Origin of the sequence: Ornithinimicrobium sp. (genome assembly GCF_035267225.1) — a bacterium.
In the GTDB taxonomy this organism is placed as follows: Bacteria; Actinomycetota; Actinomycetes; order Actinomycetales; family Dermatophilaceae; genus Ornithinicoccus.
Window position 1 is genome coordinate 1 of the sequence record NZ_DATFMA010000086.1, and the last position, 52,520, is coordinate 52,520.

Here is a 52,520-nt window from a genome sequence, read left to right on the forward strand (position 1 = left end):
TCGTCGGAGTGGCGATGCGCTCGACCACAGTGGCCATCAGGTCGGGAGTGTGCTCCTGCACCCAGGGCAGCGGGCTGTAGGCACCCATCCCGCCGGTGTTGGGACCGGTGCCGCCGTCCCCGACGCGCTTGTAGTCCTGCACCGGAACCAAAGGCCGCACCTCGGTGCCGTCGGTCACGCAGAACAGCGACACCTCCGGGCCGTCGAGGTAGTCCTCGACGACCACGCGTCCACCTCCCGGCTTGTCCAGACAGGCGAGCCCGTGCGCCAGTGCCTCCTCGGCGTCGTCGGTGACGACGACTCCCTTGCCGCCGGCCAAGCCGTCGTCCTTCACCACGAAAGGCGCGACCGTGAAGTCGAGCGCGTCCTGCACTTGCGCCGCGTCGGTACACACCTGTGCGCGGGCTGTGGGGACGTCGGCGGCTGCCATCACCTCCTTGGCGAAGGACTTGCTGCCTTCCAGGGCGGCAGCGGCGGCGCTCGGCCCGAAGCAGTCGAAGCCCGCTTCCCGGACCGCGTCGGCGACGCCGGCCACCAAAGGGGCCTCCGGGCCGATGACGACGAGGTCGACCTCACGGTCGCGGCAGGCGGCGACGATCGCCCCCGCGTCCAGCACGTCCTGGATCCCGGGCAGCACGTCCACCATGTCGCCGACGGAAGCGATCCCCGGGCTGCCCGGCGCGGCGACGATGGCGCTGACGTCGGGATCGTGGGACAGGGCGCGCACCAGCGCATGCTCGCGGGCGCCGCTTCCGACAACGAGAACCTTCACCTGGCCAACCCTAGCCACTGGACGAGGCGCGGACGCGCCGCGAAGACTGTGTTGGATGGCAGGTCGTCCGGGCCAGAGGCTGGTGGCAGCTACAGGTGTGACCCTCCTCGGAGGCAGGGGGGGCATTCTCCGAGGAGGGCCACACATGAGGCAGGGTCTATCCGATGCCGTGGGGGGACGGCACCAGCGACTCGCACAATCCCCATACCGGTGCGAACACCAGCAGGAAAGATGGTGCCATGCCGAAGCGCAAAACACCAAGTCCGCAGCGCACAGCCGTGTCTGTGGGCCGTCCGGGGTCGGCCGGAGCGCCTCGCAGGGTGGGCGCCGCCGCTCGCGGAGGACCTGAGAATCTCGCGGTGGCAGCACCGGCCCGACGCATCGGTAGCATGAGCGCTTTGACATCGCCCGGTCGGCTCCCCAGGAGCGCGCGGGTGGGCAGTGTGAACGGGCCAGGAAAGGGGTGAGCCAGGAGTGAGCGCGGAGGTGCAGGACCTCGTCGGCTCGGAGATCGCCCTCGAACAGCAGTACGTGGACATGGTGTACCGCGAGCTGGCCAAGGCCGGCGTACGGGTCGAGCTGGTGCATGCCGAGGGGCTGGCCCGGGGGCGGACCGAGCGGGCCGGCACTGGGGAGCCACGCGAGGAGGAGCTGACCGGACTCTTCGAACGTGATGCGCTGGTCTTCGCCGCTACCAAGCGGCGGACCACCTTGGAGCAGCAGCACGAAGGACTGGTCTTCGGTCGCCTCGACCTCGACGCAGCGACCGACGACGGGCCGAGCCGGGAGGCGGAGGGGGACGTCGCGCTGCGGGTGCGCTATATCGGACGTCTGGGCGTGCGTGATGACGAGTACGAGCCCCTGGTCATCGACTGGCGCGCCCCCGCCGCGGCGCCCTTCTACCGGGCCACCCCGGTGCAACGGCACGGCGTGGTGCGCCGGCGCGTGCTGCGCTGCCGCGGCGTCACCGTGGTCGGCGTCGAAGACGACCTGATGGTGGCCCAGGCGCCCGAGGGCATGGTGGTCGTCGGTGACGGGGCCCTCATCGCCGCTCTGACCCAGAGCCGCGGCAGCACCATGCGCGACATCGTCGCCACGATCCAGCAGCACCAGGACGAGGCCATCCGCGCGCCCGCCCGCGGCGTGACCGAGATCACCGGGGGGCCCGGCACCGGCAAGACAGTCGTGGCTCTGCACCGGGCGGCCTACCTGCTCTACGCCGACCGTCGGCGGTTCGAGGCCGGCGGAGTTCTGGTCGTGGGCCCGTCCGCGGCGTACACGGCCTACATCGAACGGGTCCTGCCTTCCCTCGGGGAGGACAGCGTGACGCTGCGGTCACTGGGCGACGTCGTCGGTGGGGTCACTGCCACGCGTCTGGACCCGCCGGCGACCGCCGCGGTGAAAGGCTCGCTGCGGATGCGGGAGGTGTTACGGGCCGCGGCCCGGCTGCCGGTGCCCGGGGCTCCGAGTGAGCTGCGGTGCTTCGTCGCCGGGCACGCGATCCGGCTGGACCAGCGTGTGCTCAACCGAGCCCGGTCGACCGTGCTCCGTCGCCATCACCGCAACGGGGCCGCGCAGGTGGTGACGGGTGTACTGGCCGACCTGGCTTGGGCGGAGGTCAGCGCACCCAGTGAGGAGCGGGCGGAGTTCATCGAGGCGTTCTCGGACTCCAGAGACGTCGAAGCCTTCCTCCAGCAGTGGTGGCGACCGGTCGACCCCCGCGAGGTGCTCCGGTGGCTCGCCGATGAGGAGGTGGCGAGCCGGGTCGCGGGCTCGTCGCTGGACCGGGGGGAGGTCTCCGCCCTCGCGGGCTCGCTGCGTACGGCCGAGGATCGTGGCTCATGGAGCGTGGCCGACGTCGCTCTGCTGGACGACTTGGCCGAGCGGCTGGGACCGCTGCCCGAGGGTCCCAAGCAGGAGCGAGAGTTCTACGAGGTCGAGGAGCTCGACGACGTGGCCCAGCACGGTGTCGCGGCTCTGCGCCCGGAGCGTTCGTCGGCCTCCTCCTCCGGCGAGCAGGCATGGTCGTCCCCCTTGCCGCAAGACCCGGTCGCCCGGCTGATGTCGGGCAGCATCACGCCGCCCGACGCCTTCGCGCACGTCCTCCTCGACGAGGCACAGGACGTGTCGCCGATGCAGTGGCGCATGCTGGCGCGTCGAGGGCGCTCGGCCTCGTGGACCGTTGTCGGTGATGCGGCGCAAGCGTCCTGGGGCCAGCCCGCCGAGGCGGCCGCAGCTCGCGAACAGGCCTTCGGCTCCGCCCCTCGGCGCAGCTTCCACATGGATACCAACTACCGCAACGCCAAGGAGGTCTTCGATCTCGCGGCGCGCGTGATCCGCCGCTCGGTGCCCGATGCCGACATCCCGCGGGCGGTACGCGAGACCGGTCATCACCCGGTCGAACGTGACGTGCGGGCGCGCGAGCTCACGGAGGCCGTAGCCGGGTCCCTGTACGAGCTGCTGTCGCAGGTGGACGGCATCGTGGCGGTGATCACCGGCCCACGCTGGTCACCGGTCGCGCACGAGGCGGTCGACAGTCTCGAGGACTCCCGGGCGCACCAGCGTGTCGTGGTGCTCGACCCGGTCGCGTCCAAGGGTCTGGAGTACGACGCGACGCTCGTCGTGGACCCCGACGGCATCGTCGAGACCGCCGCCGGGGGCGTCCGCGCCCTCTACGTGGCGCTGACCCGCGCCGCGCACCGGATGACGGTTCTGCGGCCGGTGTAGGAGTCGGTGTCGCCCGTTAGGGTCGGATGGTGAGCACAGCCCTGTACCGCCGGTACCGTCCGGAGACCTTCGCGGACGTGATCGGGCAGGAGCACGTCACGCAGCCCCTGCGTCAAGCGCTGCTCAACGCAAGGGTGCATCACGCCTACCTCTTCAGCGGCCCGCGGGGCTGTGGCAAGACGACCAGCGCGCGGATCCTGGCCCGCTGTCTCAACTGTGCCCAGGGCCCGACCCCCGACCCGTGCGGCAACTGCGACTCGTGCGTCGCGCTGGCCCGCGGCGGTGCCGGCACCGTGGACGTGATCGAGATCGACGCCGCTAGCCACGGCGGGGTCGACGACGCGCGAGACCTGCGCGAGCGGGCGGCCTTCGGCCCAGCCCAGTCGCGGTACAAGGTGTACATCATCGACGAGGCTCACATGGTGACCGCTCACGGGTTCAACGCCCTGCTCAAGGTCGTCGAGGAGCCGCCTGAGCACGTGAAGTTCATCTTCGCCACCACCGAGCCGGAGAAGGTGCTGTCGACAATCCGCTCGCGCACCCACCACTACCCCTTCCACCTGGTCCCCCCGCAGCGACTGACGGGATACCTGGAACAGATGTGCGCAGTGGAGGGCATCGACGCCGAGCCGGGAGTGCTGTCCTTCGTGACGCGGGCGGGGGCGGGCTCGGTGCGCGACTCGCTGTCCGTGCTGGACCAGCTGATCTCCGGCGCCGGGGACCAGGGCCTGACCTACGAGCGCACCGCCTCCCTGCTCGGGTTCACCGACACCGAGCTGCTGGACGCGGTGGTGACGGCCGTGGCCGCCGGGGACGCCGCCAGCGTGTTCACGCAGGTCGACAAGGTGGTCGAGTCGGGGCACGACCCGCGGCGCTTCGCGGAGGACCTGCTCGAACGCTACCGCGACCTGATCGTGCTGTTGGCCGTGGGGGAGCGCGCCGCCAGCCTGTTACCCGGTGCCTCCGCGGACCAGGTGGAGCGCATGGCGATGCAGGCGAGGTCCTACGGCGCCGGCGCGCTGAGCCGCTGCGCGGACGTCGTCAGCCAGGCGTTGGCGGAGATGACCGGAGCGGTGTCCCACCGCTTGCAGCTGGAGCTCGTCTGCGCCCGGCTTCTTCTTCCCGGTGCCGCGGGCGAGGGCGGCTACGCGGCCCGGCTGGACCGCATGGAACGGCGGCTGGCCGCCGCCGACCACGCGCCGGGGCAACGCGGCGACCCCCAGCCCGCTGGCCAGGCGTCGTCTTCCGCCCACGCGCCTGCTGCCCCCGCCGCGCGAGCCGACCAGCCTCGGTCTCCGGTGGAGCCCGAGCGGACCCGCGAGCACGAGCCGCCGGTCCAGGAGGAGCCCCCGGTCGAGCCAGAGCCCGGACCGGAGCCGCCGGCCCAGGCGGAGCCCGCCGTCGAGCCCGGGCCCGCCCCGGCGTCCGCCGCTCCGGACCCTCCCGGGCCGGTCGCTCAGGATGACGCTGGGCGGGTCTCCGCGTCCCACGCCCGGGGCACGGGAGTCCTCGACACCGACGCGATCCGGCGATCCTGGCCCGAGGTGCTCGACCGCATCAAGGCCATACGACGGGTGACCTGGACGTTGGTCTCGGTGAACACGACCGTGGTCGACTTCGACGGTCGCCGGCTCCTGCTGGAGGTGGACACCGCAGGTCAGACGGAGTCGTTCCGTCGGGGCAACCACGCCGAGGTCGTGCGACAGGCCCTCATCGAGGCCATCGGCCTCGACACCACGGTGGAAGGAGTGGCCGCCGGCGGCGGTCATGGCGAGCGAGAGCCACGCCAACCCCGCACCCGGCGCGAGGACCCCTCACCGGAGCGGCCCCGCCAGCCCCGTCGCCGCCGGAGCGATGCCGCCCCGGGCCCCGCGACCGACGAACCGGGCGCTGTGGCGCCCGCCCGAGCGGCGGACGTACCGTCCGCTGACGACGACGACCTCGACGGGGCCACTACGGTAGGACAGCCCGTCATCGAGTCCGTACTCGGCGGCCGGGTCATCGCGATCGACGACGGCTCCCAACGCTGAGGGTGATAGGACATTCTTTACCAAGCCCTGCACCTGACCGTCCGTCCTGCCGCCTTGGCGCTGTGGCGTCCGGAGATCATCGGCGCCGACAACGTGCCCGAGCAGGGTCCGGTCATCCTGGCGAGCAACCACCTGTCGTTCATCGACAGCGTGGCCATCCCGTTGGTCTCCCCCCGTCAGGTGTCCTTCCTGGCCAAGGAGGAGTACTTCACCGGCACCGGGGTCCGAGGCTGGGTCAGCCGCACCTGGTTCACCTCCATCGGTTCTATCCCGGTCGACCGTGACCACGCTCGTGCGGCACAGGAGTCTTTGGACAAGGCTCTGGCGCATCTGCGCAGCGGTGGGGTCTTCGGCATCTATCCGGAAGGCACCCGGTCGCGCGACGGTCGCCTCTACCGCTTCCGAGCCGGCGCGGCCTGGTTGGCCCTCGAGGCGCAGTGCCCCGTGGTTCCCGTTGCCCTTTCGGGCACCGCGGCGCTCATGCCCGTCGGCGCGCGCGCCCCGCGGATCAAGAAGTTCACCGTGCGGTTCGGCACCCCGATCGACGTGACCCGAGGGTATGGGGGCCTGCCGGCGGGTCTGGCCCGCCGACGGGTGAGCGACGCGATCTACGAGTCCGTCCTGGCCATGAGCGGCCAGGAGCCCGCCGGGGCCTACAACGAGCGGCAAGCCGACGCGTGAGGTCGTGCCGCGGGGTGGCGGGCACGGATGGTGGCCGCGCGACATAGGGTCGTGGGTGTGTACGAAGGCGTGGTCCAAGACCTCATCGACGAGCTCGGCCGACTCCCCGGCATCGGGCCCAAGAGCGCACAGCGCATCGCGTTCCACCTCTTGACGGCCGACCCGCAGGAGGTCTCCGCCTTGGCGACCGCTCTGGCGCAGATCAAGGACCGGGTGCGTTTCTGCCAGGTCTGCGGGAACGTCGCCGAGGACGAGCAGTGCCGCATCTGCCAGGACCCACGCCGGGACTCCGGCGTCATCTGCGTGGTCGAGCAGTCCCAGGACGTGGCAGCGATCGAGCGGACGCGCGAGTTCCGCGGCCGTTACCACGTGCTCGGCGGCGCCATCAACCCGATCGGCGGCGTGGGGCCGGAGGACCTGAGCATCCGTGAGCTCCTGGCTCGGCTGGCCGACGGCTCGGTCACCGAGGTGATCATTGCGACAGATCCCAACCTCGAGGGAGAGGCGACCGCCACCTACCTGGCTCGCATGCTGAAGGACATGGACGTCCGGATCAGCAGACTCGCATCGGGACTGCCGGTCGGAGGGGACCTGGAGTACGCCGACGAGGTCACGTTGGGGCGTGCCTTCGAAGGGCGCCGCCGCATCCAAGCCTGAGGTCGGCGCCCGGAAGCGATCCGGCGGGGCTGTTCACCGTGGCCCCCGTGCAGCAGACTGGGCGCACGATGGACACCACCGAGGCGACGTCACCGGGACCGCATCCGCCGCCGCTCGACGCGGAGCTGTGGTCGCTCGCGCACGAGACCGCGACCGAGGCGCGCACCTACCTGGAGACGCTTCAAGGGGTAGCGCGTGGAGGGGCTACCGACTCGGTCCTGCCCGTGCTGCTCCTGGCGCTGTCCCAGGTTCAGGTAGCGGGAGCCCGGCTCGGTGCCATGGTCGACGTGGTCCCCGTCGAGCGGTACGAGCCGGATTCGGGCCCCGACCTCGACCTCGACGGCATCCGTGAGGACCTGGTGCGGCTTCTGGCCGGAGTCGACGACTACGCCGAGGTCACCGACCCGGTCGCGCTGCCGCGGGTCGGGCGGTCCGACATCTCCGGGGATCTGGTGGCCGTCGCGGCGGACCTGAGCCACGGGCTGCGTCACTACGCCGACGGAGCGGTGACCGAGGCGCTCTGGTGGTGGCAGTTCAGCTACCTGTCCTCATGGGGCGATCGCAGCGCGTCGTCGCTACGCGCGGTGCTGGCCCTGCTGGCCCACGTGCGCCTGGATGCCGACGAGGAAACGGTGATGGAGGCGGAGATGGCGGCACTGCACGCCGAGTAGCCGGCGCTCGGTCAGTCGCGCCGATGGTCGGGGTGAGCCTGCGCGAGCTCGTTCGGAGAGGTCTTGGGGTCGATGGGTGCCCCCGACCGGTAGGTGGCGCGGCCGAGGGTGTTGCTGGCCACCGAGGACAGGATGACGAAGCCGGCGATGGCCACCAGCACCTTGATCAGGTCGATCCAGTCGTGGCCCACCTCGGTGAGGTGGTTGAGATAGGCGGCGAGCAAGATCGCCGGCAGCCCGAGACCCGTCGCCGGGCTGAGGACGTTGATCCGGCTCAAGGCGTCCTCGACCCGCAGCATCGCCATCGCACTGACCAGGACGCACAGGGCGCCACCGATGGCCAGGATCCCGATCACCACGGTCAGCACAATGTCCATCAGCGTCGCCCTCTCGTGAGAATGCGCGCCAGCGCGACGGTGGCCAGGATGCCGAAGAGCGCCGAGACCGAGGCGACGTCGAACAGCACCGCCGTCGGGCGCAACATCGCGGTGGTGATGAAGATGCCCACGGCGCAGAAGTAGATCAGGTCGCTGACCGCGGCCGAGGTGGCCTCGTCCTGGGCGGCGATCAGGCGAACCAGGGCCACCACCACGGAGAGGGTGAGGATGACGACGGTGACCACCACGATGCCGGTCATGAGGCATCCTTCGCGGCGCCGCCACGCGAGGCACGCAACAGCTTGGACTCCATGGTGTGCAGGTCCTCCAGCAGCTCCTCGCGGCTCGAGCAGTACATCGAGTGCACGAAGAGAGTAGCGGGCGCGTTCTCCAGCGCCGGCGCGATGCCGAGGGTGATGGTGCCGGGCGTGATGGTGATGGAGGAGGCCATGATGGCGATCTCCGCGTCGGTGTCGCACCGCAGGGGGTACTCCACGATCATGGGGGTCGCGCCCCGGCCGGGACTGAACGCATCCGCGGCCACATCCAGGGTGCCGCTGACGACCTCCCAGAAGATGAACCCGGCGTAGCGGACGATCGACACAGGACTCAGTCTCATCCCAGCACCGCCTCGACGTAGGGCTGGAGCGTCATCAGGTCATCCGCGGCCCGAAGGGCGATCGGGATGAGGGCCCCGGCGAGCACGAAGAACACGAGCTGGAGGCCGACGAGGAAGGCCGCCGGCGAGGCCAGCTGCCAGGTGACCCGGAGGTCACGCGGGAGGGGAACCCGACGATCGCGGCCGCCGTGCGATGCCTCGGGGCGGTAGTTCTCCATAGCCGGCCCCCAGAAGACGCCCGACCACAGTCGCTGCATGGCGAGCAGGGTGGCCACGGCCGCGATGAGGACGGTGGCGATGAACACCCACTGCTTCCAGCCGCCGGCGTCGGCCGAAGCCTGCAGCAACCCGATCTTGGCGAAGAAGCCCGTCGAGGGTGGCAGCCCCACCAGTGACAGCAGCGCGAAGGCGTAGATCACAGCCACCCATTTGTCGCGCCGGGCCAGGCCTGCCAGACGCTCGTAGCGTCCGCTGCCGTAGGTCTGCTCGATCGCCCCCGACGCGAGCAGCAGGGCGCCCATGGTCACGATGTGGTGGATCATGTAGAAGATGCCGGCGGCGAGCGCGAACTCGCTGAACAGCGCCAGCCCCAGCAGGATGTGTCCGACGCCGGCCACCATCTGCCAGGCCAGCGCGCGACGCATGATGTGCTCGCCGAAGGTGCTGTACGAGCCGATGAGGATCGTCGCCACCACCGCGATGGCCAGGATCGGAGCCCACGGCGCCTGCCCGTCGTAGGTGCTGGAGTAGATCCGGTAGATCCCGTAGAGGGCCACCTTGGTATGGACGGCGGAGAACAGCGCCATGATCCCGGCCGAGGTGGCGGGGTAGGCCCGGGGCAGCCAGCCGTGGGTGGGAGCGACCGCGGCCTTGATGGCCAAGGCCAACAGCACCACCGAGATGGCCAGCCCGACTCGCGGGTCCTCCGCGGCCCGTCCCACGAGCTCGGCCAGGTTGACCGTGCCGGCCGTGGCATAGACCAGTCCCACACCGATCAGCAGGATGGTGCTCGTCAGGAGGTTGACCACCACGAACAGGCGCCCGATGCCCAGTCGCCGCCAGGTGCCGGTGACGGCGATGAGAGCGTAGGAGGGCAGCAGCATGACCTCGACGAAGACGAAGAGGTTGAACAGGTCGCCGGTCAGGAAGGCCCCGTTCACCCCGGCGGTCAGCATCAGCGCCAGCGACGGGACGAAGCGGTACCGGTCCTCCCCGGTGCGCGTGAGGAAGGCCATGGTGACCGTCGTGGTCAGCGAGGTGACCGCGATCATCAGGGCGCTGAACGTGTCCGAGACCAGCGGAATCGACACCCCGCCCGGGAACCCCCCGATGTTGTGGGCCAGGACCGGCGTCTCGCGGTGCTCGAAGAGCAGGTAGATGGCGGCCGCGGTGACGAGGGCGGGAATGCCCACCATCAGCCCCCGGTCGAGGGCGGGTCGGCGCACCACCACCAGAAGCGCCGCCGCGGTCAGCGGCAGCACGACGAAAAGGGAGAGCAGCGCCGGGTTCATCGGTCGTGGAACTCTCCGGTGTGGGGCATGTGCTTGGTGTCGTCGTTGTGCCCGATGACCGCAAGCGTGAGCATGAAGATGGTGACGGCCAGAGCGATGACGATGGCTGTCAGGACGAAGGCCTGGGGAAGCGGGTCAGCCGCGGCCTCGACCGCGGTCACGTTCGCCAGCGGCTCACCCCGAAAGGCGCTCACACCGGTGGCCAACAGCAGCAGGTTCGCGGCGTGAGAGAGCAGGGCCAGGCCGAAGATGATGCGGACCATGCCACGCTGCACGATCAAGAACACCCCGCCGGCGACGAGCACCCCGATGGTGATGGGCAAGATCATGACTGTGACCCCTTTCCGGACTTTCTCGAGGTGCGCCGTCGCTCGCGTGGGGGCACCGTGCCCGAGGCCAGGAAGGTGGTCTTGCGGCTCGGAATAGGGGGCATGTCCTCTTGCCCGGGGTGCTCACCGCGCACGGTCTCCATCGGTCCTTCGATCTCGCCCTCCACGGCCTGGTCGGCCCGCTCGCGCGTGCCCTCGCGGGTGCCTTCGGCGGCTCCGAGGAGGTTGAAGGCGACCATGACCAACCCCAACACGGCGGCGTACACACCGAGGTCGAAGACGATCGCCGAGGTGAGCTTCTGGCCCAGGAACTTGCCGTGCAGCGGCTCGAGGAACGACCCCTTGGCCAGCAGACCCCACACGCCGGTGCCGATGGCCACCAGGACCCCACCGGCGATCAGGGCCGCCGGAACACGAGGCGGTCCGACCGGCTGGTCGCGCGAGGAAGACAGGTAGAGCAGCGCCACGATGGCCGAGCCGACGAGGGCGGCGATGAAGCCGCCGCCGGGAGCGTTGTGCCCCCGCCAGAAGAGAATCACCGAGATGGCCGCGAGCAGCGGGATGGTCAGCCGCAGCAACAGCTGGAGCGGGATGGCGTTGCCCCAAGCCTCGACCATCGCCGTGCGTGCCGTGGTTCCCTCCGCACGCAAGGCCAGATCCGGCGGGGGGACGTAGGTGCGGTCCTCACTGGGCTGCGGGTCCAGGTACCGGTCGCGGACCGTGGACAGCAGGGCGACCAACGCCACGCCGGCCATCCCCAGGACGGTCAGCTCGCCGAGGGTGTCCAGTGCCCGGAACTCGACCAGGATGGTGTTGACGATGTTGTCCCCGCCGCTCTCGACCGGGGCTTCGACGAGGTAGTACTCGGTCACGGGGGCCCGCTCGCGCCGTCCGGTCAGTGCCCAGACCGCCAGCCCGGCCCCGATGCCGGTGAGGATGGCCAGCGCCGCCGCCGCACCGTTGCCGAACCGCGGGCCACCGCCGAAGCGCAACGGGAGCTTCTGCAGCACCAGCATGATCATCAGCACGGTGAGCGCCTCGACCAGCAGCTGGGTCAGACCGACGTCGGGAGCGCCGAGAGCGAAGATCTGCACGGTCACAGCGATACCGACCGCGGACAGGCTCACGGTCGCGGCCAGACGCGAGTCGGACACGGCCGCGCCGATGACCCCGCCGATCACGACGACGAGGACCACGGCGTCGATCGGCTCGGTCAGACCTGGGTGCTGAGGGGCGAACCCTGCCGTCTGCCATACCGTCACCGTGCCGCCGATCAGCACGAGGGTCAGTACGGTGAGCTGGGCCGCGACGTGGCGGGTGGGGTTGTTGGCGGCCACGGTCAGCGCGAGCTTGGTGCCGAAGACACGCACGCCCTTGACGCTCTTGCCGATGACGGCGGGCCCGTCGAGGGTGAAGCTGTCGTGTTCCATCCAGGGACGCAGCCGTCGGCGGTTGGCGATGATGACGATCCCCGCCAGGATGACCAGGGCCGAGAGCAGCAGCTCGAGGTTGAAGCCGTGCCAGAGGGCCAGGTGTACCTTGTGCTCGACCTCCCCGGCGGGCAGCTGGGCCTCGACCGAGCGCTGGACCGGGGTGTCCAGCACCCCGACGACGAGGGCCAGCGGAAGACCCACGAAGATCGGCAGGGCCGCGGGAATCAGCAGCAGGGGCTCACCCTCGTGCGCAACGATGTCGGTGCGGGTGCCGTCAACGAAGCCGCCGAAGACGATCTTGGCGCAGTAGGCGAAGGTCAGCACGGCTCCGCCGACCGCACCGGCCAGCGCCAGCCAGCCGACGAACTCCCCGCCGGGGGCCTCCTGCATCGCGACGAAGATCTCTTCCTTGGACACGAAGCCGAGCATGGGCGGGATGCCGGCCATGGACGCACAGCCGAGGACTACCGCGCCGAAGGACCAGGGCATGGTCTTGTACAGCTGCGGCAGGCGGCGCATGTCGCGGGTATGGGTGGAGTGGTCGATGACCCCGACCATCATGAACAACCCGGACTTGAACAGGGCGTGGGCGATGACGTGCAGCGTGGCCGCAGCCAGGGCCTCCTCGGTGCCGATGCCGATGGTGGCCACGATCAGACCGAGCTGGCTCACGGTGGAGTAGGCCATGAGCTTCTTCAGGTCGGTCTTCTGCGCGGCGAACCAGGCGGCCATGGCACCGGTGAACAGACCCGTGAAGATCAGGCTGTAGTTCCACACCGGGGTGGCGTGGAACGCGGGGCTGAACCGCATCAGCAGGAAGATGCCGGCCTTGACGACCGCCGCCGCGTGCAGGTAGGCGCTGACCGGCGTGGCCGCGGCCATGGCGTCGGGAAGCCAGGGGTGGAACGGGAACTGGGCCGACTTCGTGAAGGCGGCCAGGAGCACCAGGATCGCCATCGCCGTGGTGAACCCGGCGTCCTCGGTCCACACCGGGTCCGCCAGGGCCTCGGTCACCGAGGTCGTGCCGGTCTTGGCGACGATCGAGACCACCGCAGCCAGGAGGAAGAGCCCCCCGAGGAAGGTGATCAGCAAGGTCCGCAACGAGGCGAGCTCACCGCCGTACCCCGAACGGGCGATCAGCAGGAACGAGGCCAGGGAGGTCAGCTCCCAGCAGACGAAGAGCAGCACCATGTCGTCGGCGAGCACCAGGCCGACCATCGACAAGGTGAAGGCGCACATGGTCAGGTAGAAGCTGAGGTTGCGGCCCGGGTCGAGGTAGCGCGCCGAGTACACGAAGACCACGGCGCCGATGAGCAGGGCGATGAAGGTGAACACGACCCCCACGCCGTCCGCCTGGAGCGCGAAGTTCACGTCGAGCGCGGAGACCCACGCCACCGAGTAGGTGTACTCCTCCCCGCGCATCACGGCCGCCGCCGCCGGGAAGAAAGCGGCATTGGCCAGCAGGTACATCCCGGCGAGCGGATAGCCGGCGTCGCGGCCGAAGTAGCGGCAGCACACGGGAGCCAGGGCCACTGTGACGACGAGCAGGACCATCGTGAGCAGGAGACTCATCGCAGAAACAGCCTCACCCGGAGGTAGGCCACCGCGGGCCGACGCTGCAACGGGCTTGGCATGCGCGGGAGTCTAGCAACGTCGATGCCGCGGCGCGCTAGGTCGCTTCCGACGCTGCTGAGCACCCTGCGACTGCGGGAGTAGCGTGCTCGACATGCTCGACTTCCTGGATCTTGCCGACCTGTCGCTGTGGGACCTGCTGGCCGTGACGCCGAAGGTCGCTCTGGCCGTCGTGGTGTCGACCGTCGCGATGTACCTCGCCATGGTGTTGTTGGTGCGGCTGGTGGGGCCCCGCCTGCTCGCGGGGATGTCGGGCTTCGATCTGGCAGCCCTGATCGCCTTCGGCGCCATCATCGGGCGGACAGCGCTGGGGTTGCTGCCCACCCTGGGATCGGGGCTGATCGCGTTGGCCACGCTGGTGGTGCTGCAGTCTGCGTTGGGCCTGGTCAGGGGTAACCGGCTCGGGTTCGCCGTGGTCGACCACCATCCCGTGCTGCTGATGGCGGGCGAGCGGCTGCTCCCGGACAACATGGCGCGCGCCCACGTCATGCCCACCGAGGTGCAGTCGCGGCTGCGCATGGCCGGGGTCCGGAACGCGGAGGAGGTCGCGGCGGTCATCCTGGAGACCAACGGCTCGGTCAGCGTCCTGAAGCGAGGTGAGCTGCTCGAGCCCCAGCTGCTCAGCGGAGTCGTCGGCGCCTCCGAGGTACCGGCAGAGCTCATGGCCGAGCCCAGCTGACCGACGGGTGACGCAGGAAACGAGCGGTGCCTGCGGTGGTGAAGGGTCGGGGTGACAGGATTTGAACCTGCGACCTCGTCGTCCCGAACGACGCGCGCTACCAAACTGCGCCACACCCCGTGGCCGGCACGTCGGACTACCGGGTGCCACAGCGTCGGTCACGATATCCCACGGCCGACCGGCGGGCCGAATCGCGGCGAGCGCATCGCATCGGCCCCGCCGCCGACCAGGTCCGGCCCCCGGGGGGAGTCAGGCGGCCGTCAGGGTGAGCAGCGTGGCTTCGGGTCGGCAGGCCAGACGGAACGGCGCGTAGGGAGAGGCTCCCAGGCCCGCCGAGACATGAAGATAGGCCGCGTCGCTCGGCGTACCGCCGGGGTGCGGACCCGCGGCGCCCGGCCACCACCGGGACAGGCCCTTGGCCCGGTCCGTGTCCAGATCGCAGTTGGTCACCAGGGCGCCGTAGAAGGGAACACAGACCTGGCCGCCGTGAGTGTGTCCCGCGACGAGCAGCCGAGCCCCGTCCGCGGCCATCGGGTCAAGCACCCGCGAGTAGGGAGCGTGCGTCACCCCGATCGTGAGGTCCGCGCTGGCGGAGGCGGGCTGCGAGACGCTGTCGTAGTCGTCGTAGTCCACATGCGGGTCGTTCACGCCCACGATCTCGAGGTCCACCCCGGCCACCGAGATCCGGGTACGCCGGTGCATCAGGTTGTGCCACCCGGCGGTCTCGAAGCCGTCCACGAGGTCGTGGGTCGGAAGGCGTCCCCGGGTGAGGTCCTCCCCGCGCCGATGGCTGTCGGTGAAGTAGCCGAAGGGGTTCTTCGGCACCGGGGGGAAGTAGTCGTTCGAACCGAGGACGAACCCGCCCGGGCGCTGCAGTAAGGGGCCGTAGGCGGACAGCGCCGCCGGCACGGCGTCCTGGTGGGCGAGGTTGTCCCCGGTGCTGAGCACGAGGTCCGGTTCCAGCCGATCCAGCCTGCTCAGCCATTCGGCCCGGTAGCGCTGCCCTGGAGCCAAGTGCAGGTCGGTGACCTGCAGCACCCGGACGTCGGGCGCGCCCGCGGGCAGCACGGGAACCGTCACCCGGCGCAGCACGAAGGCGCGTGGCTCGACCAGGGTGCTCCAGCCCAGCACCGCCAGGCCCGCTCCGGCGGTGGCGGCCAGCGCACCGCGCAGCGGACTCGACGGGGCCATGGCCCCGATCATGTCAAGACTCCCCGCGCCGACGGTGAGGCGGGGTTGGGTGTCATCGTTCGGCCATGGACCCCTCGCCCGTGCCGACGGCAGCCCGGGTGGGCGCAGCCGTCCGCCGCGCCTTGGGTGGCTAACCGCTGGAGATGTAGACAGTGACCGTGCCACCCGGTTCTACCGGCTCGCCAGCACCCGGGTAGGTGTAGGCGACGGTGCCTTCCGGTGCGGACGAGGAGGTGTACCGACTGGTGGGGTTCAGCCCCGCCTGGCTCAGGCGCTGGATCGCCTCACGTTCGCTCAGACCCTGCACGCCGGGGACGGTCCCGCCTTCGTCCTTCGGTTGACTTCCCGTGATGTCTTGCGAGGGGTCTTTGAAGTCCTCGACCTTCGTCCCCTCCAGCGCGGTCGACATCATGTCCTTCCACATCGGGGCGCCGAGCTTGGAGCCGTAGAGCTGGCCCTCGATGAACCGCCCACCCAGGGAGATGTCGGCCAGTCGCCCGTCGTAGCGCTTGCTTCCCGTCGGGTCTCCGATCCAGACGGCGGTGGAGAGCTGGGGGGTGTAGCCGGCGAACCAGGTGTGCACCGAGCCGTCTGCGGTGCCGGTCTTGCCTCCGGCCGGTTGCCCGCTGTCGAGCACCGCGCGGAAGCCGGACCCCTGCAGGTCGACCACCCCCTGCATCAGCTCGGCCACCCCTGCAGCGACGTCGGGGTCGACGACCTCCTCGCACTCGCCCACCTTGAGCGGAATCTCCTCACCGTTGCCGTCGACGATCCGCTCGATCGGTACCGGCGGGCAGTAGGTGCCGCCGGAGGCGATCGTGGCGTAGGCACTGGCCACGGTCAGCGGGCTGGCGTCGTCCGAGCCCAGCACATAGGTCGGCGGGTTGTTCTTGTCTCCGGCGCCGTACTCGTCACCGTCGCCGCTGTTGAGCCCCATCCGTGCCATCGTCTTCTTGATCTTGCAGGTCCCGACCTCCGAAGCCAGCGTCGCGAAGGCAGTGTTCACCGACGACGCGGTGGCCTTGCGCAGAGTGATGGTACGGCTGAAGTTCTCGTCCTCGGCGTTGCGGACTCCCCAGTAGGGCTCGCCGAGCGTGCAGTCGGAGTCGAAGTCGCTGCGGAAGAAGATCCCCGCCGGGTGGGTGTTACCGACAGGAGTCCGCGCGTTGCCGGGCTGGTTGACCCACGTGCCTTTGGAGTCCACCCGGCCCGGCGCGCGCACCGACAGGGTCTCGTTCACGGTGACGTCGTTGTCCAGTGCCGTGACGAGGGAGAAGGCCTTCGCGATCGAGCCGATCTGGAACCCGGTCCCGCCCCCGAAACGCCGGTCCACGCTCCAGTTGAGCGATGTCTCGCTGATCTGGTCGTTCGACTCCTCCAGGTTGTAGTCGGAGGACTGGCCGATCGCCAGCACCTTCCCGGTGCCCGGCTCGACCATCGCTGCCGCAGAGCCCAGACCGTACTGGTTGCCGGGGGGCACCGACTTGGCGGCGACCCTGGAGATCTCCTTGGCCAGGTCGGGCCGAAGGGTGGTCTCGACCGTCAGACCGCCGGTGTACAGCTTCTGCTCGCGCTCCTCGCGGGTCGCCCCCAGGGTGTCGCTCTGCAGCAGCCAGGCCTGCACGTAGTCGCAGAAGTACGGCTGCTTGGAGTTCAGGCAGGACTGTTGACTGTCGGTGAGGTCCAGCGCGATCTCGGAGGCCTTCGCCTCCTCCCACTCCTCCTCGGAGATCATGTCCTGGGCGTACATCTTGTCCAGCACCACGTTGCGACGGGCCTTCGAGGCTTCGGGCGAGTTCACCGGGTCGGTCACCGAGGGGGCGCGCACCACCCCGGCCAACGTGGCCGCCTGTGCCAGGTTCAGGTTCTTGGCCTTGACGCCGAAATAGTGCCGTGCAGCGGCCTCGATCCCGTAGGCCCGGTCCCCGAAGTAGGCCAGGTTGAGGTAGCCCTCCAGGATCTCGTCCTTGGTGAGCCGCTCCTCGAGCGTGACGGCGTACTTCAGCTCGCGCAGCTTGCGGACGTATCCCTCGGTGCCGCTGCGGGCCAGCAGCGCCCGCTGGGCCTCGACGTCGCCTTGGCGCTCGGCCTGTTCCTTCAACGTGAGCTTCACGTACTGCTGGGTCAGGGTGGAGCCGCCCTGGGTGTCTTCCGTGGTCGCATTGGTCACGACGGCCCGGCCCAGGGCCTTGGGGTCCACGCCCCCGTGCTCGAAGTAGCGCTCGTCCTCGATCGCCACCTGTGCGTCCTGCATGACGGGAGCGATCTGCTCCAACGGGACGATGATGCGGTTCTGCAGCGCGGGGGTGGAGATGAGCGAGCCGTCGGCCGCCTCGATGCGCGACTGCTGCGCCAGGGGGTTGGAGTCGAGGTCCCCCGGCAGCTCCTCGAAGAGCCCCACCCCTTCGCGGGCGGCGGTGCCCGCGGTGCCGACCACCGGCAGCAACAGTCCCGCCCCGAGCAGTCCCATCAGCACCGCGATAGCCAGGAACGCCCCCAACAAGGAGGTGACCTTGGCCATAGTGGTGGCAACACGCATGGACAACAGATTACGCCGCGAACCTTGAGGTCCGGTGTACGTGAGCCGCCCGGTCGCGGCTGGTGATCGCCACCGGCGGGGCGTCGCGGTCCAGGGGCATGTCCACGGCGACCTCATGGCCTCGGGCGCACACGGCTAGGCTCGCGACATGACCACTTGGGAGTACGCCACGGTGCCGTTGATCGTCCACGCGACCAAGCAGATCCTGGACCAGTGGGGCGCGGACGGGTGGGAGCTCGTCCAGGTCGTCCCCGGCCCGGACGGCGGGTCCAGCCTGGTCGCCTACCTGAAGCGGCCGACGTGAGCACCGGCTCACCGGTGCCGGCCGAGCCTTCTGCGGTCGAGCAGCGCCTGCACGCGCTCGGGTACGCCGTGCCGAGCGTGGCCCCTCCCGTCGCGTCGTACGTTCCTGCGCTCGTGCATGGCCACCTGACCTACACCTCGGGCCAGCTGCCGTTCGTCGACGGGCAGCTGCCGGCCGTCGGCAAGGTCGGGTCCGACGGCGGGGTGAGCCCGGAAGAGGCCCATGACTGCGCCCGGTTGTGTGCGCTGAACGCCATCGCCGCCGTGAAGTCGGTGCTGGGGGACCTGGACCGGGTCACCCAGGTCGTCAAGGTCGTCGGCTTCGTGGCCAGCGACCCGGACTTCACCGGCCAGCCCGCGGTGGTCAACGGAGCCAGCGAGCTGCTCGGTCACGCCTTCGGTTCCGCAGGCGTGCATGCTCGGTCCGCCGTCGGCGTGGCCGTGCTGCCGATGAACAGCCCCGTCGAGGTGGAGATCGTCGTGTCGACGGCTCCGAGCGGCGAGGCGGGTGACACCGCCCCGGCGTGAGCCCGGAACATCGCGACCTCGCTCTGCCCGCCACGATGCGCGCGCAGTTCGACCAGCAGGCTCGGGTCTGGCTGGAGGACCGGCACGAGCGCCGCGCGGTCGCGCCGAGGGCGGCAGCCAGCGTGCTGTTGCTGCGTGAGGCCCGCCGGGCCGACGCGACCGGGGTGGAGGTCTTCACCCAGCACCGGGTCGCGGGGATGGCGTTCGCCGCCTCGATGTACGTCTATCCCGGCGGCGGCGTGGACGAGCGAGACGGGCAGGGTGAGCTGGAGTGGGCCGGCCCGGGTCGACGCCCGGAGCAGTGGGTGCAGGCGCTGGGCGTCGAGGAGCCTCTGGCGAGGCTGGTGGTACTCGCCGCGGTGCGAGAGCTCTTCGAGGAGTCGGGTGTCCTGCTCGCTGGAACCGGGGCCGACTCGCTCGCCCCCGCTCGAGGACCACGGTGGCGGGACTATCGCGCGGGCCTGGTCTCGCGTCGTCTGAGGGTGGCCGAAGTCATGCGCGCCGAGTCGCTGGTGCCGCGCAGCGACCTGTTGCACCCCGTGGCCCGGTGGGTGACCCCGGAGTGTGAGCCGCGGCGTTACGACACGTTCTTCTTCGCCGCCGCGCTCCCGCCGGGACAGGATGCCGACGGGGAGACCAGCGAGGCCTGTGCCGCCGGCTGGGTCGACCCCGCCTGGCTCGTCCGGGATGCCTGCCATGCACTCATGGCCCCCACGCAGATCCTGGCCGAAGAGCTGGCCGAAGCGGGCGGGCTGAGGGAGTTCCTGCACCGGGGGAGGTCGATGTCTGCGGTGCGGCCCTACCCCGTGGACACCGCCGACGGCATCCAGTTGCGGGTGCCGGGGGCAGACTGAGGGCGTGATGCGCTCCGGAGGCCAGCAGGCGGCGCCCGAGGACGCGCCGTGGGCGGGTGGGCGCTTCACCGAGCGCGCCTGGTGCCAGCTCTGCCCCAACCCCTCGCCGATGACGCTCGAGGGCACGAACACGTGGATCCTCGCCGAGCCCGGCTCCACCGAGGCGGTGGTGGTGGACCCGGGCCCGCTGCACGCCCCTCACGCCGCCGCCGTGCTGGCCCACGTGCAACAGACCGGGCGGCGGGTCGGTCTCATCCTGCTCACCCACCATCACGACGACCACGCCGAGTCGGCTGGGCGCTTCTCGGACGCCACCGGAGCGCCGGTGCGCGCCCTCGGGCGCGGTCATGACGACCTGGCCGACGGTGACCGCCTCCGGGTGGGCGGGCTCGAGCTCTCGGTCGTCACCACGCCCGGGCACACCGCGGACTCGGTCAGCTTCCTGCTGCCCGCCGAGCAGGTGCTCCTGACCGGGGACACCGTCCTGGGGCGGGGCACCACCGTGGTGGCCCACCCCGACGGAGAGCTGGAGGCATACCTGCAGTCCTTGCGACGCCTGGAGGACCTGACCCGAAGTGGGCGCGTGAGCGCACTGGCCCCCGGGCACGGCCCGGTGCTGCCCGACGCCGCGGCCACCGTGCGGTCCTACCTGAGCCACCGCAAGGAGCGCCTGGAGCAGGTCCGAGCGGCGCTAGGCCGACTCGGTGAGCCACCGGTGGCCGATGCCGACCTGGCCGGGCGTGTGGTGCAGGACGTGTATGCCGAGGTCCCTCGGCAGGTGTGGCCCGCGGCGCGCCGCAGTGTGCTGGCGCAGCTCGCCTATCTGCGGGAGCAGTGACTCAGCGGGCGCGCCGCACCAGCCGCCCGGTGTCGAGCAACGTCACCGACTTGGCTCCCAGCACCAGCCATCCGCGGGCCGCGAAGTCCGCCAACGCCTTGTTGACGGTCTCTCGGGAAGCGCCGACCAGCTGGGCGAGCTCCTCCTGGGTGAGGTCGTGGGTCACCCGCACGCCGCTCTTGTACGGCTGACCGAAGCGCGCCGACAGGTCGAGCAGAGCCTTGGCCACGCGACCGGGCACATCGGTGAAGACCAGGTCGGACAGTCCCTCGTTGGTACGCCGTAACCGCCGGGCCAACCCGGCCAGCATCTGCATCGCGACCTCGGGATGGCGGGAGATGAAGGTGCGCAGGTCCTCGTTGTGCAAGGCGATGAGGATGGTGTCGTTCACCGTCGTGGCGCTGGTCAGCCGCGGGCCAGGGTCGAACAGGCTGAGCTCGCCGAACATCTCTCCCGGTCCCAGCACCGACAGCAGGCTCTCCCGGCCGTCGGGGCTGCGCCGTCCGAGCTTCACCTTGCCGTGGGTGATGACGTACAGGGAGTCGCCGGGGTCGCCCTCGTGGAAGATCTCCTTGCCCTTGGCGAACTCCTGGGTGGACATCGACAGGACCAGCTGCTCGGCCGTCTCGCTGTCCAGAGCGGCGAACAGCGGTGCTTGCATCACGACGCCCGTGTCCACCTTGCTCATCTTGCCACCTTCGGACGGCGGAGGGCAGGGCCTTCCGGCCTGCGCCGTAGGCTGCCCGCGTGAACACACCGCTGAGGACGCAGGGCGAGAGCGACCTGGCGCGCACCCGGCGGGCGCGCAAGATGTACCGCCTGCTGGCCGAGCGCTATCCCGATGCGCAGTGCGAGCTCGACTTCCGAAGTCCGTTCGAGCTGCTCGTGGCCACGGTGCTGTCGGCGCAGACCACGGACGTGCGGGTGAACTCGGTGACCCCTCGGCTCTTCGAGCGCTATCCCGACCCGGGCACCATGGCCGGTGCCGATCGTGAGTCGCTGGAGTCGATCCTGCGTCCGACCGGGTTCTTCCGGGCGAAGGCTCAGGCCGTGCAGAGGCTCTCCGCCGACCTGGTCGAGCGCTTCGGGGGCGTGGTGCCCGGCACGCTGGCGGAGCTGACGACCCTGCCGGGGGTGGGCCGCAAGACCGCGAACGTGGTGCTCGGAAACGCGTTCGGCGTGCCCGGGCTGACCGTGGACACGCACTTCGGCCGGCTGGTACGCCGCTTCGGGTGGACCCAGGAGAGCGACCCCGTCAAGGTCGAGCGAGCGGTCGGACACATCATCCCGCGGCGGGAGTGGACCCAGCTCTCGCACGTCCTGATCTTCCATGGTCGCCGTACCTGTCACGCGCGCAAGCCCGCCTGCGGAGCCTGTCCGGTGCAGCGGTACTGCCCGTCGAGCGGGGTGGGGGAGAGCGATCCGGTCCGCGCCGCGGCGCTGGTCAAGGAGCCGCCCGCCGACCAGGCGGGGTCGTCACGGTGAGCGAGGCCCAGCCCCCGGTACCGGCATGGATGAGGCGCCTGTCGGCCGCTGCCGACACCTTGCCGGCTCCCTGGGCGGGCAGCTTCGTCCCGCCGGAGGGCGGCGGTGCCCGGCAGTCCGCGGTGCTGATGCTGTTCGCTCCGGGGCCGAGGGGCACCGAGGTGGTGCTCACGCTGCGAGCGGCGACCCTACGGTCCCACGCCGGCCAGGTGGCCTTCCCCGGCGGCGGCCACGAGGACGGTGATCCCAGTGCTGCGGCCACTGCGCTGCGCGAGGCCTGGGAGGAGATCGGGCTGCGTGCCGGTGAGGTGGAGGTGCTGGCCGAGCTCCCGCCCCTGCACATCCCGGTCAGCGGCTACGACGTGACCCCGGTGCTGGCGTGGTGGCACACGCCCGGCCGCATCTGGGCGCGCCAGCAGGCCGAGGTGGAACGGGTCCTGACCGTGCCCGTCGAGGAGCTGCTGGACCCGTCGACCCGCTTTCGCGTGCGGCATCCGAGCGGCTTCACCGGCCCGGGGTTCTCCGCAGGCACGCTCACGGTATGGGGGTTCACCGCCGGCCTGCTGGACCGCACGTTCGAGGTGGCCGGGTTGACTCAGCCTTGGGACCGCTCGGTGGTGCGGGAGGTGTCCTAGGGGTCAGGACTGCTTGACCGCAGCCACCGTCGCCTGCGCGTTGTCGATGGTCTTCTGCGGCTTGCCCTTGACCCGGCTGACCTGTCCCTTGCCCATCAGGCCCAGGATCGCGGCGATGACGAACAGCACGCCCGAGACGATGAGCAGACCGGCCCAGACCGGCAGCCAGATGGCGATCACCCACGCCAGCCCCAGCAGCAACAACCCGAACCCGTAGGCGCCGAAGACCGCGGCCCCGGCGAACATTCCCGCGCCCTTGCCGGCGTGGGTGACGTCGTGCTTGATCTCGACCTTGGCGAGCTCGACCTCACTGCGGAAGATCGACGACACGTCGGCGGACAGGTCCGCCACGAGCTGGCCGACGGAGCGCTCGTCGTTCGTGTGGGGCTGCTCGGAAGTAGACATGGCGAAACTGTATCCCCTCGTGGATGGGCCCGCAGGCCTGGCGGGCCGCGATGCGCGGGCGTGCTCGTGCCCGTGGTGCACCGGTGACCGCGGGTCTCCCCTGCGGTCACCGGCCCCCGATGTCACCACATGTTGGTGCCCACCCGGCACCCCCTGTTAGTGCCGGGTGGGCACCTGTCGACTCCCTGGTCCCGTGACAGCCAGGGGCACCTGCGTTCACGCGGTGCCGCGTCGATGCATCCATGATGCCTGGTCGCTTCTTGTCGGGGAGCCAGAAATCAGTCAAGGTTTGGCAAAATCTTGTTCAGTTCGAGCCCATACCGTGCTTGATCTTGTCCATGACCGTGGAGTCGGCGAGTGTGGTGACGTCTCCTACCTCGCGATCTTCGGCGACATCGCGCAGAAGACGGCGCATGATCTTGCCCGACCGAGTCTTGGGCAGCTCCGAGACGATCATGATCTGACGGGGCCGTGCGATCGCCCCGATCTCGTCCGCCACGTGCTGGCGCAGCTCCTGGATGGTCTTGGCGTGGTCGTCTTCGTCTGTGTCGCCGGCCGCCTCGGAGCGCATGATCACGAAGGCGCAGACCGCCTGGCCGGTCATCTCGTCGGTAGCCCCGACGACGGCAGCCTCCGCCACGCTCGGGTGGGAGACGAGCGCGGACTCGATCTCGGTGGTCGAGAGCCGGTGACCGCTGACGTTCATCACGTCGTCCACCCGGCCCAACACCCAGATATTGCCGTCGTCGTCCTTCTTCGCCCCGTCGCCGGCGAAGTAGGTGTCTTCGAAGCGCGACCAGTAGGTGTCGACATACCGTTCTCGGTCGCCCCAGATGCCGCGCAGCATCGAGGGCCACGGTTCCTTGACCACCAGATATCCGCCCGAGCCGTCCGGAACCGACTCGCCGGACTCGTCGACGACATCGACGCTGACCCCGGGAATGGCGACCTGCGCGGCACCGGGCCGGGTGGCGGTCACGCCGGGCAGGGGGCTGATCATGATCGCCCCGGTCTCGGTCTGCCACCAGGTGTCCACGATCGGGCAGCGCTCGCCACCGATGACTCGGCGGTACCACATCCACGCCTCGGGGTTGATGGGCTCGCCCACCGAGCCCAGCAGGCGCAGGGAGGAGAGGTCGAACTCACCCGGGATGCTCTCGCCCCACTTCATGCATGCGCGGATGGCCGTGGGCGCCGTGTAGAAGACGGTGACCTTCTTGTCCTGCACGATCTCCCACCACCGGCCCTGATGCGGGGTGTCCGGCGTGCCTTCGTACATCACCTGCGTGGCGCCCAAGGCCATGGGGCCGTAGACGATGTAGGAGTGGCCGGTCACCCAGCCGACGTCGGCGGTGCACCAGTAGACGTCCTTCTCGGGGTGGATGTCGTGTACGTACTTGGTGGTGAACGCGGCCTGCGTGAGGTAGCCGCCGGTGGTGTGGAAGATCCCCTTGGGCTTGCCGGTCGTCCCCGAGGTGTACAGGATGAACAGGGGCTGTTCGGAGTCGAACGCCTCCGCCTCGTGGTGGGGGGAGGCGGCTTGTAGGACCTCATGCCACCAGTGGTCGCGCTCGTCGTGCCAGTCGACGTCCTCCTCGGTCCGCTGCACGACCAGCACGGTCGTGACCGTGCTGTCTCCCTCGCCGCCATCGATGGCGTCGTCCACCACCTTCTTCAGGTTCGACGCCTTGCCCTTGCGGTAGCCACCGTCGGCCGTGATCACGACCGTGGCCTGCGCGTCGGCGATGCGGGTGCGCAGCGCCGAGGCCGAGAAACCCCCGAAGACCACGGAGTGGGCGGCACCGATCCGGGCGCAGGCGAGCATCGCCACCGCGGCTTCCGGCACCATCGGCAGGTAGATCGCGACCCGGTCTCCCGTGCTCACCCCGGCGTCCAGCAACGCGTTCGCAGCCCGCTGCACCTGCTCGTGCAGATCGGCGTAGGTGATGTCGAGCGTGTCGCCCCCCTCACCGACGAAGTGCAGCGCCACCCGGTCGCCGTGTCCCGCATCGACGTGACGGTCCACGCAGTTCACGCTGGCGTTCAGGCGGCCACCGACGTACCACTGCGCCACCGGGGCGTCGGACCAGTCCAAGGTCTGCTCGAAGTCGGTGTCCCAGGTGAGCAGCTCGCGGGCCTGGTCGGCCCAGAACGCCTCCTGGTCCTGCGCGGCGGCGTCGTAGAGGTCGGCGGATCCGTTGGCCTGTGCTGCGAACTGTTCGCTCGGCTCGAAGAGCCGGTCCTCCTGGGCCAGGTTCGACAGCGTTTCTTCGGACACGGATGCCTCCTGCGGGTGGGGATGTCGGCTTCTGCCACCCAACCGCGTGACTGCGGATTCGGCAAGGGGAGACGATGGGGGACATGCGGGTGATAGACCGAGTGGACGAGCTGTCGCAGTTGCCGGGGGTGGCGGACCAGGTCCAGCAGGCGAGGAAGGCCTGCGAGGAGCTTCGCTGGCATCCGGCGCTGAGGCGGCGCATCCCGGAGGCCGCGGCGGAGTCACGGGTGCGGGGAGCGGCCGCCAGCGCGGCCCTCGAGGGCGCCGAGGTGGCCGGGAGCCGGCTCAGCCTGACCCTGGTCAGGGACGTGATGCGGGGAGCGAGCCGGCCCCCCGCCCAGCCCGACCCCCAGTGGCAGGTGCTGCTCGGTGCGGTGCGGGTGACCGCCGCCGCGGAGCAGACGACCAGAGCCACCCTGAGTGCGCCGGCGCAGAGCCTGGCCCGGCTGCACATGGCGGCCGGCTCCGCGTTGCTGCCGTCAGCCTCCTTGGGCCGGCCGCGTGGCGGTGGTGAGGACTGTCGAGAGAACCTGGGAATGGGGGACCCCGTGCCCGGCCATGAGGTGGCCGAGCGGCTGCGCCGCATCATCGAACTCATCTCGGGCGTCGCTGCCGGACGGCAGCCGACGGTCCTGCTGAGCGCCGTGGTCCACGCCGAGCTGCTCGCGGTCCGTCCGTTCGTGGCGGCCAACGGGCTTCTCGCGCGAGCGCTGGAACGGGTGACTCTGCACCGCGCCGGAGTGGACCCGACCGGGGTCGCGGTGATCGAGGCAGGTCACGCCCGGTCGGCGGGTGGGGAGTACCACCGCGCCCTGTCGGCCTACGCCACCGGAGAGCCGGAGGGCGTGGCGGCGTGGCTGGTCTACGCCGCCGGGGCGGTGGTCGACGGTGCGCACGACGGCGTGCGAGTGGCCGATGCTGTGCTGGCCGGAAGAACGGCCGGCTAGGGGTTGAATCGCCCGCGCTCGCGGTGTAGACCTGTCGAAGAGGCGTTCGGTCACCGAGCGGCTCAGCGGAGACGACACCAGCACCCACGTGCCGGGCGGTTCACTGATGGACCTGTCGAGGCCGGGCTGGACCCGGCCCGATGTCGCAGCAGCACGCTCTGATCACTGGGCGACTCCGCAGAGAACGGCGCTCCGCGCATGCGGGGCGTCTTTCTCTGTCGAGCAGATCTCCTCGAAGTCCAGATGCGACGAAACACGGTCTGTCGCAGTTGCTCCCGGCTACTGCGGGCAGGCAGAATAGGGCGCAGTGCTCCCCTCCGGGGTCGAGCGCGGGCGTTCCAGCCCAACCCCCAAGGACTGGAACGCTGACGGCCCCCGCTACCCCCCAAGCGGGGGCCGTCCAGTTTCCGGCGTGAGTCGTCCACAGCCCCGGACGCGGCGTCGCCGTCCTCCCCAGGGCGCGGCGGCGCCGCGGTCGAGGCGTAGGCCTGCGGGCGAGGCTGACGGGATGTCGGGAACGTTCGCCGAGGGCCTGGGACTAGGGCCCCTGAGCCCGCTGGTCTTTCAGGACGGGGTCACCGACGTTCTCGTCAACGGCTCTGCGGGGGTGTGGGTGGACCGGGGGAACGGACTGCACCGTGCCGACCTGGAGCTCCACGACGACTCGTCCCTGCGCCGACTGGCCGTCCGGCTCGCCGCCGTGGCCGGGCAGCGGCTGGACAGCGCGGCCCCCTACGTGGACGGCCTGTTGCCGGGAGGGATCCGGCTCCACGCCGTGCTTCCTCCGCTGGTCGACGGCGCGGCACACATCAGCCTCCGCATTCCGCGCCGGGTCCCTCCGTCGCTGGCGACCTTGCGGGAGTTGGGCATGTTCGACCGGGACACCGAGACCGTGTTGCGGCGGATCGTCCGTGCTCGCGTCGCCTTCCTGGTGGGCGGGGGTACAGGCAGCGGCAAGACGACCCTTCTCGCGGCGTTGCTGTCGCAGGTGCCGGCCCGGGAGCGCATCGTGGTGGTCGAGGACGTCCGGGAGCTCAGTGTCGACCACCCACACGTGGTCTACCTGCAGGGCCGTGCGGCCAATGTGGAGGGTCGGGGAGAGATCACGTTGACCACCCTGGTCCGGCAGTCGCTGCGCATGCGCCCCGACCGCGTGGTGCTGGGGGAAGCGCGGGGCGCCGAGGTGCGCGAGCTGTTGACGGCCTTGAACACCGGCCACGAGGGAGGATGCGGCACGGTGCACACCAACTCGGCCGCCGATGTCGTGCCGCGACTCGAGGCGCTGGGTGGGCTGGCTGGTCTGGGCCCGGAAGCGGTGCGCACACAGCTCGGTTCAGCGATCCAGGTCGTGCTGCATGTGGAGCGGGTGGGGCCGGTGCGACGGCTGACGGACATCGCGGTCATCGGTCTCCGTGAGGGCCGGCTACGGGTCCGGTCGGCCCTGAGGGTGCAGTCCGAGGGGTGGGTCGTCGGGCAGGCGTCCGAGACTCTCGAACGCCTTCTCGACCGCGCAGGCGAGCGGTGAGCGCGGCCGCGCTGGCGGCGGCGGTGCTCTGCGGTGCTGCTGTGCTGGCATGGTCGGCCGACGATCCGTGCGGCGGCGGCGGGCATGCAGGAGGGGTTGCGAGGCGCCCCCGGCAGAACCTGAGGCGTCTGGGTCGGGCGGTCGCTCGTCGCGCCCTCCGGCGGCGGCCCGCTGCGACCAGCAAAGACCTCCTACCGGTGATGGATGCGCTGCACGCGGCACTGCAGGCGGGGCTCAGCACCTCCCAGGCCCTCCGCATGGTCTCCAGCACGACAGATGCATGGGGGCTCCTCACGCCACTGGTACGGGCGGCCGACGAGGGTCGGCCGATGGGACACGAGTGGCGCCGTCTGGCGAGGCGGATGGACCATCCCGACCTGTCTGCACTGGCCCGGGCCTGGATGATCAGCGAGCGCGCGGGGAGTCCGGTCGCCGACGCCGTCGCGACCTCGGCGAACACGGCCCGCGCCCGCACTGCGCTGTCGCAGCGGCTCCAGGCCGCGACGGCGGGTGCGCGCGCCACCTGCACCATGCTGACCTTGCTCCCACTCGGCGGGCTGGCGGTGACCTCCCTGCTCGGTCTGCCGCCCACACAGCTCTATGCGCACCCGGCCGCCGCCGCGGCCGGGTTGCTGGGCGTCGCGCTCCTGCTGCTCGGACGCTGGACCGTACGTCGCATGATCTCCAGCGTCTCGGCTGCCGTGTGCTGAGCACGGGCCCCTGGCTGGCTGTGACCCTGGTCCTCCTCGCCTGCTTGCTGTGGCCGGCCCGTGAGCCGCAGTGGCGGTGGCGCCGGCGGCGCGTCGGGTCGCGCTCGATGAGCGCCCGAGCCGGGCCAGAGCCCACGGTGGCCGAGGTCATGGACCATCTGGCCCTCGCGCTCTCCGGCGCCGGCGGGGTCGCCCCGGCGTTGCGCGAGGTGGCCGACGTGACGCCGGGTCGCACGGGGCGTGAGCTGGCCACCGTCGCCGCGGGGCTCGCCTCGGGACAGGATGAGGAGGCCGCATGGTCACAGGCGCCCGTCCGTTGGGAACCGGTGCAGCAGGCGATCACGCTGGCCGGTCTGGCTGGAGCAGCTCCCGCGGAGCTGCTGCGAGCGGCCGCCGCGGACCTTCGACGCGACGCCCTCGCCCAGGTGGAGCAGGAGACGGCCCGGATGTCGGTATGGCTGGTCCTCCCTCTGGGCCTGGCCTTCCTGCCTGCGTTCGTGCTGACCACCGTGGTGCCGTTGGTCGTTTCGCTGGCGACCTCGATCTCGGCGGGCTGGTAGTGCTGGAGCGCGACCGTCCTCCACACCCCGGTCAGAACGGTTGAGCCGTCCACGGCATCCGCTGGCACGCCTCCGGGACCGGCCCCTCGCGCTCAGCCTGGGATCACGCAGGTCGTCCGGCCTGCCGGGTGGCCCGTTGCTTCCCTGCTCAACCGAGAGGAACACTCATGAAGATCCGCTACCTGCTGCGAAGGGCCCGACACGCCTTGCGTGGGGCTCCGAAGGACGCGGGGATGACCACAGCCGAGTACGCCGTGGGCACGCTCGCAGCCTGTGCACTGGCCGCGGTCCTGCTGACCGTCGTCAGCAGTGACTCGGTCAGAGACCTCATCGCCAGGGTGATCACCACGGCGCTCTCGGGGTCGCTCTAGTGCCGCGCCGGCAACGAGAAGCGGGGATGGTGACCGCCGAGCTGGCGGTGGCCATCCCTGGCGTCCTCGTGGTGCTCGCGCTGTGCCTGGGCGCCCTGGCTCTCGCGGTGGACCAGATCCGGTGCGTGGATGCGGCGCGTGCTGCCGCGCGCGCCGCATCTCGCGGGCAGGACGAGGCTCAGGTGCAACAGCTGGTGCGGTCGTTGGTGCCCGCGGGAAGCACCGTCAGCGTGACCGGGCTGGCCCCCGACGCCGTGCAGGTCCGCGTGACCGCACCGCCCCGGTTGCCCTGGCTTCCCGGCGTGCCGCAGGCCGCCTCGATCGCGCAGGCGCCTCTGGAACCGGTCACGGGCGGCTGATGAGGCCGGGCAGGGACAGCGAGCAGGCGGCACGTGAGCGCGGGTCGGCCACCGTCCTGGCGGTGGGGACGGTCGGAGCGCTTGCCGCCCTGTTCCTGGCCGCGGCCTTGCTCGCCGCCGCCACGGTGGCTCGCAACCACGCGCAGACGGCGGCCGATCTCGGTGCGGTGGCTGGAGCGCAGGTTCTGGTGGGGGGATGGTCCGAGCCGCGGGTCTGTGCACGCGCCGCCCGCTTCGTGACCAACAACCATGCGCGGATGCACCGGTGCTACCTGGTGGATGAAGCGAGCGCCAGCACCGTCTCGGTGGTCGTCGAGGTACGGCGGCCGGTGCTGACCAGCACCTCGTGGGTGGCCCGAGCTCGAGGCCGCGCCGGGCTGGTGCCGCGGTGAGGGTGCAGGACGCCGGAGAGCTCAGGTGGGTGGGGAGGGTGGTGACTTCTCGGAGGCCGACGAGTCGTCGGAGGTGTCACGGTAGCTCCGGGGTCGGGGCGGGGTCTGCGCGCTCGCGCGCCGGGTGACGATGGACCGGTGCTCGTCGTCCGCGCCGGACGAAGCAGTCGACTCGGCGCCATGGGCCGCGGTCTGGTCCTCCTGGCTCGACTCCTCGGCAGCCTTCCCAGCGTCGGAGTCGGCCTGGGATTCGGCAGCACGGGACTCCTTGGACTTCTCCACCTCCTTGCGAAGCCGCTTGACCTCGGCGCGCTTCTCCCCCTGGGTTTTCAGGCCCACACTCAGCATCACGCTGCCGATGGCCAGAACCAGGACGGTGACGGCACCCAGCAGGAAGAGCTGCAACGGGGTGAGGTCAGCGGTGAACACCCCCCAGTCGATGGACATCGCTTCCAAACCGGTGGTGGCGAAGATGACGTAGATCACCACGATGATCGCGAGGATGATGAGGATGAGACCAGCGGCGAACATGGCGTACCTCTCCGGTGGGTCGATGGTGGCGACAACCCTAGCCGAGTGCGGCGAGCAGGTGGCGGAGCACCGCGACGGCTCCGGCCTTGTGCAGCGGCTCGTTCCCGTTGCCGCACTTGGGTGACTGCACGCACGATGGGCAGCCCCGTGGGCAGGAACATTGCTCGATCGCTCTCCTGGTGGCGTCGAGCCACACCGCGGCCCGGTCGTAGCCACACCGAGCGAACCCCGCACCGCCGGGGTGACCGTCGTACACCATGACCGTGGGCTGGCCGGTATCGGGATGCAGCGCGGTCGACACGCCGCCGATGTCCCACCGGTCGCAGGTCGCCACCAAGGGCAGTAGGCCGATCGAGGCGTGCTCGGCGGCGTGCAGCGCACCGGGCACGTCGGTGGTCTCCACGCCGGCGGCAGCGATCTGAGCATCCGGCATCGTCCACCACACGGCTCGGGTGCGCAGCGTCCGCTCCGGCAGGTCGAGGGGATGGCGACCGATGACCTCACCGCTGGGCAGGCGCCGCAGGAACGCGGTGACGCGGGAGGAGACCTCGACCTGGCCGAAGCAGACCGTCGCCGGTCCCCAGGGCATTGAGATGACGGCCTCCGGGCTGGTCACCCGGAACTCGCTCACCGACGCCGCCTGCGTGCTCCACCCGGGATCCCCGGCCACGACCGTCGCGGTGCCCGCGTCCAGGTCCAGGGCGGTGACCACGTGCGGCTCGCCCTGGTGCAGGTAGACAGCGCCGGTGTGCACGGTGGAGTGCGCGCGGGCGTGGTCGACGGTGCCGAGCACCCGACCCGTGGTGGCATCCACGATGCGCACGCTGGCGCCGACACCACGCAAGGTGAGCTGGTCGCTGGCCCGCTCCGGCCGGGCCCAGAACCATCCGGCCGGCCTGCGCCGCAGGATCTGCTGCTCGGTGAGGCGGCGGGCCAGCGCGGGCACGGTGGGTCCGAACCAGCGGCGGTCCTCGAGCGTCAGGGGCAGCTCCGCGGCCGCCGCCGCCAGGTGCGGGGCGAGCACGTAGGGGTTCTCGGGGTCGACGACGGTGGACTCCACCGGGCTGGAGAAGATGCGCGCGGGGTGATGCACGACGTAGGTGTCCAAGGGATCGTCGGCGGCGACGAGGACGGCGAGCGAGGGCTGGCCCGCGCGGCCTGCGCGACCCGCCTGCTGCCACATCGAAGACAGCCGGCCCGGCCATCCCGCGAGCACCACGGCATCGAGACCGGCGATGTCCACGCCGAGCTCCAACGCCGTGGTGGCGGCGAGCCCCACGATGTGGCGCTCACGCAGCCCGGTCTCCAGGGCTCGCCTGTCCTCGGGCAGGTACCCCCCGCGGTAGGCCGCGACGGACCCCGCACCGTCCGGGGAGATGTCGGCCAGTCGGCGGCGGGCGATGTCGGCGACGACCTCCACGCCCACCCGGGAGCGGGCGAAGGCGACGGTCTGCACATCCCGGGCCACCAGCTCGGTGAAGAGGTCCGCGCCTTCGGTGACCGCGCTGCGCCGCGTGCCGTCGGAGGTCATCGGGGGCTCCCACAGCGCGAAGGTCACCGACTCGCGCGGCGAGCCGTCCCGGGTGACCTCGCGCACGGGGAAGCCGGTCAGCGCCCGGGCGTGGTCACCCGGATCAGCCACGGTGGCGGAGGCGAGAGCCACCGTGGGGTGCGCGTTGTAGCGCGCCGCGATCCGCAGCAGGCGGCGCAGCACAGCGCTGACGTGCGTGCCGAAGACCCCCCGGTAGACGTGGCACTCGTCGACCACCACGAAGGACAGGCGGCGCAGAAAGGAGGCCCAGTGCTCGTGACCGGGTAGGAGGCTGTGGTGCAGCAGGTCGGGGTTGGTCAGCACGTAGTGGGCATGCTGACGGATCCACCGGCGCTCCTCGGCGGCGGTGTCCCCGTCGTAGGCGGCGACGGCGACGCCGGGCACGGCCAGCGCGCGGATCCGTGCTTCCTGGTCGGCGGCCAGTGCCTTGGTCGGCGCCAGGTAGAGGGCGGTGGCGCCGCGGCCGGTGGGCGAGGACGAGCCCTGCGCCAGCTTCGTCAGGACCGGCAGGAGATAGCCCAGTGACTTCCCTGACGCGGCTGCCGTCGACACCACCGCGTGAACGCCGTCCCACAGGGCGTCGGCCAACTCCCGCTGGTGGGACCAGAGAGTCTCGATGCCCGATCCCGCCAGTGCGGCATGCACGCCCGGGTCGATCCAGGCGGGGTAGGAGGCGTGACGGGCCTCGCGTGCGGGCACCGTGTGCGTGTGCAGCAGCGACGCCGAGCGTTCACCTCGTGCCAGGTGAGCCAGAGCCGAGGCGGGATCGAATTGTGTGCGGGCCGCCATTGGTGCCACCGTATGCGCAAGGCTCCGCCGTGGTGGTCCACATCAGGGTTTACTGTGAGCCGCAACATCACGCCCACATTCTTGGTGCTCCGCAACGGATGCGCCGTGCACGGAGGTACTCGATGACGCCGATGGCCCAGGAGATCAGTCTGGGATGGGGGGGCACGTCCATCGTCACGGTGGTGCTGCTCATTGCGATCGCCGCGCTGGTCATGGGATGGAAGTTCCGCGCCGAGGTGCTGTCCCACCATCCGGGAACCGAGAGCATGCAGGAGATCGGGGGTGCGGTCCAGGAGGGGGCGCAGGCCTATCTGCGGCGACAGTTCACCACCCTCGGCATCTTCGTGGTCATCGCCTTCTTCCTGCTGATGCTGCTCCCCGCCGACGGGATGGGAGTGCGGGTCGGTCGCTCCGTCTTCTTCGTGCTGGGTGCCGTCTTCTCGGCCACCATCGGCTACCTGGGGATGAGCCTGGCGACGGCGGCGAACATGAGGGTTGCGGAGGCCGCGCGCACCTCGGGCCGCGACCTGGGAATGCGCATCGCCTTCCGCACCGGAGGAACGGTCGGGATGGTCACCGTCGGTCTGGGGCTGCTCGGTGCCGCGCTGGTGGTGCTGGTCTACCAGGGTGACGCCGCCAAGGTGCTGGAGGGCTTCGGGTTCGGCGCCGCGCTGCTGGCCATGTTCATGAGAGTCGGCGGCGGCATCTTCACCAAGGCCGCGGACGTCGGGGCGGACCTCGTCGGCAAGGTCGAGGCCGGCATCCCCGAGGACGACCCGCGCAACGCGGCCACGATCGCCGACAACGTGGGCGACAACGTGGGTGACTGTGCAGGCATGGCCGCGGACCTCTTCGAGTCCTACGCGGTGACTCTGGTCGCCGCCCTGATCCTGGGCACCGCCGCTCTCGGCGCGGACGGGCTCACCTTCCCCCTGATCGTCCCCGCGATCGGCGCGCTGACGGCGATCTTCGGCGTTTTCTACACCCGGGCCCGGCCCGGTGAGAGTGGGCTGGTGGCCATCAACCGGGGCTTCTACCTCTCCGCTCTGGTGGCGGCGCTCGCGTCCGTGGTCGCGGCGATGCTCTTCCTGCCCTGGAGCATGCCGCCTGAGCTCAGTGAGCTGGCCGTCTTCGGCGTCGGTGAGACGCCGGACGTCAACCCCGCTCTGCGCAGTGCCATCGCCGTGCTCATCGGCATCGCGCTGGCCAGCATCATCCTTCGGCTCACCGGGTACTTCACCGACACCGAGTGCAAGCCCACCAAGGACGTCGCGCGCACCTCGCTCACCGGCCCGGCCACCGTGATCCTGTCCGGGATGGGTGTGGGCTTCGAGTCCGCGGTGTACACGGCCGTGACGATCGCCGGCGCCGTCTACATCTTGTTCACCCTGGGCGGCGGCTCGCTGATCCTGTCGCTGTTCTTCGTGGCCCTGGCGGGTTGTGGGCTGCTGACCACGGTGGGGGTCATCGTGGCCATGGACACCTTCGGCCCCGTGTCGGACAACGCGCAGGGCATCGCCGAGATGTCCGGCGACGTGGATGGTGAGGGCGCCCAGGTGCTGACTGAGCTCGACGCCGTCGGCAACACCACGAAGGCCATCACCAAGGGCATCGCCATCGCCACCGCGGTGCTGGCGGCCACGGCGCTGTTCGGCTCGTACTGGGACGCCGTCAGCGAGGCACTGGAAGGGGTGGCCGGCAGCACACCCGAGGAGGCCTCCTCGGTGCTGCAGTCGTTCCTGGTCTTCGACCCGCGCTCGCTGGTCGGGTTGATCATCGGTGGCTCGGTGGTGTTCCTCTTCTCCGGGCTGGCCATCAACGCGGTCACCCGGGCCGCCGGGGCCATCGTGTTCGAGGTGCGCCGCCAGTTCCACGACATGCCGGGCATCATGGACCGCACCCAGAAGCCGAACTACGCGCGGGTGGTGGACATCTGCACGAAGGACTCCCTACGGGAGCTGGCCACACCCGGTCTGCTGGCGGTGCTGGCCCCGATCGCGGTCGGCTTCGCGCTGGGGGTCGGAGCGTTGGCCGGGTACCTCGCGGGCGCTATCGGCGTCGGCGTGCTGATGGCTGTGTTCCTGGCCAACTCCGGCGGAGCGTGGGACAACGCCAAGAAGATCGTCGAGGACGGGCACCACGGTGGCAAGGGCACCGCCGCACACGAGGCCACCATCATCGGCGACACGGTAGGCGACCCCTTCAAGGACACCGCCGGGCCGGCGATCAACCCCCTGATCAAGGTGATGAACCTGGTCGCCCTGCTGATCGCGCCCGCGATCGTGTCGATGTCGGTCGGCAGCGAGGCCAACGACGTGCTCCGCTGGGCCATCGCGCTCGTGGCGACGGCGATCATCGTCGTGGCCGTGCTGTTCAGCAAGCGACGCGGCCTGGCGATCGCCGAGGCGCCCGCCCAGGACACCACGACGGCGTGAGGAGGCACGTCGGGGCTGCTCCGGGCGACCTCGGCGGGCTACGGGCGGACCTGGTCGCCGCGGACTACACCTCCGCTCGCCTCGACCGGCTCTGGGGTGTGACGGCCAGCCGGGCGCTGAGCCGGGGGGAGCTGATCCCGGCGCGTCGTGCCCTCGAGGGCAGCGACGACCCCGCTGCCGCTCTGGCGCGCTTGTGGATGCTCGGCCTGGCCGTGTCGCGCGAGCGCGCGACCTCTGCCCTGCCGCGCGGGTGGGAAGCCGCGCTGGACCACGGGCTGCTCGCTCTCGACAACGAAGGGGTGCGGGGAACGGTCGACCTGCGGCCCCACGGCGAGGACCCACACGAGGGCTGGGTCGTCTCGGGCGTGGGGTCCATGGTCACCGGTGGCGCCCTCACGGCGGAGCACGTGGTCGGTGTCGGAGGTGCCTCGGCCACCTTGGCCTCCTGGACACCGCGTCCACGGGTGCAGCGCGCCCTGGACGTGGGTACGGGGTCGGGCGTGCAGCTGCTCTCGCTCGCGGGACACACCGCCAGGCGGGTCGCGACCGACACCTCGCCGGAGGCGCTGCGCCTGGCCGGGATCACGGCGGCCCTGAGCGACGTCAGCGTCGACCTGCGTGAGGGCTCGTGGTTCGACCCGGTGGCCGGCGAGCGGTTCGGACTGGTCGTGAGCAACCCGCCGTTCGTGATCACGCCCCGTTCAGAGGGCTCGAGGCTGACCTACCGTGACGGGGGTGGAGTGGGCGACGAGGTGCTCCGCACGCTCATCCGCGATGTCGGTGCGCACCTGGCCCCCGGCGGCGTGGCGCAGTTCCTGGGCAACTGGGAGGTCGCGTCGGGGTCCGAATGGGACGACCGGCCGGGTGCGTGGGTCCGTGAGTCCGGCTTGGACGCCTTAGTGGTCCAACGCGACCTGCTGGACGTCGCGGAGTACGCCCGCACGTGGGTCCACGACGCCGGAACCCACCCCGGCGACCCGGAAGGCATGCGGTGGTACTCCGAGTCCCTGGCCGACTTCGAGCGCCGCCGGGTCACGCACGTGGGCCTTGGCATCGTCACCCTGCAACGGCCCAGCGAGACACGGACGCCGTGGGTGCACCTGGCGGACCTGCGGGGGCCGGTACAGCACCCCATGGGCGGCCATGTGCTGAGCCAGCTGCGCGCACGCTCGTGGCTCGCGATGCACACCGACGAGGAGCTGTTGTCGGTGCCGTGGACGGTGGCCGACGACGTGACCCTCGAGACGGTCGCGCGACCCGGCTGCGTCGACCCTGTGTTCATCCGGGCGCGGCAAGCGTCCGGGTTCGGCTGTGCGCGCCGGCTCACCGCTCTCACCGCGGGGGTGCTCGGAGCATGCGACGGTGAGCTGTCTGCCCGGCAGCTCACCGTGGCCGTGGCCGCTCTGCTGGAGGTGGACGCCGGTCAGGCCATCGCCGACCTGGCCAACGAGCTCCGCGACTGGGTGGCCTGGGGCCTGGTCCGCTGAGGAGGGGGCAGGCGTCGGACGTCCCGCCGTGCGCCGTCCCACCGTCGCCACAGCGCTGCCGAGGTCGATCGGTCCATCGCGAAGGCGTCGATGAACAGGCGCAGCACCCGACGGGACAGCGTCTTGCCGGACAGCGCTCGACTGACGGTGTCCTTGAGGCGCCGGGGCAGCTCCGTGCAGTCCCGCGAGACCTCCCCGGTGGCCCACTGGTGCTCGGCAAGGACCCTGGCGATCGCGGCCTGCTGGATGCCGTGGCCAGGCGCGGACACGTGCTGCTGCCACCGAGCGCGGACCCGCGGGTCCTCGCGCAAGGTGGTGCACAGCAGCTCCACGGTGTGTCGGCGTGCGTCGACCGCCCGGCCGACGGTCTGCGGGCGAATGGTGAGGTCCCGTACTGCGGTCGCGGGAGAGCCTGCGGGTTGGCGCATGCTGGATACCTTCCGGGTGACATCGATGTGGTGATGTCAGGAGCACGGAGGTGCCGCCGTGATACATCCCTGGCTCAGCCCGCGCTTCTGCGGTGCCACGGCTCGTCGTCGAAGGTGAGGTGGCGACGGGTGGCCAGGCCGTCCCCGCGCATCCGCAGATCGGCCTCGTGATAGGCCGCCACCGCTTCGGACGCGCCGTCGAGGGCCGCGGAGGTGGTGACGACAACGTCCCGGAGCTGCGGACGAATGACCGCATCGCTCAGCTCGCTCAGACTCTTCCGGACCAGGGGACTGTGAGTCAGTGTCGCCGTCAGCTCGAGCAGTGCTGTCTCGAGACGCTGCCGGTGCCCGGCGTGGTCCTGGCTGGTCCGCTCACAGGAGCGCAGCACGCGGCTCGCTTCGTCGTGGCGGACGTCCCAGCGCGTCATGGGCAACGTGGATGGTCTCTGGATGCAGGCACGCGTCAGCCGATGTTGAGCACGGCGGCACGCGCGCGCGCCGACGCCTCGGCGGCGGTCTCATCGTTGCGTTGGAGCAGGCTACGCACGAGGGCGATGATGTCTCGGACCTGCTCGCTGGCTCGTCGCCAGCGCAGCTCCACGGCGTAGTACTCCTCGGATACCCCGTCGGCCCGGAAGTCCGCCATCGCGGTGGCGACCTGCGTGTCCCGCCAGGCCAGGAGCGCCTCCAGGCGGCTGATGACGGCGGACACCTCCCCCTGCACAGCGGCGGAGGCGTCGGTGTCGTAGGAGATGCGGTCCGGTGTGCTCATCAGCCTTCCTCTCGATGCTGGATCAGGTCGTCAGGGCCTGGACGTCTAGCCGCGAGCGGCGAAGCGGGCAGCGGCGAAGTCGCCCTGCGCCTGCGCGTGAGCCGCGTTGTCCCCGGACTGGAGGTCGCCGTCGCGGAAGGCGTGGTCCAGTCCCGCCTGGCCCTCCAGGATGGCGGCAAGCGAGCGGTTGAGGTCCGAGGCCACCTCGTCGACGCTGGCCTTGAAGCGGTCGAAGGCCACCCGCCCTGCCCCGTTGAAGCTGCCGTGGAGTGGCTCGGTCGCTCGGACCAGCTCGGCGACCAGGGCGCTGAGGTCCTGGTGCGTGCTCCGGGTGTCCGTGGTCAAGGTGCTCAGCGTGGCGCTGCCCATGTCGAACTTCATGACTTGCCTCCGAGGGTCGGGTGCCGGACAGGGCACCGTGGTGGGGTACGAGGCTTCATTCAACCGGCCGGCCGACCCGGCCTCAGTAGTTGTCCACAGGATGAGCCGGCGGTGCCGTCGCGGCTGCCAGCATCGACGCCATGACCGAGCCCCCGATGCCGCCCCCCACGGCGGCGTGCGCTGAGCAGGGTGGGCCCACCCACCTGCCGGTGACGGTGCTGGGGTCCACGCGGTCGGCCGACCTCGCTCTGGCGGCCGACCGACCGGTGGCCCTGCTGCTGCCGCTGCTCGTGGATCTGCTGGAGGCGGGTGCCGTCGGTGCGTGCGGGCTGTACGCCGACGACGGACGCGCGCTGGACCCGGAGTGCTCCCTGGCGGAGTCGGGGACGGCGGAGGGCGCCGTCCTGCGGATTCTGCCGCTGACGCAGGCACCGCCAGCGCCGAAGCTGGCTGACCTGGGGGAGGTGGCCGAGTCGGTCACGGGTGCGCTCGCCGGATCAGCGCAGAGATGGCGAGGCTGGGTCATGGCCACCGCGGGCACGGCGATGGCCGGGGCCGGGGCCGGCTTCGCCGCGGCGTCACCGCACGCTCGGGTCTGGCTCGCCCTCACCGTCGCCGCGGGCCTCCTGGGTGCCCTGTCGCTGCTGGGCGGACTGTGGGGCGGCACCCCGCTGGCCTGGACCGGCGCCGCCGGGTCTGCGGGTCTGTTGCTGGCGGGTGCCGTGGCCGCAGGATGGAACCGCGACGCGCCCTTGCTGGCATCCTCCGCGCTGGTCCTCGGCGTCCTCGCCGTGGACGCCTTGCCCGCGACCGCCTTGCGCGCTGCAGGGGTGGCCGGACTGGACGCTCACCTCGCCGGTGGCGGCGAGACGACGCGAGCAGACGCGGTGCAGGCGCTGCACGCTGGTCACGCGATCCTGCTGAGGGGACTGCTGGCTTGTGCAGCGGTCGTGGCCGTAGCAGCCGCGGCGGTGGGTCGCTGGGCCCCCGACGACCCGTGGGCCACCGCGCTGCTGGCCGCCGCGCTGGCGACCTGGGCGTGTCGCGTCCGGCACTTCCCGCATCCGGCGCAGAAGAGCGTCATCACCGCTGCTGCGGTGGCCGGACTGCTCGGGTGGTCCGCGATGTGGGGCGCTCAGCATCCGTCAGAGCTGGTCTGGGTGGGACTGGCGTGCGCGGCGGCCGGAGTGGCGCTCGCCGCCCTCTCCGCATGCCGCCCCACCCCCCTGGCCCAAGCCAAGGGGCGACGCTGGGTCGGACGAGTGGAGTCGATGTGCGTGCTGGCCCTGGTACCGCTGCTCATGGGGCAGGGTGGCGTCTACGCCGACCTGCTGGCCAGCCAGCGATAGGCGTGCCCACAGACGCGGTGACGCCGTCGATGGCCGGGCTCGCGTGTCGTGGACGGGTCGCTCCCAGCCCGCATCCACGATGACCGCTCGGCGCGTTCACCGGGCAGCGCGACGGACGCCGACCCCCCTTCCACCCCAGCGCTGGTCGCTGGAACGGCCGCCGGTGGTCGCGGACGAGGACCCGGGCATGAGCGGTCTGGTCCTGGCGGTGCCGCTGCTGGGAGCGGGCGCCTCGATCACCATGATGCTCCTGTTCCGCGGTTCCGCTCTGGCCCTCACGGGTGCCGCGATGATGCTGCTGACCATGGTCGCCTTCGTGGTGATGGCGACCGGGCAGCGTGGGCGGGCGGCACGCCGCCGTCGCACCGCGCGCGCGTCCTACCTGACCTATCTGGAGCGGACCCGCAGCGCGCTGACGCGGACCGAGAGCGAGTGCTCTCGAGGCCTTCGCCGGGCACAGCCGCCGTGCCGGGCCCTGCCGGCGCTGGTCCGGGACCGTCAGCGTCTGTGGGAGCGGCGACGCCACGACGCAGACTTCCTCCGGGTGCGGCTGGGCACCGGGTCGGTGAGTCTGGTCACCCTCGAGATGCGCGTCCACCAGGACCCAATGACACCGCCGGACGACGTCATGTCCGCGGAGGTCGAGCGCCTGCGGCGTCGCTTCCAGAGCACCCCGGACTGTCCGGTCGACCTCGCACTGGCCGCCGCCGGAGTGGTCAGCGTGGTCGGAGAACGCGCGTTCTGCGAGCACGTGGCTCGGATCGTGATCGCCCAGTCCGTGTCCTTCGCCGCACCCGAAGACCTGCACCTCGCGCTTCTCGTCCCCCCACGTCAGCAGGCGCGATGGAGGTGGACGCGGTGGCTGCCGCACCTGCACGACGCGAGCGGGTCCACCGCCTCCGGTCCCCGCTTGCGCATCGCCCCGTCGGCCTCGGGGCTCCGCGCCCTTCTGGGGGAGGAGCTGCAGCGTCGGGTCGACGCCGCCGCGCCGGGAGCGTTCCCGTCGGCCGCAACCGGCTCGGCCCTGCGCGAAGCCACCCTGCTGGTCGTCTGCGACGAACACGGTGAGGCTGCGCACGACTTCCTGGCCCACCTGGCGGCCCCGCCTCCGGCAGACCTGCGGCTGAGCGTCGTCCACCTGCTCTCGGGTCGTGCCGAGGAGCCGCCGGACGTCGCCGTGCGCGTGCAGCAGGTCGGTCCGGGGGAACGTCGTGCGCTGCTGGAGTGCTACGAGCGCCGCGACGAACGTCCCAGCCGGCGACATGTGCACCTGGACGAGTGGGGGAGGGCCGAGGGCGCCGCCCTCGCGCGCGCGTTCGCGGGGCTGCGTCTGGCCGCGGACCCACCGGCACAGCGGCCCTGGGGTGAGCCGCACGGGGACGCCCTGGAGCTGCTCGGGCTCGGGGACGGCGGCGACCTCTCCCTGGACCACGCCTGGACCTCCCGTCCCCCGGAGGCGTTCCTCCGTGCTCCGATCGGCTTCGACGCGGCGGGTGAGCTCGTCGAGGTCGACCTCAAGGAAGCGGCAGCCTCGGGCATGGGGCCCCACGGGCTGTGTGTCGGCGCGACCGGCTCGGGCAAGTCCGAGCTTCTGCGCACGCTGGTGCTGTCGCTGCTGAGCACCCACTCGCCCTCGGACGTCGCGATGGTGCTGGTGGACTACAAGGGAGGCGCCACGTTCGCTCCCTTCGCGGCCGCACCCCATGTGCACGGCGTCATCACCAACCTCGGCGACGACGCCCTGCTCCTCGACCGGGTGTACGCCAGCCTGGCCGGCGAGGTCCGACGGCGACAGGAGATGCTGAAGGAGGCCGGTCACCTTCCGCACATCACGGCATACCGGCGACGACTTGCCGATGCGGCCGCCTCGGGCGGGAGGCTGCCGCCGATGCCCCACCTGCTGGTGATCATCGACGAGTTCGGCGAGCTCCTCACCACCCGGCCGGAGTTCGTCGAGCTCTTCCTGTCGATCGGCCGCGTCGGTCGCTCCATCGGGGTGCACCTACTGCTCAGCAGCCAACGCGTCGAGGCCGGCAAGCTTCGCGGCCTGGAGACGCACCTGTCCTACCGGATCGGGCTGCGCACCCTGTCCGAGGCCGAGAGCCATACCGTGCTCGAGACTCCCGATGCCTTCTCACTGCCGACCCGCCCGGGGTACGGCTATCTCAAGGTCGACTCCTCCGTCTACCGCCGGTTCCGCGCGGGGTACGTCTCGGCTGCCCTTCCACTGCCGGCCCACCAGCGGGCCGGTGCGGCATCGATGGTGCGGGCCCTGCCCTTCTACGGCACGGGGCACGACGGGGGCACGGGGCACGACCCTGCGGGCCCGGCTCGCGGCTGTGCCGAGCCAGACCTGGAGGACTCGGAGGCCGAGCCCGATGTGCAGACAGGGAGGCCGTCCGTTCTCGAGACCGTGGTGGCGGCGCTGGCGAGCCACGACTCGGTAGGCCCCCCGGTGTGGCTGCCGCCGCTACCGGAACAGCTGACCTTGGACCAGGTGCCGGCCAGAGCGGTCGACCCGTCACCCGAGTCTGCGGGCAGCGGGCCGAGCGCCGTTCCCCTGGGGCTGCTGGACGACCCGGGCCGACAGTGGCAGGGCCGCTGGGAGCTGGATCTCACCTCGGGCGGGCACGTGCTCATCGTCGGGGGACCGCGCAGCGGGCGTAGCACCTTGCTCCGTACGGTTGCTGCCTCGGTCGCGATGGGGCACGGGCCGGACGAGGTGGTGGTCTACGGCATCGACGCCACGGGGGCCGATCTGGAGGTGCTCGACGCCCTGCCCGGCGTGGCCGGCATCGGGAGCCGCTCGTCCCCCGAGCTGGTGCGACGGGTGGTCGCCGACCTGCACAGGCTGTTGCTGCGACGCGAGGGGAGGGGCCACAGGAGCGAGGGTCGGCAACCGGTCACCGGTGCGCAGGAGCAGCCAGGGGACTCAGACGCCGGCCTCGCGCCGCCCCTGCGGACCGGCGCCGACGTCATCCTGCTCATCGACGGTTTCGGGCCGCTGTGCGACGAGCACCCCGAGGCCGGGGACGGGGTGGACGCCCTTCTGCGCCGAGGCCCGGCCCAGGGGATTCGCATCGTGTGCACCGTGAGCCGGCGTCACGAGGTGCGGCTGCACCATCAGGTGGGCTTCACCACGGTCCTCGAGCTGCGCCTGACCGACGCCGCGGACTCCGGCCTGGGCCGGGCCCGAGCTCAGAGCCTGCGTGATGCACCCGTCGGCCGGTGCCTGCTGGCCTCGGGCCGGCTCGCTCAGGTGGCTTTGCCCCGCATCGATGGCCGCGAGGACCGGGTCACGCTCGAGGCCGGACTCGCCGATCTGGTCGAGCATGTTCGCTCCACGGCCACTCTGAGCGTCCCCAAGGTCCGTGTGCTCCCGGCCGTGGTCGACCCAGGGCAGATCGCTGTCGGCTCTCGGCCGGGCACCATCGGTCTCGGGATGGACGGTGCCGACTTCAGCACCGCCGTGCTGGACCTGCACGCGCGCGACCGGCACCTGTTGCTCGTCGGTGACCCAGGGGTCGGAAAGACCTCACTGCTGGCACGCCTGCTCGGCGAGCTGGTCGACCAGTACTCCCCGGAGGAGCTGGTGGTGGCCCTGATAGACCCGCGAGGAACCTTGCCGGAGCACGTGCCCCAGCACTACCTGGGTGGCTACGCGCGCTCGACCACGTCGGCGCACCGGCTCATCGAAACGGTCGTCCGTGAGCTGGAACAGCGGGTCCGCCGTGCGTCCTCGGGGCAGTCGGCGCCGGCTCCGCTCTCACCTCGCATCGTGGTCGCGGTGGATGACTACGAGGCGCTGACCGCGGGCGGGGCATCGCCTCTGCAACCGCTGACCCCCTACCTGCCAGGCGCCCGTGAGATCGGCCTGAACGTGATGGTGGCTCGCAGTGCCCACGGTGCGGCACGCTGCGCTCTGGACCCTGTGCTGACCTCGATGCGCGACAGCGGCGCGAGCGGGCTGCTGTTCTCCGCCGACCGGATCGAGGGGCAGGTCTTTCCCTCGGTACCCCCCACGCGTCTGCCCACCGGCCGCGTCCTGTGGGTCAGGCCGGGGCGGGAGGTACGCACGGTGCAGACGGCCTACCAGGGACGCGACTGATCGCCGGTGGGCTCGGGGCGAGCGGGTCTGGGCTCTGGCCCGCCAGCTGAAGCCGCGCAGCGCACCTGTGGGCCAGGGCGTCGATCCGCGCGTAGGAGGGCACATCGCAGGTCGAGGTGAGCGTCACGCCCACCCCGTCGGGTGCGCAGAACCACTGGTGGAGCATGAGCAGGCGGCCATCCGCTGCACGGTGACGGCTGAGCCGTTGCCCGCCAGGATGCCCGGCGAAGCGACAGTGACGCAGATCGACGAGCTCGTAGTCGTCCAGGACGAGCGGCAGCATCCGGTCGGTGCGGGCCTGCCACTGGGCGAAGGTCAGCCCGCCGTTGTCGACGACGGTGAGCACCAGACTGGCCTGGAAACGCCGTCCGCGCGCCGGCTCGACCGCAGCCACCCCGGCCCCGGCGATCGCGAGGCTGCTCCACCCGGGCGGGACACTGCAGCGAGCGCCGCTGTCCTCGTGGTGCATCCAGCGTTCGTCCGTGCTCATGTCCAGAAGGCCAGGGTCTCGACGACATCGTCGCCCAGCTCACTCGCGTGTTCGACGACCCAACCAGCACCGTCTCCCATCGCCTCGCCGGCATCGGCCCCGGCGTCCTGCAGGTGCCCGCCGACCCAGGAGCCCGCCTCCGAGCCGGCCATGCCTCCGAGCGCTGCGCCGACGGTGGCTCCGATCACCGTGCCGGCGCCGGGCAGCACCGCGGTGCCGACCGCTCCACCGGCCCAGGCCCCTGCTTGACCTCCCGCCCACGCTCCTCCGGCAGTCGTCGCGGTGCGGGTGGCCGTGCGCCCGATCCGCCGGTCCGTCGCCTCGCCGGCGTCGCGTTGCCACTGGCTCCACGCCACACCGGCGACGGTGACGCCGGTGTTGGCGCGCCCTAGCACGGCTGCGGTGCGCGACCACCGCGCGTGAGCAGCGCGCCGGTGCGCCTTCGCGACGACGTTGCCGCCGGGTTCGAAGCTGCGCAGCCGGGCCATGGGGCCGAGGCCGGCAGCGGTGGAGAACCGCCCCGTGCCGGCGCGCAGCCGCTGGGCCGGAGTCAGGCTTCCTGGTGCCACGAAGCGCCCGGAGGCGGCACGTGGCCGGAAAGTGCCGTGCTCGACACTCACCATCCAGCTGGCGTACGCCGCTGCGCCGACGCCGGTGGCCTCCAGAGACGACAGGCCCCGGTGCACCAGGTCCTCTCCGCTTCCAGGGTGCCCGGGCCACCGGTGCCTCGCCTCGCCGGTCGGACGGTCGCGGTGGGCACCGCCTGGCCTGCCGACGGAGGCTCGCGGTTCGGTCGGCTGCCCCGCCGCACTTCGGTCGGCCTGACTCGTGGTGGCAGCCGGGGTGACAAGAATGCCGAAACGTGGGTCGCCGCAGACCAAGGCGGCGATGGCGGCGGCGCACTCTTGCTCGGCCCGCAGGCGAGCCAGAGGCGCGGCTCGCGGGTCCTGCCCCGGGCCGTGGTCCCAGGTGTCGATCCACGCGAGGCGGTCGGCGTAGTCGGTCAGCGCCCGGTGCAGCGCCCATCCCGTGCGCAGGAGGTCTCCGGCAACCTCAGCAGGCCGGTCCATCGCCCTCAGCAGGTGGCCGGCTTCGGCCGCACGGTATCCCTCGGCCAGGTCGAGCCATTGTGCGCGCACACTCGCGGCGGTGCCCGCGAGCGCCACCAGGTGCAGCAGCGCGCCCGAGGCGGCGTCTCGGATGGCGTCCGGGTCGTCGCCACGCGAGGGAACCTCATGATCCTGCACGGCGAGCTCCCCTCTGTGGACGCAGGAGTCATTGCATCGCAGCGGGCTCGGGACGGGGCGAGGTTGTCCACAGCCGGCCTCGCGAGGATCGGGCGCACGAGTCGGCAAGGCTGCCGGCTTCGGCTACGGTGTGCGCGGAGTCCGACGTCGAAGCCGCGACGAATCCGCGGCACGTGGGCGCCAGCAAGGAGCATCTACGTGGCACACACGCTCGTCATCGTCGAGTCACCGGCCAAGGCCAAGAAGATCGGCGAGTTCCTCGGGCGCGACTTCCAGGTCGACGCCAGTGTCGGGCACATCCGCGATCTACCGAACCCCAGCGAGCTCCCGGCGGAGATGAAGAAGGGCCCCTACGGGCGGTTCGCCATCAACATCGAGGACGGTTTCGACCCCTACTACGTCGTCGACGGCGACAAGAAGAAGAAGGTCACCGAGCTCAAGCGGGCGCTCAAGGAAGCCGACGAGCTGCTCCTGGCCACCGATGAGGACCGGGAAGGCGAGGCCATCGCCTGGCATCTGCTGGAGGTGCTCAAGCCGAAGGTTCCGGTCAAGCGCATGGTCTTCCACGAGATCACCCAGGAGGCCATCCAGCGCGCGGCCCGGGAGACGCGCGACATCGACATCCGCATGGTGGACGCGCAGGAGACCCGGCGGGTGCTGGACCGGCTCTACGGCTACGAGGTCTCGCCGGTGCTGTGGCGCAAGGTCAAGCAGGGTCTGTCGGCGGGTCGGGTCCAGTCCGTGGCCACCCGCATGGTCGTCGAGCGTGAGCGGGAGCGGATGGCCTTCCGCTCCGCCTCCTACTGGGACGTCGAAGGCGAGTTCGCGCCGGCCTCCGGACGCGGGCAGGCCTCCGACGCGTTCACGGCCCGGTTGACCGGCCTCGACGGGGACAAGGTCGCCTCGGGCCGCGACTTCGACGACACGGGGACGGTCAAGGGCACCGGGGTCCGCCAGCTGGACGCCGACCTGGCCACCGCGGTAGCCGAGGCGATGCCCCAGGCCGAGGTGGTCGTCCGGGAGGTCTCCGAGAAGCCCTACACCCGACGACCCTCGGCCCCCTTCACCACCTCGACCCTGCAGCAGGAGGCCAGCCGGAAGCTCCGGCTGAACAGCCAGAGCGCGATGCGGACGGCGCAGCGGCTGTACGAGAACGGCTACATCACGTACATGCGCACCGACTCGACCACCCTGTCCTCGGCGGCGGTCACCGCGGCCCGGTCCCAGGCCCGGGACATGTATGGCGCCGAGTACGTCCCCGAGACCGCCCGCTCATACGGCAAGAAGGCCAAGAACGCCCAGGAGGCACACGAGGCGATCCGCCCCGCTGGGGACGCTTTCCGTACTCCGGCTCAGGTGGCCGGGGAGCTGCACGGCCAGGAGTACGCCCTCTACGAGCTGATCTGGAAACGGACGGTCGCCTCGCAGATGGCCGACGCGCGCGGTTCGACGGCCAGCGTGAAGCTGGGCGCCGCCCTGCCGGTGGGGGTCGGCGCCGGCGGCGTGGAATGCCGGGAGGCGGAGTTCTCCTCCAGCGGGACAGTGATCACCTTCCGTGGCTTCCTCGCCGCCTACGAGGAGGGTCGTGACGAGGACCGCCACGGGGGTCAGGAGGCCAGCGCGCAGCGTCGCCTGCCCAAGCTCTCCGAGGGGGTCGAGCTGGACACCCTGAGTGCCGACGCGCTGGGTCACCAGACCAACCCGCCCGCCCGCTACACCGAGGCCACCTTGGTCAAGGCGCTGGAGGAGAAGGGCATCGGCAGACCTTCGACCTACGCGGCCACCGTGGGCACGATCCAGGACCGCGGCTACGTCCACACCCGCGGATCGGCGCTCATCCCCACCTGGCTCGCTTTCGCGGTCACCCGGCTGCTGGAGCTCCACTTCCCGCGGTTGGTGGACTACGACTTCACTGCCTCGATGGAGGAGGACCTCGACCGCATCGCCCGGGGTGACGAGCAGCGGGTGGCCTGGCTCCAGCGCTTCTACTTCGGCGACGAGTCCACGCACAGCGAAGGTCTGCGCGGTCTGGTCGAGGATCTGGGCGAGATCGACGCGCGCGGGGTCTCCACGGTGGACATCGGGGAGGGCATCGTCGTGCGCGTCGGCCGCTACGGGCCGTACGTCGAGGACACCACCGCCGAGGGCGACCCGAAGCGCGCGAGCATCACCGACGACATCGCCCCCGACGAGATGACTCCCGAGAAGGGACGCGAACTGCTGGAGACGGCCTCGGAGGACGGCCGCGTGCTGGGTCAGGACCCCGTCACCGGCCGGGACATCGTCGCCAAGGCAGGACGGTACGGCCCGTACGTCACCGAGGTGATCGCGGAGGACCCGGCCGCCGAGAGCTCCGGCACCGAGAACGGCACGGGTGCCAAGAAGACGGGCAAGAAGGCCGCCCGGACGAAGCCCCGCACGGCGAGCCTGTTCCACGACATGGACCTCGCCACCATCGAGCTGGAGACAGCGTTGCGCCTGCTCAGCCTCCCGCGCGTGGTCGGCGCCGACCCCGAGTCCGGTACGGACATCACCGCGCAGAACGGCCGCTACGGCCCCTACCTGAAACGGGGCACGGACTCGCGCTCGCTCGCCACCGAGGACCAGATCTTCGAGATCACGCTGGAGGAGGCGCTGGCGCTCTACGCCCAGCCCAAGCAGCGCGGGCGCGCCGCCGCACCGCCGTTGAAGGAGCTGGGCGAAGACCCCACCAGCGGCAAGCCGGTAGTGGTCAAGGACGGCCGGTTCGGCCCGTACGTGACCGACGGGGAGGTCAACGCCACTCTGCGCAAGGACGACGACCCCGCCACCCTCACCGCCGAGCGAGGGTTCGAGCTGCTGGCCGAGAAACGAGCCAAGGGCCCCACGACCCGGAAGAAGACCACCAAGCGTGCGCCCGCACGCAAGAAGGCGCCCGCCACGAAGGCGTCGAACGCCAAGAAGGCGTGATGAGGGTGGGGTGGAGTAGACGGGCCCGCCCTACACCGTGACGAGGATCCACACCGTCATCGCGCCCTGCAGCATCGTCCGCATCTCCTCGCAGGAGCCGCCCCGCCCCTCTCGCTCGAGACTAGGCTCCGGCCGCAACCAGGACCCAGCGACTCACAAGGGCGACCCATGGCCTACGACTACGACGACCAGCTCATCGAAGCCGCTGCCGTGCGCAGGGAGAGGCTGACGGCCGGCCTGCTGTTCGGCCCGGACCGCCTGCGGCGGCGCTGGTCGAGCCACCTCCGGGTCACCCTGGCCGGCACCTGCCTGGCCGGTCTGATCTGCGCCGGATGTGTCGGTGTCTCCTACGTCAACGCCTCCGGCCTGCTCTAGGCACGCAGAATCTTCGTCAGCGGGGGATAGCCTGGCTGTCATGGCACGGAATGGCCCGAAGCCCGAACTCCCGCCGCTCGATGAGACCGACCGCGCTCTGGTGCGGTTGCTCGAGGCCGACGGCCGAGCCTCCAACGCGGCGTTGGCCCGTGAGGCAGGGATCGCCGAGTCGACCTGCCTGGTCCGGGTGCGGTCCCTGCGCGAGCGGGGCGTCATCCGGGGCATTCATGCCGACATCGACCCCCACGCCGTCGGCCGGCCGGTCGAGGCGATGATCGCCGTCCGTTTCGGCGGTCATCTCCGGGCTCACTTCGAGCAGTTCCGGGAGGAGGTGCCTCGCCTGCCCGGGGTGCGGGCCGCGTACCACGTCTCCGGTGCCAACGACTACTTCGTCCTCGTCGCGGCGGAGTCGGCGGACGCGCTGCGCGACTTCGTCCTGGACCACCTGACCAGCCGTCCCGGGGTGCTGCACGCCGAGAGCGCGTTGATCTTCGAGTCGTTGCGCGGGCAGAGCACCCTGACTTGACCCTCACGTGGCGTGAGCGCTCAGCGTAGTGACCATGACCGCCACCCGGGAACACCAGCACAGGCAAGGGATGCAGATGCTCACCGTCGGCCAGGTAGCCAGCGAGTTCGGCGTCACGGTGCGGACGATGCACCACTACGACGCCATCGGGCTGCTCAGGCCGACGGAGCGCAGTCTGTCCGGCTACCGGCTGTACACCGACGAGGACCTGATCCGGCTGCGCCAGATCGTCGCCTACCGGCGACTCGGGTTCAGCCTCGACGAGGTCGCCGCGGTGCTGGAGTCGGACGCCGACCCGCTGAGCCACCTGCGGCGCCAACGGGTGGCGGTCAGTCAGCGGATCAGCGAGCTCGGCTCGCTGGCCGACGCACTGGATCGAGCCATGGAGGCCGAGATGAACGGATACCAGATCACCAAGGAAGAGCAGCGCGAGATCTTCGGCGAAGCCTTCAGCGACGAGTACGCGCAGGAGGCCGAGGAGCGGTGGGGCGACTCCGACGCCTGGGCGCAGTCCCAGGAGCGCACGAAGCACTACACCAAGGAGCAGTGGCAACAGGTCAAGGCGGAGACGGACGACATCAACGACGCTTTCGCCGCGCTGCTGACGGCGGGCGAGCCGGCGACCGGTGACAAGGCCACGCAGGTGGCCGAGCGGTCACGGCAGCACATCACGAAGTGGTTCTACGACTGCCCGCCGCAGATGCACGCGGGTATCGCCCAGATGTACGTGGACGACCCGCGGTTCGCGGCGAACTATGAGAACCACACCCCGGGCCTGGCGCGGTTCGTCCACGACGCCGTGCAAGCCAACGCCGAGCGGCAGCAGGGCTGACAGCACCGTGGCCTAGGCTGCGTACCCATGCCCCTGGTCCCTCCCGCCTCACCCGTGGGGCATGGGTATGCCGGTGCGTTCGTGGTCTTCGAGGGCGGTGACGGAGCAGGCAAGTCCACCCAGCTGCGGCTGCTGTGGGAGCGCCTGAGAGACGCCGGCCTCGACGTCGTGACGACCCGCGAGCCGGGTGGCACGCCGGTGGGCCAGGCCCTTCGTCAGGTGCTGTTGCACGGTGAGGACCTGGACCCCCGTGCCGAGGCCCTGTTGTTCGCCGCGGACCGGGCGCACCACGTCACCACCGTGGTGCGCCCGGCTCTGCAGCGTGGGGCGGTCGTGCTCTGCGACCGGTATGTCGACTCCTCCCTGGCCTACCAGGGGGCGGCTCGCGACCTCGATCCGGCGGAGATTCGGTCGGTGTCGGCTTGGGCGACCGGCGGGTTGTGGCCGGACCTGACCGTGCTGCTCGATGTCGACCCGGCGCTCGGGCGCGGCCGGCGGGCCGGTGAGGCCGACCGGGTGGAGTCGGAGACCGACAGCTTCCACGATCGCGTCCGGCAGGCCTTCCTCGAGCTCGCCGCCCAGCAGCCCGGGCGCTACCTCACGGTGGACGCGGCCGACAGCATCGAAGCGATCCACCAGGCCGTGGCGGAGCGCGCCGGTGATCTGGTGGCTTTGCCCGACCGGGAGTCGCCGTGAGCGTCTTCGACCAGCTGGTGGGCCAGGATCGGGTCCGTTCGACGCTGAGCGCTGCCGCCCGTGACCCCGGGGCCATGACGCACTCGTGGCTGTTCACGGGGCCCCCCGGGTCGGGACGGTCGATCGCCGCGCGCGCCTTCGCGGCGGCACTGCAGTGTCAGGACCGGCAGAGCCCCGGCTGCGGAGCGTGCTCTGCCTGCCACACCACCATGGTCGGCAGCCACCCCGACGTCACCGTGGTCGCCACGTCGGAGACGTTCATCCGGGTCGAACGAGCCCGGGAGCTGGCTCTGGCTGCCTCCTCGCGTCCGGTGTCCGGGCGTTGGCGCATCATCGTGGTCGAGGACGCCGACCGCCTCAACGAGCAGGCGGCGGACGCCCTGCTGAAGACGCTGGAGGAACCGCCGCCGAGGACCGTCTGGTTGCTGTGTGCCCCGACGTTGGACGACCTCATCGTCACCGTGCGCAGCCGGTGCCGGCATCTCAGGCTGGGCACCCCCTCGGTCGACGCCGTCGCCGAGCTGCTGGTCCGCCGCGACGGGATCGAGCCGTCGATGGCGCACTACGCCGCACGCGCCGCACAGAGCCACGTCGGGGTCGCCCGACGGCTGGCCACTGACGAGCTGGCACGTTCGCGCCGGCGCTGGGTGACCGGCATACCGATGACGCTGACGGGGGTGGGCCAAGCCCTCGCGGCGGCCGCCTCCGTGGTCAGCGAGGCGGTCAAGGCGGCCGAGGCGGTGACGGGAGATGACGCCGCCCAGGCACGCGCCGAGGTGCTACGACAGCTGGGCGCAGACCCGGCCGCGCGCACGCAGCCTCCTGCCGTGCGCGCGCATCTGAAGCAGCTCGAGGAGGAGCAGAAGCGGGTGGCGCGGCGTCGCCAGCACGACAGCATCGACGCGGCCCTGACCGATCTCTCGTCGGTCTACCGCGACGCTCTGGTGCTCGGCACGGGCGCCTCGGTGCACGCGGTCAACGCCACCGATCTGGACATGGTGCGCGACCTGGCACGCACCATGCGCCCGGAAGAGCTGCTGCGCGCGCTGGACGCCATCGCTCTGGCCCGGGGCCGGCTGGTGGCCAACGGAGCGCCGCTGCTGGTCATCGAGGCGATGATGGTGGCGTTGATGCTGCCCCGTGCTCCCATGGGCGTCCGGGCATGACGCGAGGGAAGGATGCCGTGGTGACGAGATCTCTGGTGACAGGTCCGCGGGGCAGGGCGCGAGGCCGACTCGCCGTGTTGGCGACCCTGGTGGCGGTGTTGGCCGTCTCGGCCTGCGATGGTGCTCCCTCCACCGAGGACGCCGGCGGTGATGGCGGATCGAGCTCCGGTGAGCAGGATGCCGGAAGCGCGTCGTCGCAGGCGGTCCCGGGCCCACTGGAGGACTTCTACTCCCAGGAGATCTCTTGGAGCGATTGCGAGGGCGGGGAGTGTGGCCGGCTACAGGTCCCGATCGACTACGAGAACCCCGGGCAGGGGTCGATCGAGCTCGCGGTGATCCGGGTGCCCGCGGAGGACTCCGATGCCCGGC

General features: G+C 71.0%; 49 protein-coding genes, 1 tRNA gene and 1 pseudogene. 30 read left to right on the top strand and 21 right to left on the bottom strand.

All coding sequences use genetic code 11. The annotated features are described in order from the left end of the window. Positions 1 to 772 (bottom strand): phosphoribosylamine--glycine ligase (locus tag VJ976_RS08145; protein ID WP_414693599.1); only part of this gene is annotated, 772 nt, incomplete at its 3' end. 474 nt (positions 773 to 1,246) lie between these two features. On the opposite strand from VJ976_RS08145, the gene VJ976_RS08150 reads away from it, so the two are divergent. The 5 genes from VJ976_RS08150 (at position 1,247) to VJ976_RS08170 (ending at position 7,538) form a co-directional block, all read left to right on the top strand. Next, positions 1,247 to 3,499: an AAA family ATPase gene (locus tag VJ976_RS08150; RefSeq protein WP_324099621.1), complete on the top strand. Its 2,253-nt coding sequence runs from the start codon at positions 1,247 to 1,249 to the stop codon at positions 3,497 to 3,499. A gap of 29 nt (positions 3,500 to 3,528) precedes the next feature. Then, positions 3,529 to 5,529: a DNA polymerase III subunit gamma and tau gene (locus VJ976_RS08155; protein WP_324099622.1), complete on the top strand. Its 2,001-nt coding sequence runs from the start codon at positions 3,529 to 3,531 to the stop codon at positions 5,527 to 5,529. Positions 5,530 to 5,583: 54 nt separating this feature from the next. Next, positions 5,584 to 6,210 (top strand): lysophospholipid acyltransferase family protein, encoded by a 627-nt coding sequence (locus tag VJ976_RS08160; RefSeq protein ID WP_324099623.1) that lies wholly within the window; start codon positions 5,584 to 5,586, stop codon positions 6,208 to 6,210. 57 nt (positions 6,211 to 6,267) lie between these two features. Then, positions 6,268 to 6,867, top strand: a complete 600-nt coding sequence (recR, locus tag VJ976_RS08165) for a recombination mediator RecR (RefSeq protein WP_324099624.1) — start codon at positions 6,268 to 6,270, stop codon at positions 6,865 to 6,867. A 68-nt stretch (positions 6,868 to 6,935) separates the two neighbouring features. Then, positions 6,936 to 7,538 (top strand): DUF5063 domain-containing protein, encoded by a 603-nt coding sequence (locus tag VJ976_RS08170; protein WP_324099625.1) that lies wholly within the window; start codon positions 6,936 to 6,938, stop codon positions 7,536 to 7,538. An 11-nt stretch (positions 7,539 to 7,549) separates the two neighbouring features. Here VJ976_RS08170 and VJ976_RS08175 read toward each other — a convergent pair whose 3' ends face one another. The 6 genes from VJ976_RS08175 to VJ976_RS08200 are packed head-to-tail and all read right to left on the bottom strand — an operon-like array spanning position 7,550 to position 13,379. Further along, positions 7,550 to 7,915, bottom strand: a complete 366-nt coding sequence (locus tag VJ976_RS08175; protein WP_324099626.1) for a monovalent cation/H(+) antiporter subunit G — start codon at positions 7,913 to 7,915, stop codon at positions 7,550 to 7,552. Continuing rightward, positions 7,915 to 8,175: a monovalent cation/H+ antiporter complex subunit F gene (locus tag VJ976_RS08180; protein ID WP_324099627.1), complete on the bottom strand. Its 261-nt coding sequence runs from the start codon at positions 8,173 to 8,175 to the stop codon at positions 7,915 to 7,917. Before VJ976_RS08180 ends, VJ976_RS08175 begins: the two co-directional genes overlap by 1 nt. After that, positions 8,172 to 8,534, bottom strand: a complete 363-nt coding sequence (locus VJ976_RS08185) for a Na+/H+ antiporter subunit E (RefSeq protein WP_324099628.1) — start codon at positions 8,532 to 8,534, stop codon at positions 8,172 to 8,174. The genes VJ976_RS08180 and VJ976_RS08185 overlap by 4 nt, the downstream gene beginning before the upstream one ends. Further along, positions 8,531 to 10,045: a monovalent cation/H+ antiporter subunit D family protein gene (locus tag VJ976_RS08190; protein ID WP_324099629.1), complete on the bottom strand. Its 1,515-nt coding sequence runs from the start codon at positions 10,043 to 10,045 to the stop codon at positions 8,531 to 8,533. The genes VJ976_RS08185 and VJ976_RS08190 overlap by 4 nt, the downstream gene beginning before the upstream one ends. Next, positions 10,042 to 10,374 carry a cation:proton antiporter subunit C gene (locus VJ976_RS08195; protein ID WP_324099630.1) on the bottom strand — a complete coding sequence of 111 codons (333 nt, stop codon included), beginning with the start codon at positions 10,372 to 10,374 and terminating at the stop codon, positions 10,042 to 10,044. Before VJ976_RS08195 ends, VJ976_RS08190 begins: the two co-directional genes overlap by 4 nt. Then, positions 10,371 to 13,379, bottom strand: a complete 3,009-nt coding sequence (locus VJ976_RS08200) for a DUF4040 family protein (RefSeq protein WP_324099631.1) — start codon at positions 13,377 to 13,379, stop codon at positions 10,371 to 10,373. Before VJ976_RS08200 ends, VJ976_RS08195 begins: the two co-directional genes overlap by 4 nt. A 154-nt stretch (positions 13,380 to 13,533) precedes the next feature. Between VJ976_RS08200 and VJ976_RS08205 the strand changes: the two genes are divergently transcribed. Continuing rightward, a complete protein-coding gene (locus VJ976_RS08205; protein ID WP_324099632.1) occupies positions 13,534 to 14,118 on the top strand; it encodes a DUF421 domain-containing protein in 585 nt (194 codons plus the stop codon). A gap of 46 nt (positions 14,119 to 14,164) precedes the next feature. Here the strand turns inward: VJ976_RS08205 and VJ976_RS08210 are convergent. From VJ976_RS08210 to VJ976_RS08220, 3 genes are all read right to left on the bottom strand, one after another. Beyond that, positions 14,165 to 14,238, bottom strand: a tRNA-Pro gene (locus VJ976_RS08210). A 129-nt stretch (positions 14,239 to 14,367) separates the two neighbouring features. Then, the gene (locus VJ976_RS08215; RefSeq protein WP_324099633.1) at positions 14,368 to 15,309 is read right to left on the bottom strand and encodes a metallophosphoesterase; all 942 of its coding nucleotides are present in this window, start codon (positions 15,307 to 15,309) and stop codon (positions 14,368 to 14,370) included. Between the two features lie 130 nt (positions 15,310 to 15,439). Then, complete coding sequence (locus VJ976_RS08220) at positions 15,440 to 17,848, bottom strand: transglycosylase domain-containing protein (protein WP_324099634.1); 2,409 nt, start codon at positions 17,846 to 17,848, stop codon at positions 15,440 to 15,442. A gap of 148 nt (positions 17,849 to 17,996) precedes the next feature. Between VJ976_RS08220 and VJ976_RS08225 the strand changes: the two genes are divergently transcribed. The 4 genes from VJ976_RS08225 to VJ976_RS08240 are packed head-to-tail and all read left to right on the top strand — an operon-like array spanning position 17,997 to position 20,371. After that, positions 17,997 to 18,152: a DUF4177 domain-containing protein gene (locus VJ976_RS08225; RefSeq protein ID WP_324099635.1), complete on the top strand. Its 156-nt coding sequence runs from the start codon at positions 17,997 to 17,999 to the stop codon at positions 18,150 to 18,152. Then, a complete protein-coding gene (locus VJ976_RS08230) occupies positions 18,149 to 18,679 on the top strand; it encodes a RidA family protein (RefSeq protein ID WP_324099636.1) in 531 nt (176 codons plus the stop codon). Before VJ976_RS08225 ends, VJ976_RS08230 begins: the two co-directional genes overlap by 4 nt. Continuing rightward, positions 18,676 to 19,533, top strand: a complete 858-nt coding sequence (locus VJ976_RS08235) for an NUDIX hydrolase (protein WP_324099637.1) — start codon at positions 18,676 to 18,678, stop codon at positions 19,531 to 19,533. The genes VJ976_RS08230 and VJ976_RS08235 overlap by 4 nt, the downstream gene beginning before the upstream one ends. Before the next feature lie 7 nt (positions 19,534 to 19,540). Continuing rightward, on the top strand, positions 19,541 to 20,371 hold the full coding sequence (locus VJ976_RS08240) for an MBL fold metallo-hydrolase (protein WP_324099666.1): 831 nt from the start codon (positions 19,541 to 19,543) through the stop codon (positions 20,369 to 20,371). A gap of 1 nt (position 20,372) precedes the next feature. On the opposite strand, the gene VJ976_RS08245 is transcribed toward VJ976_RS08240, so the two are convergent. Beyond that, the gene (locus VJ976_RS08245) at positions 20,373 to 21,050 is read right to left on the bottom strand and encodes a Crp/Fnr family transcriptional regulator (RefSeq protein ID WP_324099667.1); all 678 of its coding nucleotides are present in this window, start codon (positions 21,048 to 21,050) and stop codon (positions 20,373 to 20,375) included. Between the two features lie 131 nt (positions 21,051 to 21,181). Between VJ976_RS08245 and nth the strand changes: the two genes are divergently transcribed. Together nth and VJ976_RS08255 are read left to right on the top strand one after the other, a co-directional pair. Beyond that, positions 21,182 to 21,856, top strand: coding sequence for an endonuclease III (gene nth / locus VJ976_RS08250; RefSeq protein ID WP_324099668.1), 675 nt, complete (start codon positions 21,182 to 21,184; stop codon positions 21,854 to 21,856). Next, complete coding sequence (locus VJ976_RS08255; protein ID WP_324099638.1) at positions 21,853 to 22,491, top strand: CoA pyrophosphatase; 639 nt, start codon at positions 21,853 to 21,855, stop codon at positions 22,489 to 22,491. The genes nth and VJ976_RS08255 overlap by 4 nt, the downstream gene beginning before the upstream one ends. Before the next feature lie 3 nt (positions 22,492 to 22,494). On the opposite strand, the gene VJ976_RS08260 is transcribed toward VJ976_RS08255, so the two are convergent. Beyond that, a complete protein-coding gene (locus VJ976_RS08260) occupies positions 22,495 to 22,896 on the bottom strand; it encodes a phage holin family protein (RefSeq protein WP_324099639.1) in 402 nt (133 codons plus the stop codon). Between the two features lie 304 nt (positions 22,897 to 23,200). Next, positions 23,201 to 25,174, bottom strand: a complete 1,974-nt coding sequence (gene acs / locus VJ976_RS08265; protein ID WP_324099640.1) for an acetate--CoA ligase — start codon at positions 25,172 to 25,174, stop codon at positions 23,201 to 23,203. 83 nt (positions 25,175 to 25,257) lie between these two features. Between acs and VJ976_RS08270 the strand changes: the two genes are divergently transcribed. The 7 genes from VJ976_RS08270 (at position 25,258) to VJ976_RS08300 (ending at position 30,038) form a co-directional block, all read left to right on the top strand. Beyond that, on the top strand, positions 25,258 to 26,121 hold the full coding sequence (locus VJ976_RS08270; RefSeq protein ID WP_324099641.1) for a hypothetical protein: 864 nt from the start codon (positions 25,258 to 25,260) through the stop codon (positions 26,119 to 26,121). Between the two features lie 508 nt (positions 26,122 to 26,629). Then, entirely contained in the window at positions 26,630 to 27,646 is a 1,017-nt protein-coding gene (locus tag VJ976_RS08275; RefSeq protein WP_324099642.1) for a TadA family conjugal transfer-associated ATPase, read from the top strand. Positions 27,647 to 27,846: 200 nt separating this feature from the next. Next, the gene (locus VJ976_RS08280) at positions 27,847 to 28,356 is read left to right on the top strand and encodes a type II secretion system F family protein (protein ID WP_324099643.1); all 510 of its coding nucleotides are present in this window, start codon (positions 27,847 to 27,849) and stop codon (positions 28,354 to 28,356) included. Between the two features lie 107 nt (positions 28,357 to 28,463). Beyond that, a complete protein-coding gene (locus VJ976_RS08285; RefSeq protein WP_324099644.1) occupies positions 28,464 to 28,916 on the top strand; it encodes a type II secretion system F family protein in 453 nt (150 codons plus the stop codon). Between the two features lie 167 nt (positions 28,917 to 29,083). Further along, positions 29,084 to 29,287, top strand: coding sequence for a DUF4244 domain-containing protein (locus tag VJ976_RS08290; RefSeq protein ID WP_324099645.1), 204 nt, complete (start codon positions 29,084 to 29,086; stop codon positions 29,285 to 29,287). 26 nt (positions 29,288 to 29,313) lie between these two features. Then, the gene (locus tag VJ976_RS08295) at positions 29,314 to 29,646 is read left to right on the top strand and encodes a TadE family type IV pilus minor pilin (RefSeq protein WP_324099646.1); all 333 of its coding nucleotides are present in this window, start codon (positions 29,314 to 29,316) and stop codon (positions 29,644 to 29,646) included. Then, on the top strand, positions 29,646 to 30,038 hold the full coding sequence (locus VJ976_RS08300; protein ID WP_324099647.1) for an Rv3654c family TadE-like protein: 393 nt from the start codon (positions 29,646 to 29,648) through the stop codon (positions 30,036 to 30,038). The genes VJ976_RS08295 and VJ976_RS08300 overlap by 1 nt, the downstream gene beginning before the upstream one ends. Positions 30,039 to 30,059: 21 nt before the next feature. Here VJ976_RS08300 and VJ976_RS08305 read toward each other — a convergent pair whose 3' ends face one another. Together VJ976_RS08305 and VJ976_RS08310 are read right to left on the bottom strand one after the other, a co-directional pair. Beyond that, on the bottom strand, positions 30,060 to 30,569 hold the full coding sequence (locus VJ976_RS08305) for a LapA family protein (RefSeq protein WP_324099648.1): 510 nt from the start codon (positions 30,567 to 30,569) through the stop codon (positions 30,060 to 30,062). 37 nt (positions 30,570 to 30,606) lie between these two features. Next, a complete protein-coding gene (locus VJ976_RS08310) occupies positions 30,607 to 32,910 on the bottom strand; it encodes a DEAD/DEAH box helicase (protein ID WP_324099649.1) in 2,304 nt (767 codons plus the stop codon). A 122-nt stretch (positions 32,911 to 33,032) separates the two neighbouring features. On the opposite strand from VJ976_RS08310, the gene VJ976_RS08315 reads away from it, so the two are divergent. Beyond that, complete coding sequence (locus VJ976_RS08315) at positions 33,033 to 35,345, top strand: sodium-translocating pyrophosphatase (protein WP_324099650.1); 2,313 nt, start codon at positions 33,033 to 33,035, stop codon at positions 35,343 to 35,345. After that, a complete protein-coding gene (locus tag VJ976_RS08320) occupies positions 35,342 to 36,832 on the top strand; it encodes a class I SAM-dependent methyltransferase (RefSeq protein ID WP_324099651.1) in 1,491 nt (496 codons plus the stop codon). The genes VJ976_RS08315 and VJ976_RS08320 overlap by 4 nt, the downstream gene beginning before the upstream one ends. On the opposite strand, the gene VJ976_RS08325 is transcribed toward VJ976_RS08320, so the two are convergent. From VJ976_RS08325 to VJ976_RS08340, 4 genes are all read right to left on the bottom strand, one after another. Next, positions 36,769 to 37,260 carry a hypothetical protein gene (locus VJ976_RS08325; RefSeq protein WP_324099652.1) on the bottom strand — a complete coding sequence of 164 codons (492 nt, stop codon included), beginning with the start codon at positions 37,258 to 37,260 and terminating at the stop codon, positions 36,769 to 36,771. The two genes, VJ976_RS08320 and VJ976_RS08325, sit on opposite strands and share 64 nt — an antisense overlap. A gap of 74 nt (positions 37,261 to 37,334) precedes the next feature. Beyond that, positions 37,335 to 37,688 (bottom strand): DUF6507 family protein, encoded by a 354-nt coding sequence (locus VJ976_RS08330; RefSeq protein ID WP_324099653.1) that lies wholly within the window; start codon positions 37,686 to 37,688, stop codon positions 37,335 to 37,337. 35 nt (positions 37,689 to 37,723) lie between these two features. Next, a complete protein-coding gene (locus VJ976_RS08335; protein ID WP_324099654.1) occupies positions 37,724 to 38,032 on the bottom strand; it encodes a pore-forming ESAT-6 family protein in 309 nt (102 codons plus the stop codon). Positions 38,033 to 38,077: 45 nt separating this feature from the next. Next, on the bottom strand, positions 38,078 to 38,413 hold the full coding sequence (locus tag VJ976_RS08340; protein WP_324099655.1) for a hypothetical protein: 336 nt from the start codon (positions 38,411 to 38,413) through the stop codon (positions 38,078 to 38,080). 140 nt (positions 38,414 to 38,553) lie between these two features. On the opposite strand from VJ976_RS08340, the gene VJ976_RS08345 reads away from it, so the two are divergent. Next, complete coding sequence (locus VJ976_RS08345; RefSeq protein WP_324099656.1) at positions 38,554 to 39,762, top strand: EsaB/YukD family protein; 1,209 nt, start codon at positions 38,554 to 38,556, stop codon at positions 39,760 to 39,762. Between the two features lie 79 nt (positions 39,763 to 39,841). Next, a complete protein-coding gene (eccCa, locus tag VJ976_RS08350; protein ID WP_324099657.1) occupies positions 39,842 to 43,870 on the top strand; it encodes a type VII secretion protein EccCa in 4,029 nt (1,342 codons plus the stop codon). Here the strand turns inward: eccCa and VJ976_RS08355 are convergent. Both VJ976_RS08355 and VJ976_RS08360 read right to left on the bottom strand, forming a co-directional pair. After that, positions 43,815 to 44,360 carry a hypothetical protein gene (locus VJ976_RS08355; protein WP_324099658.1) on the bottom strand — a complete coding sequence of 182 codons (546 nt, stop codon included), beginning with the start codon at positions 44,358 to 44,360 and terminating at the stop codon, positions 43,815 to 43,817. The genes eccCa and VJ976_RS08355 overlap by 56 nt on opposite strands. Then, complete coding sequence (locus tag VJ976_RS08360; protein WP_324099659.1) at positions 44,357 to 45,607, bottom strand: hypothetical protein; 1,251 nt, start codon at positions 45,605 to 45,607, stop codon at positions 44,357 to 44,359. Before VJ976_RS08360 ends, VJ976_RS08355 begins: the two co-directional genes overlap by 4 nt. Before the next feature lie 198 nt (positions 45,608 to 45,805). Between VJ976_RS08360 and topA the strand changes: the two genes are divergently transcribed. From topA to VJ976_RS08395, 7 genes and pseudogenes are all read left to right on the top strand, one after another. Next, the gene (gene topA / locus VJ976_RS08365) at positions 45,806 to 48,556 is read left to right on the top strand and encodes a type I DNA topoisomerase (RefSeq protein WP_324099660.1); all 2,751 of its coding nucleotides are present in this window, start codon (positions 45,806 to 45,808) and stop codon (positions 48,554 to 48,556) included. 168 nt (positions 48,557 to 48,724) lie between these two features. Further along, a complete protein-coding gene (locus tag VJ976_RS08370) occupies positions 48,725 to 48,931 on the top strand; it encodes a hypothetical protein (protein WP_324099661.1) in 207 nt (68 codons plus the stop codon). A gap of 40 nt (positions 48,932 to 48,971) precedes the next feature. Beyond that, positions 48,972 to 49,457, top strand: a complete 486-nt coding sequence (locus tag VJ976_RS08375; protein WP_324099662.1) for an Lrp/AsnC family transcriptional regulator — start codon at positions 48,972 to 48,974, stop codon at positions 49,455 to 49,457. A 34-nt stretch (positions 49,458 to 49,491) separates the two neighbouring features. Next, entirely contained in the window at positions 49,492 to 50,289 is a 798-nt protein-coding gene (locus tag VJ976_RS08380) for a MerR family transcriptional regulator (RefSeq protein ID WP_324099663.1), read from the top strand. Positions 50,290 to 50,316: 27 nt separating this feature from the next. Next, positions 50,317 to 50,985, top strand: coding sequence for a dTMP kinase (gene tmk / locus VJ976_RS08385; RefSeq protein WP_324099664.1), 669 nt, complete (start codon positions 50,317 to 50,319; stop codon positions 50,983 to 50,985). Next, complete coding sequence (locus VJ976_RS08390) at positions 50,982 to 52,151, top strand: DNA polymerase III subunit delta' (protein WP_324099665.1); 1,170 nt, start codon at positions 50,982 to 50,984, stop codon at positions 52,149 to 52,151. Before tmk ends, VJ976_RS08390 begins: the two co-directional genes overlap by 4 nt. 20 nt (positions 52,152 to 52,171) lie before the next feature. Then, positions 52,172 to 52,520, top strand: a pseudogene (locus VJ976_RS08395) (hypothetical protein); the annotation flags it as partial.

Excerpts from the sequence above, each read along its gene's own strand:
- VJ976_RS08170 (WP_324099625.1), top strand. The coding sequence starts at position 6,936 with ATGGACACCACCGAGGCGACGTCACCGGGACCGCATCCGCCGCCGCTC.
- VJ976_RS08175 (WP_324099626.1), bottom strand. The coding sequence starts at position 7,915 with ATGGACATTGTGCTGACCGTGGTGATCGGGATCCTGGCCATCGGTGGC.
- VJ976_RS08180 (WP_324099627.1), bottom strand. The coding sequence starts at position 8,175 with ATGACCGGCATCGTGGTGGTCACCGTCGTCATCCTCACCCTCTCCGTG.
- VJ976_RS08185 (WP_324099628.1), bottom strand. The coding sequence starts at position 8,534 with ATGAGACTGAGTCCTGTGTCGATCGTCCGCTACGCCGGGTTCATCTTC.
- VJ976_RS08190 (WP_324099629.1), bottom strand. The coding sequence starts at position 10,045 with ATGAACCCGGCGCTGCTCTCCCTTTTCGTCGTGCTGCCGCTGACCGCG.
- VJ976_RS08195 (WP_324099630.1), bottom strand. The coding sequence starts at position 10,374 with ATGATCTTGCCCATCACCATCGGGGTGCTCGTCGCCGGCGGGGTGTTC.
- VJ976_RS08200 (WP_324099631.1), bottom strand. The coding sequence starts at position 13,379 with ATGAGTCTCCTGCTCACGATGGTCCTGCTCGTCGTCACAGTGGCCCTG.
- VJ976_RS08205 (WP_324099632.1), top strand. The coding sequence starts at position 13,534 with ATGCTCGACTTCCTGGATCTTGCCGACCTGTCGCTGTGGGACCTGCTG.
- VJ976_RS08215 (WP_324099633.1), bottom strand. The coding sequence starts at position 15,309 with ATGGCCCCGTCGAGTCCGCTGCGCGGTGCGCTGGCCGCCACCGCCGGA.
- VJ976_RS08220 (WP_324099634.1), bottom strand. The coding sequence starts at position 17,848 with ATGCGTGTTGCCACCACTATGGCCAAGGTCACCTCCTTGTTGGGGGCG.
- VJ976_RS08225 (WP_324099635.1), top strand. The coding sequence starts at position 17,997 with ATGACCACTTGGGAGTACGCCACGGTGCCGTTGATCGTCCACGCGACC.
- VJ976_RS08240 (WP_324099666.1), top strand. The coding sequence starts at position 19,541 with ATGCGCTCCGGAGGCCAGCAGGCGGCGCCCGAGGACGCGCCGTGGGCG.
- nth (WP_324099668.1), top strand. The coding sequence starts at position 21,182 with ATGTACCGCCTGCTGGCCGAGCGCTATCCCGATGCGCAGTGCGAGCTC.
- VJ976_RS08260 (WP_324099639.1), bottom strand. The coding sequence starts at position 22,896 with ATGTCTACTTCCGAGCAGCCCCACACGAACGACGAGCGCTCCGTCGGC.
- VJ976_RS08270 (WP_324099641.1), top strand. The coding sequence starts at position 25,258 with ATGCGGGTGATAGACCGAGTGGACGAGCTGTCGCAGTTGCCGGGGGTG.
- VJ976_RS08275 (WP_324099642.1), top strand. The coding sequence starts at position 26,630 with ATGTCGGGAACGTTCGCCGAGGGCCTGGGACTAGGGCCCCTGAGCCCG.
- VJ976_RS08280 (WP_324099643.1), top strand. The coding sequence starts at position 27,847 with ATGGATGCGCTGCACGCGGCACTGCAGGCGGGGCTCAGCACCTCCCAG.
- VJ976_RS08285 (WP_324099644.1), top strand. The coding sequence starts at position 28,464 with ATGAGCGCCCGAGCCGGGCCAGAGCCCACGGTGGCCGAGGTCATGGAC.
- VJ976_RS08290 (WP_324099645.1), top strand. The coding sequence starts at position 29,084 with ATGAAGATCCGCTACCTGCTGCGAAGGGCCCGACACGCCTTGCGTGGG.
- VJ976_RS08295 (WP_324099646.1), top strand. The coding sequence starts at position 29,314 with ATGGTGACCGCCGAGCTGGCGGTGGCCATCCCTGGCGTCCTCGTGGTG.
- VJ976_RS08300 (WP_324099647.1), top strand. The coding sequence starts at position 29,646 with ATGAGGCCGGGCAGGGACAGCGAGCAGGCGGCACGTGAGCGCGGGTCG.
- VJ976_RS08305 (WP_324099648.1), bottom strand. The coding sequence starts at position 30,569 with ATGTTCGCCGCTGGTCTCATCCTCATCATCCTCGCGATCATCGTGGTG.
- VJ976_RS08310 (WP_324099649.1), bottom strand. The coding sequence starts at position 32,910 with ATGGCGGCCCGCACACAATTCGATCCCGCCTCGGCTCTGGCTCACCTG.
- VJ976_RS08315 (WP_324099650.1), top strand. The coding sequence starts at position 33,033 with ATGACGCCGATGGCCCAGGAGATCAGTCTGGGATGGGGGGGCACGTCC.
- VJ976_RS08325 (WP_324099652.1), bottom strand. The coding sequence starts at position 37,260 with ATGCGCCAACCCGCAGGCTCTCCCGCGACCGCAGTACGGGACCTCACC.
- VJ976_RS08330 (WP_324099653.1), bottom strand. The coding sequence starts at position 37,688 with ATGACGCGCTGGGACGTCCGCCACGACGAAGCGAGCCGCGTGCTGCGC.
- VJ976_RS08335 (WP_324099654.1), bottom strand. The coding sequence starts at position 38,032 with ATGAGCACACCGGACCGCATCTCCTACGACACCGACGCCTCCGCCGCT.
- VJ976_RS08340 (WP_324099655.1), bottom strand. The coding sequence starts at position 38,413 with ATGAAGTTCGACATGGGCAGCGCCACGCTGAGCACCTTGACCACGGAC.
- VJ976_RS08345 (WP_324099656.1), top strand. The coding sequence starts at position 38,554 with ATGACCGAGCCCCCGATGCCGCCCCCCACGGCGGCGTGCGCTGAGCAG.
- eccCa (WP_324099657.1), top strand. The coding sequence starts at position 39,842 with ATGACCGCTCGGCGCGTTCACCGGGCAGCGCGACGGACGCCGACCCCC.
- VJ976_RS08355 (WP_324099658.1), bottom strand. The coding sequence starts at position 44,360 with ATGAGCACGGACGAACGCTGGATGCACCACGAGGACAGCGGCGCTCGC.
- VJ976_RS08370 (WP_324099661.1), top strand. The coding sequence starts at position 48,725 with ATGGCCTACGACTACGACGACCAGCTCATCGAAGCCGCTGCCGTGCGC.
- VJ976_RS08375 (WP_324099662.1), top strand. The coding sequence starts at position 48,972 with ATGGCACGGAATGGCCCGAAGCCCGAACTCCCGCCGCTCGATGAGACC.
- VJ976_RS08380 (WP_324099663.1), top strand. The coding sequence starts at position 49,492 with ATGACCGCCACCCGGGAACACCAGCACAGGCAAGGGATGCAGATGCTC.
- tmk (WP_324099664.1), top strand. The coding sequence starts at position 50,317 with ATGCCCCTGGTCCCTCCCGCCTCACCCGTGGGGCATGGGTATGCCGGT.